This window comes from Mycobacterium sp., from assembly GCF_036490025.1.
Taxonomy (GTDB): Bacteria; Actinomycetota; Actinomycetes; order Mycobacteriales; family Mycobacteriaceae; genus Mycobacterium.
The window spans coordinates 1-57671 of the sequence record NZ_DASXEP010000167.1; the positions used below are offsets into that span (position 1 = coordinate 1).

General features: G+C 66.0%; 44 protein-coding genes and 1 pseudogene (1 of these 45 running past the window's edge). 26 read left to right on the forward strand and 19 right to left on the reverse strand.

From position 1 onward, the window contains the following. Positions 1-150: 150 nt before the first annotated feature. Both VGG53_RS18705 and VGG53_RS18710 read right to left on the reverse strand, forming a co-directional pair. Entirely contained in the window at positions 151-393 is a 243-nt protein-coding gene (locus VGG53_RS18705) for a hypothetical protein (RefSeq protein WP_331519581.1), read from the reverse strand. A gap of 33 nt (positions 394-426) precedes the next feature. Next, on the reverse strand, positions 427-771 hold the full coding sequence (locus tag VGG53_RS18710; RefSeq protein WP_331519582.1) for a hypothetical protein: 345 nt from the start codon (positions 769-771) through the stop codon (positions 427-429). A 481-nt stretch (positions 772-1252) separates the two neighbouring features. Here VGG53_RS18710 and VGG53_RS18715 point away from each other — a divergent pair, with 481 nt between their 5' ends. The 3 genes and pseudogenes from VGG53_RS18715 to VGG53_RS18725 all read left to right on the forward strand — a co-directional run. Beyond that, the gene (locus VGG53_RS18715) at positions 1253-1765 is read left to right on the forward strand and encodes a hypothetical protein (RefSeq protein ID WP_331519583.1); all 513 of its coding nucleotides are present in this window, start codon (positions 1253-1255) and stop codon (positions 1763-1765) included. 38 nt (positions 1766-1803) lie between these two features. Continuing rightward, complete coding sequence (locus VGG53_RS18720) at positions 1804-2346, forward strand: hypothetical protein (protein ID WP_331519584.1); 543 nt, start codon at positions 1804-1806, stop codon at positions 2344-2346. Between the two features lie 403 nt (positions 2347-2749). Further along, positions 2750-3043, forward strand: a pseudogene (locus VGG53_RS18725) (sensor domain-containing protein); the annotation flags it as partial. Positions 3044-3308: 265 nt separating this feature from the next. On the opposite strand, the gene VGG53_RS18730 reads toward VGG53_RS18725, so the two are convergent. Genes VGG53_RS18730 through VGG53_RS18740 form a run of 3 tightly spaced genes read right to left on the reverse strand, consistent with a single transcriptional unit; the run spans position 3309 to position 6393 of the window. Continuing rightward, entirely contained in the window at positions 3309-4025 is a 717-nt protein-coding gene (locus VGG53_RS18730) for a sirohydrochlorin chelatase (RefSeq protein WP_331519586.1), read from the reverse strand. Beyond that, positions 4004-4729, reverse strand: a complete 726-nt coding sequence (locus VGG53_RS18735; protein WP_331519587.1) for a phosphoadenylyl-sulfate reductase — start codon at positions 4727-4729, stop codon at positions 4004-4006. Before VGG53_RS18735 ends, VGG53_RS18730 begins: the two co-directional genes overlap by 22 nt. Then, complete coding sequence (locus tag VGG53_RS18740; protein WP_331519588.1) at positions 4726-6393, reverse strand: nitrite/sulfite reductase; 1668 nt, start codon at positions 6391-6393, stop codon at positions 4726-4728. The genes VGG53_RS18735 and VGG53_RS18740 overlap by 4 nt, the downstream gene beginning before the upstream one ends. Before the next feature lie 404 nt (positions 6394-6797). Between VGG53_RS18740 and hemW the strand changes: the two genes are divergently transcribed. Further along, on the forward strand, positions 6798-7970 hold the full coding sequence (hemW, locus tag VGG53_RS18745; protein ID WP_331519589.1) for a radical SAM family heme chaperone HemW: 1173 nt from the start codon (positions 6798-6800) through the stop codon (positions 7968-7970). Here hemW and VGG53_RS18750 read toward each other — a convergent pair. Both VGG53_RS18750 and VGG53_RS18755 read right to left on the reverse strand, forming a co-directional pair. Next, positions 7967-9241 (reverse strand): HNH endonuclease, encoded by a 1275-nt coding sequence (locus VGG53_RS18750; protein ID WP_331519590.1) that lies wholly within the window; start codon positions 9239-9241, stop codon positions 7967-7969. The genes hemW and VGG53_RS18750 overlap by 4 nt on opposite strands. Before the next feature lie 58 nt (positions 9242-9299). After that, positions 9300-10613 carry a cytochrome P450 gene (locus VGG53_RS18755; protein WP_331519591.1) on the reverse strand — a complete coding sequence of 438 codons (1314 nt, stop codon included), beginning with the start codon at positions 10611-10613 and terminating at the stop codon, positions 9300-9302. A 108-nt stretch (positions 10614-10721) separates the two neighbouring features. On the opposite strand from VGG53_RS18755, the gene VGG53_RS18760 reads away from it, so the two are divergent. Further along, complete coding sequence (locus VGG53_RS18760; RefSeq protein WP_331519592.1) at positions 10722-11897, forward strand: cytochrome P450; 1176 nt, start codon at positions 10722-10724, stop codon at positions 11895-11897. Beyond that, positions 11894-12088 (forward strand): ferredoxin, encoded by a 195-nt coding sequence (locus VGG53_RS18765; protein ID WP_331519593.1) that lies wholly within the window; start codon positions 11894-11896, stop codon positions 12086-12088. Before VGG53_RS18760 ends, VGG53_RS18765 begins: the two co-directional genes overlap by 4 nt. Before the next feature lie 15 nt (positions 12089-12103). Here VGG53_RS18765 and VGG53_RS18770 read toward each other — a convergent pair whose 3' ends face one another. Continuing rightward, on the reverse strand, positions 12104-13288 hold the full coding sequence (locus tag VGG53_RS18770) for a sodium-dependent bicarbonate transport family permease (RefSeq protein ID WP_331519594.1): 1185 nt from the start codon (positions 13286-13288) through the stop codon (positions 12104-12106). Between the two features lie 164 nt (positions 13289-13452). Continuing rightward, positions 13453-13665: a hypothetical protein gene (locus tag VGG53_RS18775; protein ID WP_331519595.1), complete on the reverse strand. Its 213-nt coding sequence runs from the start codon at positions 13663-13665 to the stop codon at positions 13453-13455. Positions 13666-13863: 198 nt separating this feature from the next. Between VGG53_RS18775 and VGG53_RS18780 the strand changes: the two genes are divergently transcribed. After that, positions 13864-15225: a salicylate synthase gene (locus VGG53_RS18780; RefSeq protein ID WP_331519596.1), complete on the forward strand. Its 1362-nt coding sequence runs from the start codon at positions 13864-13866 to the stop codon at positions 15223-15225. Here the strand turns inward: VGG53_RS18780 and VGG53_RS18785 are convergent. Genes VGG53_RS18785 through VGG53_RS18805 form a run of 5 tightly spaced genes read right to left on the reverse strand, consistent with a single transcriptional unit; the run spans position 15222 to position 20422 of the window. Then, positions 15222-16136, reverse strand: coding sequence for a MerR family transcriptional regulator (locus VGG53_RS18785; RefSeq protein ID WP_331519597.1), 915 nt, complete (start codon positions 16134-16136; stop codon positions 15222-15224). The genes VGG53_RS18780 and VGG53_RS18785 overlap by 4 nt on opposite strands. Positions 16137-16139: 3 nt before the next feature. Then, complete coding sequence (locus tag VGG53_RS18790; RefSeq protein ID WP_331519598.1) at positions 16140-17633, reverse strand: NAD(P)/FAD-dependent oxidoreductase; 1494 nt, start codon at positions 17631-17633, stop codon at positions 16140-16142. Positions 17634-17635: 2 nt separating this feature from the next. Continuing rightward, entirely contained in the window at positions 17636-18556 is a 921-nt protein-coding gene (locus VGG53_RS18795) for a ferritin-like domain-containing protein (RefSeq protein ID WP_331519599.1), read from the reverse strand. Positions 18557-18587: 31 nt separating this feature from the next. Then, positions 18588-19436, reverse strand: a complete 849-nt coding sequence (locus VGG53_RS18800; protein ID WP_331519600.1) for an SDR family NAD(P)-dependent oxidoreductase — start codon at positions 19434-19436, stop codon at positions 18588-18590. Between the two features lie 2 nt (positions 19437-19438). Continuing rightward, the gene (locus VGG53_RS18805) at positions 19439-20422 is read right to left on the reverse strand and encodes an alpha/beta hydrolase (protein WP_331519601.1); all 984 of its coding nucleotides are present in this window, start codon (positions 20420-20422) and stop codon (positions 19439-19441) included. Between the two features lie 19 nt (positions 20423-20441). Here VGG53_RS18805 and VGG53_RS24085 point away from each other — a divergent pair, with 19 nt between their 5' ends. From VGG53_RS24085 to VGG53_RS18825, 5 genes are all read left to right on the forward strand, one after another. After that, complete coding sequence (locus tag VGG53_RS24085; RefSeq protein ID WP_414688999.1) at positions 20442-20837, forward strand: aldo/keto reductase; 396 nt, start codon at positions 20442-20444, stop codon at positions 20835-20837. Further along, on the forward strand, positions 20837-22321 hold the full coding sequence (locus VGG53_RS18810; RefSeq protein WP_331519602.1) for an NAD(P)/FAD-dependent oxidoreductase: 1485 nt from the start codon (positions 20837-20839) through the stop codon (positions 22319-22321). The genes VGG53_RS24085 and VGG53_RS18810 overlap by 1 nt, the downstream gene beginning before the upstream one ends. Next, positions 22318-22758 carry a VOC family protein gene (locus tag VGG53_RS18815; RefSeq protein ID WP_331519603.1) on the forward strand — a complete coding sequence of 147 codons (441 nt, stop codon included), beginning with the start codon at positions 22318-22320 and terminating at the stop codon, positions 22756-22758. Before VGG53_RS18810 ends, VGG53_RS18815 begins: the two co-directional genes overlap by 4 nt. After that, on the forward strand, positions 22755-23486 hold the full coding sequence (locus VGG53_RS18820) for an SDR family oxidoreductase (RefSeq protein WP_331519604.1): 732 nt from the start codon (positions 22755-22757) through the stop codon (positions 23484-23486). The genes VGG53_RS18815 and VGG53_RS18820 overlap by 4 nt, the downstream gene beginning before the upstream one ends. Before the next feature lie 82 nt (positions 23487-23568). Next, the gene (locus VGG53_RS18825) at positions 23569-23763 is read left to right on the forward strand and encodes a hypothetical protein (RefSeq protein ID WP_331519605.1); all 195 of its coding nucleotides are present in this window, start codon (positions 23569-23571) and stop codon (positions 23761-23763) included. A 266-nt stretch (positions 23764-24029) separates the two neighbouring features. Here the strand turns inward: VGG53_RS18825 and VGG53_RS18830 are convergent, their stop codons facing one another. Together VGG53_RS18830 and VGG53_RS18835 are read right to left on the reverse strand one after the other, a co-directional pair. Beyond that, positions 24030-25652 carry a (2,3-dihydroxybenzoyl)adenylate synthase gene (locus VGG53_RS18830; RefSeq protein WP_331519606.1) on the reverse strand — a complete coding sequence of 541 codons (1623 nt, stop codon included), beginning with the start codon at positions 25650-25652 and terminating at the stop codon, positions 24030-24032. A gap of 8 nt (positions 25653-25660) precedes the next feature. Then, the gene (locus VGG53_RS18835) at positions 25661-26671 is read right to left on the reverse strand and encodes a hypothetical protein (protein ID WP_331519607.1); all 1011 of its coding nucleotides are present in this window, start codon (positions 26669-26671) and stop codon (positions 25661-25663) included. A 283-nt stretch (positions 26672-26954) separates the two neighbouring features. Between VGG53_RS18835 and VGG53_RS18840 the strand changes: the two genes are divergently transcribed. The 11 genes from VGG53_RS18840 to VGG53_RS18890 all read left to right on the forward strand — a co-directional run bounded on the left by VGG53_RS18840 (position 26955) and on the right by VGG53_RS18890 (position 52875). Then, positions 26955-30422 carry an amino acid adenylation domain-containing protein gene (locus VGG53_RS18840; protein WP_414689000.1) on the forward strand — a complete coding sequence of 1156 codons (3468 nt, stop codon included), beginning with the start codon at positions 26955-26957 and terminating at the stop codon, positions 30420-30422. Then, positions 30419-31186, forward strand: a complete 768-nt coding sequence (locus VGG53_RS18845) for a thioesterase II family protein (RefSeq protein WP_331519609.1) — start codon at positions 30419-30421, stop codon at positions 31184-31186. Before VGG53_RS18840 ends, VGG53_RS18845 begins: the two co-directional genes overlap by 4 nt. After that, a complete protein-coding gene (locus VGG53_RS18850; protein WP_331519610.1) occupies positions 31179-32492 on the forward strand; it encodes a polyketide synthase in 1314 nt (437 codons plus the stop codon). The genes VGG53_RS18845 and VGG53_RS18850 overlap by 8 nt, the downstream gene beginning before the upstream one ends. Beyond that, positions 32492-35500 carry a mycobactin polyketide synthase MbtD gene (gene mbtD / locus VGG53_RS18855; RefSeq protein WP_331519611.1) on the forward strand — a complete coding sequence of 1003 codons (3009 nt, stop codon included), beginning with the start codon at positions 32492-32494 and terminating at the stop codon, positions 35498-35500. The genes VGG53_RS18850 and mbtD overlap by 1 nt, the downstream gene beginning before the upstream one ends. Beyond that, on the forward strand, positions 35497-42024 hold the full coding sequence (locus VGG53_RS18860) for an amino acid adenylation domain-containing protein (protein WP_331519612.1): 6528 nt from the start codon (positions 35497-35499) through the stop codon (positions 42022-42024). Before mbtD ends, VGG53_RS18860 begins: the two co-directional genes overlap by 4 nt. After that, positions 42021-46433 carry an amino acid adenylation domain-containing protein gene (locus VGG53_RS18865; RefSeq protein WP_331519613.1) on the forward strand — a complete coding sequence of 1471 codons (4413 nt, stop codon included), beginning with the start codon at positions 42021-42023 and terminating at the stop codon, positions 46431-46433. The genes VGG53_RS18860 and VGG53_RS18865 overlap by 4 nt, the downstream gene beginning before the upstream one ends. Then, positions 46430-47719: an NADPH-dependent L-lysine N(6)-monooxygenase MbtG gene (gene mbtG / locus VGG53_RS18870; RefSeq protein WP_331519614.1), complete on the forward strand. Its 1290-nt coding sequence runs from the start codon at positions 46430-46432 to the stop codon at positions 47717-47719. The genes VGG53_RS18865 and mbtG overlap by 4 nt, the downstream gene beginning before the upstream one ends. Further along, the gene (locus tag VGG53_RS18875) at positions 47697-47909 is read left to right on the forward strand and encodes an MbtH family protein (protein WP_331519615.1); all 213 of its coding nucleotides are present in this window, start codon (positions 47697-47699) and stop codon (positions 47907-47909) included. The genes mbtG and VGG53_RS18875 overlap by 23 nt, the downstream gene beginning before the upstream one ends. After that, on the forward strand, positions 47909-50479 hold the full coding sequence (locus tag VGG53_RS18880) for an ABC transporter ATP-binding protein/permease (RefSeq protein WP_331519616.1): 2571 nt from the start codon (positions 47909-47911) through the stop codon (positions 50477-50479). The genes VGG53_RS18875 and VGG53_RS18880 overlap by 1 nt, the downstream gene beginning before the upstream one ends. Beyond that, on the forward strand, positions 50476-52215 hold the full coding sequence (locus VGG53_RS18885) for an ABC transporter ATP-binding protein (protein ID WP_331519617.1): 1740 nt from the start codon (positions 50476-50478) through the stop codon (positions 52213-52215). The genes VGG53_RS18880 and VGG53_RS18885 overlap by 4 nt, the downstream gene beginning before the upstream one ends. A 144-nt stretch (positions 52216-52359) precedes the next feature. Beyond that, on the forward strand, positions 52360-52875 hold the full coding sequence (locus tag VGG53_RS18890) for a hypothetical protein (RefSeq protein WP_331519618.1): 516 nt from the start codon (positions 52360-52362) through the stop codon (positions 52873-52875). On the opposite strand, the gene VGG53_RS18895 is transcribed toward VGG53_RS18890, so the two are convergent. The 3 genes from VGG53_RS18895 to VGG53_RS18905 all read right to left on the reverse strand — a co-directional run bounded on the left by VGG53_RS18895 (position 52872) and on the right by VGG53_RS18905 (position 54738). Beyond that, the gene (locus tag VGG53_RS18895) at positions 52872-53753 is read right to left on the reverse strand and encodes a sigma-70 family RNA polymerase sigma factor (RefSeq protein WP_331519619.1); all 882 of its coding nucleotides are present in this window, start codon (positions 53751-53753) and stop codon (positions 52872-52874) included. The two genes, VGG53_RS18890 and VGG53_RS18895, sit on opposite strands and share 4 nt — an antisense overlap. Beyond that, positions 53750-54346, reverse strand: coding sequence for a carboxymuconolactone decarboxylase family protein (locus VGG53_RS18900; RefSeq protein ID WP_331519620.1), 597 nt, complete (start codon positions 54344-54346; stop codon positions 53750-53752). Before VGG53_RS18900 ends, VGG53_RS18895 begins: the two co-directional genes overlap by 4 nt. 71 nt (positions 54347-54417) lie before the next feature. Then, on the reverse strand, positions 54418-54738 hold the full coding sequence (locus VGG53_RS18905; RefSeq protein WP_331519621.1) for a type II toxin-antitoxin system VapB family antitoxin: 321 nt from the start codon (positions 54736-54738) through the stop codon (positions 54418-54420). 245 nt (positions 54739-54983) lie between these two features. Here VGG53_RS18905 and hrcA point away from each other — a divergent pair, with 245 nt between their 5' ends. The 3 genes from hrcA to VGG53_RS18920 all read left to right on the forward strand — a co-directional run. After that, positions 54984-56027: a heat-inducible transcriptional repressor HrcA gene (gene hrcA / locus VGG53_RS18910; RefSeq protein ID WP_331519622.1), complete on the forward strand. Its 1044-nt coding sequence runs from the start codon at positions 54984-54986 to the stop codon at positions 56025-56027. 79 nt (positions 56028-56106) lie between these two features. Next, positions 56107-57249 (forward strand): molecular chaperone DnaJ, encoded by a 1143-nt coding sequence (gene dnaJ, locus VGG53_RS18915; RefSeq protein ID WP_331519623.1) that lies wholly within the window; start codon positions 56107-56109, stop codon positions 57247-57249. Then, positions 57250-57671 carry the 5' portion of a 16S rRNA (uracil(1498)-N(3))-methyltransferase gene (locus tag VGG53_RS18920; RefSeq protein WP_331519624.1) on the forward strand. The gene runs 361 nt beyond the window's last position, so only the first 422 of its 783 coding nucleotides appear in the window; its start codon is at positions 57250-57252; its stop codon lies off the right edge, out of view.

Sequence of the window (57671 nt, forward strand, 5' to 3'; positions counted from 1 at the left end):
GGCCCCGCCGGCGCATGCGAACCGGTTCGAGGAAGCCGCCGATGAGGTGATCAATCCGATGGTGTGGGGGGCGTTGACGCCGCGGATCGCGGATTTGAATCTGGAGTATTTCGGGTTCATGTGGCCCAACAACGCTGCCGCGGGGGTGCGCTATGGGGCGGCGTTGGAGGGGTTGGGGGCGGCGTTGATGATGCCGTCGACGCCGGCGATCTCGGGGGGATCGATCGCGGCGGTGGCGGTCGCGGCCGCCTCGGTCGCCGAGAGTGCCGCGCTCAGTGGGATGCAGGCCACCGTCGGGATGGTCAGCTCCGGGGTCAGTGCGGTGGCCTCCCCGGCGGCGGCGTTGCCGGCGGCGGCGATGAGCGCGATCAGTTCCTCGGGGTCCTCGGCCACCAGCGTCCCGGCCCAACCGATGGCCCCGGTGCATCAGATGGCGCCGCCGACCCCGGCCCAGTCGATGGCCCCAGCACCGTCCTCGTCGGGGATGTTCGCCCCGTCCCCGAACGCGAACCTGATGACCCCGCCGCCGGTACCACCCACGGCCGCACAGCCGCCGATCGCGCAACTGATGCGCCCGCCGACGCCGATGCCGGCCGCGCCCGGGATCACCAGTTTCACCCCACCGGCCCAACCGTTTTCCCCGCCCCCGCCACCGAGCGCGGGACGCGCCACCGGCCTGGCCCCGGGCATGCTCAACGCCTCAGCACTGCGCGGCCCGGTCTCAGCCATGTCCCTGACCACCACCGCCGCCACCTCCGGGCTGGCCACCACCACCCAACCGCTGGCCTACGTCCCACCCGACATCCCACGACCCATCCCCCCAATGCCGCCCCAACAGCGACCGCTGCCCAACAGCGGCGACCTCGCCCACACCCTCAACCCACCACCCCAACCCCAACAACCGCCACCACACAACCCGCCGCAGCCGTCGGCACCACAGGACGGCCCGCCCGGACCGTCCACAGGTAGCGGCGGCCCTGAGGGTTCCGGCGGCCCCGGCACGCAGATGCCCGGCTACTCACCCGGCCAGGCTCCCCAAGCCCCACCCGCGGCAATACCCCTCGATACCCGCCCACCAGTTCCGCCACCACCGGAGCCGGGCGAGCCGCCGCTACGCCCCCCCACTTCTCCGTCATGGGCGCTGCCCCCGCTACCGAAGTCGGTGGTAGACGCGCAGAACGAATTGAACGACTTGGAACGGTTAATACAGCAGCACAATTCCAACCCGCCCAGCCCGTCCAATCTGCCAGCGGTGCTGGACTACAACGCCGAGGCCGACTACTACAACGCATGGGCAGAACAACTACAGGGCAGACTAGGGTCCTGGAACGTCGAATACACACCCGCCACAACAGCTAATACCCAGGCACCGTCCTGGACACAACCAGCACCACAACAACCGGTGCACCAAGGGCCCAGTTCTCAACCGCAGCCGGGCGGACCTTCAAGTCCCAGTCTCGCCGACCAGGCCAACGAAATTGCCAGAGAGGTCTCGGCTCTCCCGAAGGGCTCCGGGCAGCTTCAAACCTTGGCGGACAAGGTGACTGGCTTGCACCTCAGTCAGGAGCAGGCGGCGGAGGTGATCGACATTGCCGCAAAAGGCGCGTTCGGTGACACGGGGGGAATTGCCAGCCTTCCTGATGGAACAAAGATGGTTCTACCCGCGCGGATAGATCAGGGTGTTGCAATGGTCATACATTCGGATGGGACGGCTACAGTGTTTAAAGGCGACCTTACCCAATTCTTGCGCTACCTTGGTAAATAGATGGATAAGCGATGAATAGAGTCTCGAATACCGCGGTCATGAACCTCGAAATCTACCTACTCATGACGATGAAGCTAAGAATGCGAATGTCGCATAAGGAAGCCCAATTGGAAGCCAAATTGGCTGAACACGGACTATCCGTCGATGACGCGGAGCGTGTACATGTACGGATAGGCGAAGCCCTTGGCGACAAAGCCTCCGGGTTTGAAAGTCTGAAGAATCTTCTAGGCATCGCAGAGTCGGATTCCCCATCACTCGAATACAGCAGCGTATTCTGGCCTGGATTCGAGTTCAAGGCCGTCGCTGGTAAAGACGGGCTCCTAGAGTCGGCGCGGTATTGGCACGCGCGGCACGATTCCTCAAGTGTCGATTGTCCTACTGAACTGCCTATTTGGAGCATGGATGTCAGCGAGTTCACCGAGCGGTTTGGCCCTATGAGGCACGGCCGCCAATGGCCCCTGTTTGACGAACTTCTGCCTGGATACGAGGAGTACGAATTCCCATGGAATGGAGAAAGTTACGGCGCGGGATTCAGCTGGGGACTGTTCATGTTTGCAGCGAAGTCGTGGCCTGAAGATTGAAATATTCGCGAATCGACGGACAAATCGCGCCCAGAAGGTCATTTCTAAAAAGGTTGATCACAGCAGCTATGGCGGCGGTAATCGGCTGCAGTACCGTGATGGCGATACCCGCTTGCAGCCACCCGAACACAGCGGTCCGCCAAAGCGGCAAACCAACACCAGGGATCATCGCACATGCACTAATCGTCAGGGTCGAAGACGTGCGCCGCATCGCCGGAGTAAGCACCCTCGTTGCAGCGCCAGGATCCGACACGCATCAGCCACGACACTTTAGCTCGAACAATCCACCCCCATGCCAGGCGGTATTTGACCAGCAGACCGCTTTCGACGGTAATTGGATCCAATTTGACTCAGAGACCTACAGCGCAAACATCTACAAAGGACAGGGCAAAACTCGGTTGGCGCAATGGCCGACGTCGGCCAGGCGGTGGCCGTCTATCCAGACGAGGCCACAGCCCGCAACGCGTTTGACCGTCTCTTGACCACCTTGAAAGCGTGCCCTCCACTGCACGTGCGGAATTATAACTACACAATCGAGAACACCGATCCCTCCACGGCGGCGTTAAATACAGATGCGTGGGGAGTCATTTATCAAGTAAAGTCCTCAACGCTCATCAACGTCGCCGCGCTAGGTGTCGAACAGCCAGAGCAGACCGCGCGCACCGTCGCTCAGGCAATCGCTGATCGCATCAAATGACGGGTGGCCGCCACACGCGGGATTGCGGCGTTGGTTGAGCACAACACCGAGCATGTGATTATTCGGTGAGCTTCAGCCAGCAGTAAAACCGCTTCTTGCACGGCGGATAAAAAAACGCGGATCCCGTCGCGATCTCCGTTAAGCAGGATCGCCGGGTCACCTATATCCTCGAACGGTTCTACGCGGAAGTTTGGCCATGCTGAGTTCTTCCGACGGTGGGAAATCGCCTAAGGGTGAGGTTACTTTAAGCGACGGTGCCGTCAACTCACGCCGCTATCCGCTCGGCAACCGCCGCATCGAAGCGATCCAGCACCGTCTCGACCACCAGCCGGTGCCCACCGAGCGGCACTGCCATCGGAATGCCTTCCGCCGCAGCGTATTCCAGCACTCGATCCGTTAGCCGCCCGGGTGCCAGAAACCACGGTGCAATCACGACGTGGCGGGCGCCCTTGCGGCGTAACTGATTCACGCCCTCGGCCGGTGACGGTCCGCGGCCGGTGGCGAACCCGGTTGTCGCACAAGCCCATTGAGTGCTCGCGATGAGTTTGTCCGCAACCCGCGCGGTGCGGGCGTTGGCCGCGGCATGCGTCGAGCCGATCGCGACGACCAGTACGCCCAGCTGCGGGTCACGCTTGCTGACGCCTAGTTCGGCCAGCCGCTCGTGCAGCACGGTCACCAACCGGTCGTCCTCGCCGAGCACGTCAGCCTGTCGTGCGGCGACATCGCACTCGGCGATCTGCCGGGGGATGTCGATGCGTGCGTGGTAGGCGTCGGCCAGCAGAAACGGAGTGACCACCGCGCCCGGCGTGAGGACGTCGGGCAGGCGGGGGCTATTCAGGTCGCAGAACGCCACCCGCACCCGAAGGCCGGGCCGCATGAAGCGAATCTGATTCGCCACGGCCCGGGCATTGGTCGCCGACCGCGGATCTGCGCTGCCATGCGCGGTCAGCACGAGGGTCGTCACGACGCGTGCAACCCGCATTCGGTTTTCGACAGCCCCTGCCAGCGCCCGCTTCGCGGGTCGGCGCCCTCGACGGGCTTGGCCGTGCAAGGCGCGCAGCCGATCGACGGATAACCTTCGTAGACAAGCGGATTGACCAGGACATCGTTCTCGTCGATGTAGTCCTGCATCTCGTCGTCGGACCATGCGGCCAACGGGTTGATCTTCACCAGCCCGAAAGCCTCGTCGAAGCTGACCAGCGGCGCGTTGGCGCGGGTCGGTGCCTCCACCCGCCGCAGACCGGTCACCCATGCGGAGTAGCCGCGTAGCGCTTTGGACAGTGGGGCGACCTTGCGTAGCCGGCAGCATTCGCTGGGCTTACGGGCGAACAGGTCTTTGCCCAGCAATTCATCCTGTTCGGCGACGGTGTGCTCGGGCGTGACGTTGAGTACCCGTATGTCGTAGACAGCCTCGACCGCATCGCGGGTGCCGATGGTCTCCACGAAGTGATATCCGGTGTCCAAGAACAGCACTGGCACTCCTGGGCGGACCTTGGCGGCCAGATCGACGAGCACGGCGTCCTGCATGTTGGAGGCCACCACGTAGTTGCAGGTCGCGGTGGACCGGGGTCCGCCGACGCCGCCGAAGTTTTTATCGGTCCAGCGCAGCAAGTCGGTGGCGCTCGCGCCCTCCAACTCGGCGGCGCCTTGCTCGGCCAGTTCTCGTAATTCCGCTTCGGTGCTCATCGCAGGTCCGCCTCGTCGGCACGCGTCGCCCAGTTCGCGAACCGTTCATCGCCGTCGCGTTGCTTGACGAAGTTGCGCACCACGCGGTCGATGTAATCGCCGAGCTCGTCGCTGGTGACCTTGTGCTGTCGGAGTTTTCGCCCAAAGCCGCTGTCGAGCCCCAAGCTGCCACCCAGGTGTACCTGGAATCCTTCGACGGACCCGCCGTGGCCGTCGTCGACCATCTGTCCCTTGAAACCGATATCGGCAATCTGGATACGGGCACACGAGTTGGGGCAGCCGTTGATGTGGACGGTGACCGGCACATCCAGTTGAGCGTTGAGGTCATCGAGCCGGTGCTCCAGCTCGGGAACCAGCGACTGCGAACGCACCCGAGTATCGGCGAACGACAGCTTGCAGAATTCGATACCGGTGCAGGCCATCAGGTTTCGGCGCCAATGCGACGGTCGCGACGGCAGACCCAGCGCGTCCAGACCGGCGATCAGCTCCTCGAGCTTGTCGTCGGGAACGTCGAGAATGATCAGCTTCTGGTACGGGGTGAACCGGACCCGCTGGGAACCGGCGCGCTCGGCCAGGTCGGCGACCGCGGTCAGGATGGTGCCCGACACGCGTCCGGCGATCGGCGCCACCCCGATGGCGTTGAGCCCGTTCTTCAGCCGCTGCACGCCGACGTGATCGACCGGATGCTTGACGGGCTCAGGCGCCGGACCGTCGATGAGTTTGCGTTTGAGGTATTCGGTTTCGAGCACCTCACGGAATTTCTCGATGCCCCAGTCTTTGATGAGGAACTTCATCCGGGCCTTCGCCCGAAGTCGCCGGTAGCCGTAGTCACGGAAGACAGAGGTGACGGCTTCCCAGATTTCGGGGACCTCCTGTTCCGGCACCCACGCCCCAACCCGTTGCGCCAGCATCGGATTGGTGGACAAACCGCCGCCAACCCACAGGTCGAAGCCCGCTCCGTGCTCAGGATGGTGGACACCGATGAACGCGATGTCGTTGATCTCGTGCGCGACGTCCTGCAGACCCGAGACCGCGGTCTTGTACTTGCGCGGCAGGTTGGAGAAGTCCGGGTTGCCGATGTAGCGGCGAACGATCTCGTCGATAGCCCATGTCGGGTCCAGCACCTCGTCGAGCGATTCACCGGCCAGCGGGGAGCCCAGCACCACACGAGGGCAGTCACCGCACGCCTCGGTGGTCTGCAGTCCGACGGCGTCCAAGCGCTGCCAGATCGCGGGCACGTCCTCGATCCGGATCCAGTGGTACTGCACGTTCTGGCGGTCAGAGATGTCGGCGGTGTCCCGAGCGAACTCGACGGAGATCTCTCCGAGTGTGCGCAGCGCCGCGGTGGACAACGCGCCCCCGTCGCACCGCACCCGCATCATGAAGTATTCGGCCTCGAGCAGATCGGCATTCTCGTCGCCGGTGAAGCTGCCGTCGTAACCCTGTTCGCGCTGGGTGTAGAGACCCATCCAGCGGAAGCGGCCGCGCAGGTCGTCCTTGTCGATGCTGTCGAAACCGGCGGTGGAGTAGTGGTTGACGATTCGATCGCGCACGTTGAGTGCGTCGTCGTCCTGCTTGAACTGCTCGTTGGGGTTGAGCGGCTCACGCTCTCCGAGCGCCCACTGGCCTTCGCTGCGGCTCTTGGCGGGGCGGGGGGACGTCATGCGGCAATCTCCTTAAATGGAGGAGCCGGCTGGGACCGCGCGAATCACCGGTGGCTGTCCCGGCGACGCAGATCCGGGAGCCAGCTGAAATACAGGTGGGCGGGGTCTACGAGGTCAAGCCAGACAGCGACAGCTGCAGACACGCTTGAAATCGACGTGCCGACGCGCCACCAACGCGATACGGATCTGGCTGCGGTGGGCGACGGTCACTCGGCCATTGTGCCACGGATGTCGCTGGCCATAACTACCAGGGGGGAATTTCGCTCATAGTGATCGAAAGTACGTACCAAGCCTGGGACATGCCGCAATGGTTTCGCAGACTTCGCTGCCAAAGATGCCGCTGCCGGCCGTCAGCGGACCCCGGCGCTGGAGGTTGGGCCGGTACTCGGGAATATTGAGATGACGTGACGGCATCCTCTGCGCCAGTCGGCCTCCCGGATCTGCAGTTGAGCACCGGCGGGCCGTTCGGTTTATACGTTCACGTGCCGTTCTGCTTCACCCGCTGCGGCTACTGCGACTTCAACACCTACACCCCGGCCGAGCTGGGTGGGGTCAACCCCGATGCATGGCTGCAGAAGCTGGGATCCGAGCTCGAACTGGCGGCTGCTCGGCTGGACGCACCGATGCTGCAAACCGTATTCATCGGTGGCGGGACGCCGTCGTTGCTGGGTGGCGAGCGACTGGCCACCTTGCTGCGGTCGGTGCACGACAACTTCGAGTTGGCCGCCGATGCCGAGGTGACGACCGAGGCCAACCCGGAGTCGGCATGGCCGGATTTTTTCGCCGCCGCCCGCGCGGCCGGCTGCACGAGGGTGTCGCTGGGCATGCAGTCGGTGGCGCCGCATGTGCTCGGCGTTCTCGACCGGATCCACACGCCGAACCGATCGGCAGCGGCGGCCCGCGAGGCGCTGGCCGAAGGGTTCGAACATGTCAGCCTCGATCTCATTTACGGCACTCCGGGGGAGTCCGACGACGACCTATTGCGATCGGTCGACACCGCGATCGACACCGGCGTCGATCATGTGTCCGCCTACGCGCTGGTGGTCGAGGACGGCACCGCGTTGGCCCGCCGGGTCCGCAGCGGCGAATTGGCCGCCCCCGACGACGACGTTCTTGCGCATCGCTACGAGCTGGTGGACGAGCAGCTGTCGGCGGCCGGGTTCGACTGGTACGAGGTGTCGAACTGGAGTCGGCCGGGAGGGGAGTGCCGACACAATTTGGGCTACTGGGACGGCGGACAGTGGTGGGGCGCCGGCCCGGGCGCGCACAGCTTTGTTGATCCGACGCGCTGGTGGAATGTCAAGCATCCCAACGCTTATGCGCAGATCCTGGACGGTGGCGCGCTACCCGTTGCCGGTTTCGAACAGCTGGATGCCACCAGCCGCCACACGGAGGACGTGCTGCTGAAAATACGGCTGCGCCAGGGCCTGCCACTCGAACTGTTGGACGACGCCGAGCGCGAGCGGGCCGGTATCGCTGTCGAGGAGGGCTTGCTCACGCACGACGGCGAGCGCCTGGTGCTTACCAACCGGGGGCGGCTACTCGCCGACGGGATCGTGCGCAACCTGTTGGGTTAGGCCGCGTGTCGAGCGAGCGCGATGCCGATGCTGACTTCGAGGTCGCTGATGGTGATCGCCGGGATACGCGGAGGTGCGCCCGAGCGATACTGTGCACCGGTCGGAGTAACGAATTCCGCTGTGTGACTGCCGCTTTCGTCAACGTCCGTGCTGACCCGCCAGCCGGATGCCTCCTTGGCGTAGTTACAGCGTTCGCATGATCCCAGCCCGTTGCCAACTGCGGTTGGCCCGCCTCTGGCGTGCGGGTTGGCGTGGTCGCGGTGCCGGATCGGCGCGTCGCAGTAGGGCGTTCGACATCGTTGATCGCGCAGCCCGATGAAGCTGGCCAGGCCGCGGGGAAACCGCCGGGCGCGTGACTCCATCGCCACCAGCGCCCCTGACCGGGGGTGGGTGTAGAGCCGGCGCAGTGTCGCGCGTGACCGTGGGTCGGTGACGGCGGCGGACACCAATCCACGGGCAACCGCCGCCGGAATTGGCCCGTACCCGCAGATATCGGCCGGAGTGGTGTCGTCGCTGAGCAACGTGTGGTCGGACAACACCAGGTTGACCGCGATTGGGCTGGCCGCATCGGCCGGCTGACCAGTGACGCGCTCGACGAGAGCATCGGCCATGACCTGGCCGCGGGAGCGGCCGTCGAACGTGGTGTCGGCGGCGCGGCGCAAGGCGGCATATACCGATACGCCCTTGGCCACCGGCAACAGCGCCGTCAGGTATGTCATGGTGTCGGGTGCGGGCCGAATGGTCACCGTCCGCTCGGTTTCGGCTTTGGCGGCCCGGTCGACGACGGCGTGCGGATCGAGCCGGTAAGCGATCGCTTTCGCGGCCGCGGCCACCCGAGCATCGCCCATACCCTCCAAGGCGGACGGATCGCTACATAATTCGGCGTCGAGGGCTCGACGGTCCTCGACGTCCAGACAGGCGCTTTCCCGCACGATGAGCGTCGCTCGCCACTCCGACAGCAGGCCATGCTCCAAAGCGCTCAACGTTTGCGGCATCTCGTGCACCAGAGCCTTGGCAAATCCGAGATGTCGACTGCCGCGGGCTGGTGAATCCCGCCGCGCCAGCGCAACTTCGCTGGCCACCCCGCGACCCCGGCGGGCTACCGGCACCCCTGCCGCGGCTTCGGCAGTCCGACGTGCCGCATCTAACGCGGCTGCCGCCCGGGCTTGGCCGGCGGCCGCGGCGGCCTTGACGCGCTCCAGTTCTGCAATCCGCTCGACCAGCGCTGATTCCTCGAGAGAGGGGTCGATAACAGCCATTTGTTCGAACATGTGTTCGATGATACACGATTCCACTGACGCCTTCCAGTCACGTTGCGTTTGGGAGCGGTCAAGCCGCGACGCCGGTTTGTGGTCGCAGCGTGACTGGTAGGCATTGGTAACCGTGCACGGCGATGCTGTCGTACCACTCCGGCTGGCCGGCCAGGGCGAGGTGTGGGAAGCGGTCGAAAAGCGATTGCAAACCGATCCGCAGTTCCATCCGCGCGAGCGTGGCGCCTAGGCAGACGTGGATACCGGTACCGAACGCGACGTGCTCGCGGGCATTACTGCGAGTCGTATCGAATTCGTTGGGGTGCAGAAAAACCGCGGGATCTCGATTCGCTCCGCAGAAGAGTAGATACACCGGTTGGTTGGGTCGTACCGTCTTCCCGCCGATCTCCGCGCTTTCGCTCGCAATCCGAACGGTCCAGAGAAACGGGCCGGCATATCGGATGAGCTCCTCGATCGCCTGAGGCCACTGGTCAGGATTTGCGCGTAGCCGGGCCAGCTGGTCGGGGTGGTGTAGCAGTGTCACGATGGCATTGCCGAGCATATGAGTGGTCGTGAGGAATCCCGCGCCCAGAAGCAACATCGCGGCCGTCTTGACCTCGAAGTGGGTGAGGCTGTCGTCGCGGATCACCTCTGAGAGGACGCTGTTGTCGCCGCCGCTTCGACGCAGCCGTGCAATGTGCATATCGAGGTAGGCGTCGAGTTGGTCTTGTGCGTGCACCGCGCCGAGGTAGTCGCGCCATGACGGTATGGCGCTGCTCACGAGGCGGGTTCCCGGTCCACTCGTCTGCTGGAGGTACCTGACGTCGTCGTCGGGGATACCGAGCATGGCGGCAATGACGGCGATAGGAATTCGTGAGGTGTATGCGGCGACCAGGTCGGACTCTGATTCGTTTGCAAGGGCGTCGAGTTCACGGTCGGCCACCTCTTGGATCCTTGCGCGCAGACCGTCGATCGCGCGAGGAGTGAAACCGCGCATCACCAAGCGGCGCAACCGGGTGTGTTCGGGCTGATCGACGAAGAGCATCGATGGCGGCTCCAGAGGGTTGAGGATGCCGGGATTTGTTTTCGCGATTACCCATTGAATCGGGCGTAGACGGGAGCGGTCGTGCGGCTTGACTGTCCGGAATCGATTGTCACGCAAAATCTCTCGGACGACGTGCGCGTCGGCGGTGACCCAGCCGGCTCTCGCGAAAGGCGATATTGGTCCGCGGGCGCGAATCTGCTCGGTGAGTGCACAGACGTTCGGGGCTTGGCTGGTGTCGATCAGAAGTTTGGCAACAGGATCACCTCTGCGGGCCAGCAATCTGCACGCTGTCCGCGGGATCCCGTATCCGGTCAGCCAGTGCAGTCGCAGCTGCCACGATCGTTTCATCCGGAGCTCCCTCCAACGATGCTTTCGTCAAAGTAGCGAGGCGTGTCCTGTCAATCAATAACTGCGGATCCTTGCTCGAACGCTGCCGTTTGATGTCAGTCTGACTGCATGACAGAAACCGAAGGGTTTGTCGACCAGGCGGTGGCGGGTCTCGCCGAGCCGCAGCCGATGTACAAGGCGCTGCGCGAGTCCAACCCGGTATTCCGGTCGCCACAGGCGGTCGTGCTCAGCCGGCTGGCCGATATCGAGATGGCGCTCAAGCGCACCGAGTTGTTCTCGTCGAGCATGGAAGCCGTCGATCTTGGCAACATCCGGCCGCTGATTCCGCTGCAGATCGACCCGCCAGAGCATGCCAAATATCGCCGGATCCTTGATCCGCTGTTCACCCCGCGCGAGATGGCCCGGCGTGAACCACGCGTCACCGAGCTGGTGAACGAGATGATCGACCGCTTCGCCGACCGCGGCGAATGCGACTTCCACGAGGAGTTCGCCGTGCCGCTGCCGTGCACGGTGTTTCTGCAGCTGCTAGGTCTGCCGCTGGAAGACCTGGACCAATTCTTGGAGTGGAAGGACGCCGTGATCCGCCCGGAGGGCGCGTCCGGATACGAGCGCCGCCAGGAGACCGCGGCACCGGCGGCGCTACAGATCTACGACTACTTCGAGCGCGCCATCGACGACCACATCGCCGGCCCACGCGACGACGTGCTGTCCGCCCTGATCGCGGCCAGGGTCGCGGGAGAACCTCTGACGCACGACGAGATCCTCGACATCTGCTTCCTGTTCCTGATCGCCGGGCTGGACACGGTGACGGATTCACTCGACTGCTTCTTCGTTTATCTGGCCCGGCACCCTGATCATCGTCACCAGCTTGTCGAGCAACCCGACGTTCTGCCGAGCGCCATCGAGGAGTTATTGCGTTGGGAGACACCGGTTCCCGGCGTCGTGCGAGTAGCCACCGAAGATGTCGAGGTCGGCGGGTGCCCGATCGCCAAGGGCGAGCGGGTAAGCCCACTGTTGGGTGCGGCGAACACCGACCCGGCCGAATTTCCCGATCCGGAACTTGTCGACTTCCGTCGTAACCCGAACCGGCATCGCGCATTTGGCGGCGGCCCGCATCGCTGCCTGGGATCCCACCTGGCCCGGATGGAACTGCGGGTGGCGTTGCGCGAATTCCACCGTCGCATACCCGATTACGAGATCAAGCCCGGCACCGAGTTGACCTATACCGCCGCGCTGCGGTCGGTGGAGTCACTGCCGCTGACGTTCCCGGTCCCCGCCCCATGATTCACGTCGGTGTCGATGCAGATCGCTGCGTCGGTCACGGGCGTTGCTACAGCCTGGCGCCGGAAGTCTTTGACGCCGACGAGGTCGGGCACTCGATCGTGCTGGTCGATAACGTCTCCGGTGACCTCGAGGCCCGGGCCACCGACGCCGAAAAGAATTGCCCCGAGGGTGCGATCAGGTTGACACGCTGACAACGCCCAATCGCGTCAGCCGGTCGGGAACCACGGTGTGATGAGGCGCGAGATCTCGATATACACCGGGATCCCGATTGTGACGTTGTAGGAAAACGTCAGACCCAGCGACGCGGCCAGTGGCAGGGTCGGGCTCGCCTCGGGGATCGCCAGTCGCTGGACTGCGGGTACAGCGATGTATGACGCCGCGCCGCAGAGCACGGCGAACAGGATATAAGTGCCCGGCTCGAACTGGGTATGGATGAGATGAGCGTAGGCATGGGCGACGACGAGCCCGACTGTGGCGAACACGTTGGGTGCCAGCAGACCGAAGGCGATGAAACCGGGCCCCGCGCTCTTCAAGTCCTTCAATCGTCGCGAGGCAGTCATTCCCATCTCGAGCAGGAAGAGGCAAAGCACGCCCTGGAAGGCGGCTACAAAGACATGGTCGTTGTCGTGCACCACCTTTGGTCCCTGCAACCGACTGATCAGGCCGATGATGATGCCACCAAAGAGCAGATAGAGGCCCGGGTTGAGCAAGACCTCTCTGAGCAGCGCGACCGTGCCCACGCGCGTCTTTGTGTCAGCCCCATCGTCGTCGTCGGATTGGTCCGGCCCTTTCAGGGCGCGCTTGGTCTCCTGCGCGAGCCCCAGCTGGCTGGCCGCGCCCGGTCCCACCCTCGCCGGCTGGGTGTAACCGGCCTCGTCCGGCATGTTCCCCCGCGCGTCCATACCTTTCTGCCGTAGCCGCGCTGCGAAATACAACGCCACCAGACAACCGGGCATCTCCATCACGGCCAACATCACCGACATGAAACCGTTGAACGCCATCCCGACAGTCGCAAGGACACCCACACAGGTTGCAAACGTGCCTGCCGAGTCCGACCCGTAATAGCCGGCGACCGTCGCCCGATCGATCCGCCGCATCTTCGTCGTACGGGTCAGGAGCAAGTAGGCGAGAAAACCGATCAGGAAGTTGAGCAGGAACCCGATGACGACGAACCCAAAGATGTTGCCAATGCTCGATACATGGATCGTGGCGAGCTCTTCACCGCCGTGCCAGCCGATGGCCAGCAGTAGGTACATCGTCAGGCCCTGATAGAGCACATAGGGAAACTCGAATTGCACCTTGAGAATCGGGATAAAGAAGCCAAGGTAGAAAAACAACAACAGCGGCTTGAAGAGGTTGTGCCGGAAGTTCTCCCAGAACTCTAGGAGCATCGCAATCTCCCTTGATACGCGCAGCTAGCTCACCGTTCGTGACCGCCGCCGTGGAGGCCTTGAATTCCTTCAGAGCCTAATCATGGTGCGGCGCTGGGTATATGGCAGATCGCACTCAGATGCTGGGAAAGTACTGGGAAAGCGCTGTGAAGGTGAACGGCGTCTTACTTCTTGGCGCCGACGAGTGGCCGCCGGACGACGGGCTCCTTAACACGGTGCGTCACCGACGCCCACGCCGACGGCGAAAAGTGCGTTGTGACTTCTTCGAACCCGTCGATCCGCAAAACGCTGAGCACGCCGGTCTGCTCGTTGATGGTGAGCTTGTCGCCGTCGGCCGCGTGGACCTCTTCTCCGTCAAGGAGTCGAATAACGAACACGATGCTGTCCTCTCGTCTGAGCGCGGCCTCGAACGATCCTACGATCGGATTGCCGCCGTACCAGACCCCATTGTGGGGCGGGGGCGTGAACGGCGCGGAAACGTTGCATGACCATCAGTGCACATAGACCGCCAGGTAAGGGGCCTTCGGCTACCGGAGCTGTCCGCCCGATCATAGGTTAGGCTACATTTACTAAGCGTGACCCAAGTCGGTGTCGACGCCAGTGCGCCAGACGTCGCGTCTCTGCCATTTCCGTTGCCGGCCGACATCGCCCCCGCCGACCTGGCGGCCGAGCTGGTTGCCGCGCTGCCCGAGCGCGACGGCGAGCAATACCTGCTCTACGAGCGCGACGGCCAGTGGATGCTGGCGATCGGCGCGCTGGCCTCGATCGAACTGGATTGCGACGAACTGCGCATCATCCGCGAGGGTGCAACGCAGCGACAGACATGGGCGGGCCGACCGGGGCGGGTGCTCGGCGAGGCTGTCGACCGGCTGTTGCTGGAGACCGATCAGGCCTTCGGCTGGATCGCCTTCGAATTCGGCGCTTATCGCTTCGGACTACAGGAGCGGCTGCCACCGCAGACTCCGTTGGCGCGGGTGTTTTGGCCCCGCACCCGCATCGTCGTCACCGACGCGACGGTCCAGTTGTTCAACGCCGACGATCGCCAGCGCGAAATCGTCAGCCGAGTGCTCGGCGCGGGCCCGACCCCTACCCCCACCGCGTCCGCTGTCGACGTCACAGTGGACACCACGGATTACCGGGCCCGGGTTGGCGCAGCCATCAGCGAGATCGCCGCCGGCCGATATCACAAAGTGATCCTGTCCCGGTGTGTCGATGTGCCCTTCGCGCTGGACTTTCCGTCCACATATCGGCTGGGCCGGCGGCATAACACCCCGGCGCGTTCATTCCTGTTGCAGCTCGGCGGGTTTCGGGCGCTGGGCTACAGCCCCGAACTGGTGGCAGCGGTGCGCGACGATGGCGTGGTGGTCACCGAGCCGCTGGCCGGCACCCGGGCGCTGGGCCTCGGCGCCGCGCGCGACCGCCAGGCCCGCGAGGATCTGGAGTCCGATTCCAAAGAAATCGTCGAACACGCCATGTCGGTGCGCAGTTCGCTACAGGAGATCGAGGAGGTTGCCGAATTCGGTACCTCTGCGGTCGTTGATTTCATGACTGTGCGTGAACGCGGCAGCGTGCAGCATCTCGGTTCGACGGTTACCGGCCGGCTCGACGCGTCGAAAGACCGGATGGACGCGCTGGAGACGTTGTTTCCCGCCGTCACCGCATCCGGCATCCCCAAGGCGGCCGGCGTGGACGCCATCCTGCGTCTCGATGAGAGCCCGCGGGAGTTGTATTCCGGTGCGGTAGTGATGTTTTCGGCTGACGGCGGACTCGATGCCGCGTTGACCTTGCGCACCGTCTACCAACGCGACGGGCGAACCTGGCTGCGCGCCGGGGCCGGCATCATCGCTGCGTCGACTCCTGACCGCGAGTTCGAGGAGACCTGCGAGAAGCTGGCCACGCTGGCGCCACACCTGGTGGCGCGTCGCCCGCTGCGTTAGCCGACGTCGGCGTCCGACGATTGCTCCAAGTATTCGGCCAGGATCTGGCTGACCAACGACTCGATGGTGGATTCGATCGACGAAGCCAGGGTGGCGGTGACGGATGCGACGGCCTGGGTGCGAAAACGGACCAGCATGGTGATCAGCTCCGCGATTTCGGTGTCGGCGGGCAGGGCTTCGCGGGGTTTGATCCGGTCGGCGACGTGTTCGGCTCCGGCGCGCACCAGCATCTCGCTGATCTGGTCGATCAGCGGAACGATGTGCTCGTGCAGGTCGATGAGTTTGTCCAGGTCCATCCCGTAGCCGCGGATCTCGTTGAACGCCTCGATCAATTTCGGCCGCGTGATGGTGGCCTGCGCGTCATCGACGTGAATGATCTGCAGTCCCACCAGGCGATCGAATGCTTTGGCGTCGTTGATCATTCGTTGGGCTTCGCCTAACGGCATGGTCTGAGACTTCTCGGTGGTCCAGGTACCCACGATCGCGGTTTCCAGCCCGAGCACGTCGCCGAGGTCCTTGCCCTCCTCCCAGGCGCTGAGCATCTCCCGGACGTGCGCGATGTTGTAGCCGCGGTCCAGCATCGAGGTGATCAGCCGCAACCGGGTCAGGTGGGTGTCGTTGAACAAGGCGATCCGCCCGACCCGCAACGGCGGCGGTAGCAGCCCACGGTCGCGGTACACCCGGATGTTGCGGGTGGTGGTGCCGGCCAGCCGGGCCAGGTCGTCGATGCGATATTCCCCGGAGCCCAGTGCGCCGTGCGGGTGCCGGACCGCGGCATCGAACAACTGCGTCACCGCGCTTTCGATGACCTCCCGCGACTGTCGCCGAACCCGTTTGGGAGCACGCCGCAGGTTCGCCAAAATGCCGGCGATAGTGCCGGTTTCGGCACGGAGCGGTCGGTCGGGTGCCATCGATCAGGCGGATGATCTGACGCGGCCGACCGCGTGTTCGACGGCGTCGTAGTCGGCGTACTGAAAATCGCGCATCTGCCGAAGATACTGGGTGGCGAACCCCGGGTACATCGACACGTTGTGTCCGTCCTTAGTCAAATACCAACTGCTGCAACCCGACATCCACGTGGTCTTGGTGAGCCGCCGCTGGATGCGTTGGTTGTAGCGACGCTGCACATCCTGGCGAACATCCAGGTAACGCAAGTTGCTGTCCAGGATGGTGGTGATCCCGCGGATGGCGTAGTCGAGTTGGCCTTCGATGTAGATCAGCAGCGAGTTGTGGCCCGGCCCGGAGTTCGGGCCGGTCATCAAGAATAGGTTCGGGTAGCCATGCGCGCTGGCACTCTTGTAAGCCTGTGCACCGTCGGCCCATTCGGCGCTCAGCGAGCGTCCACCCAGGCCGGTGACCGGGAACGGCGGACCGGTCAGGTGCACGTCGTAACCGGTGGCGAACACGATGCAGTCCAGGTGGTGTTCGATCCCGTCGCTGGTGCGCACACCCACCGGGCTCAACGTCGCGATCGGCCAGTCGATCAGCTTGCAGTTATCGCGTTGCAGGGCGGGGTAATAGTCGCTGGAGACCAGCATCCGCTTGCAGCCCGGGGTGAAGTCGGGAGTCAGCTGGCGGCGTAGCCACGGGTCTTTGACCTGCCGGCGCAGGTGCAGACGGCCGAGTCGGGCGACCAGGGAGGTCAACGGAGTGTTCCACACCAGGGCCGTGGCGCTGGCCTCATGCCCCCAATACAACGCCTGGCGCGCGAGTTGTTGAACCGCAGGAGCTTTGGCGAACACCGTTTGCACGGCGGGGGGAGTGGCGATGTCCCACCGGGGCAGCACCCAGCCCGGGGTGCGCTGGAAGACTTTGACGAATTCGGCTTGCTTGACCAACTCGGGGATGATCTGGATCGCGCTGGCACCGGTGCCGATCACCCCGACTCGCTTGCCGGTGAAGTCGTAGTCGTGATCCCACCGGGCGCTGTGGATCTTGTGGCCGCGGTACGAATCGATGCCGCGGATATCGGGGAAGCTGGAGTCAGGTAGCGGCCCGGATGCCAGTACGACGGTGCGGGCCCGAAAACGCTTGCGAGTAGCCGTGGTTGCCGTCCACGCCCCGGCTTGCTCGTCGAAGGACAGGCCGGTGACTTCCTGGCCGAACTGAATACGGCGACGGACGTCGAACCGGGTGGCCAGGTCCTCGATGTGTCTGCGGATTTCGTCCGCCGGTGAGTAGGTCCGCGACCAGGTGGGATTCTTGACGAAGGAAAACGAGTACAACAGCGACGGGATGTCACAGCTGGCACCCGGATAGCTGGTGTCGCGCCAGGTTCCGCCGACCCGGTCGCTGCGCTCCAGGATGACGACGTCCTCGACGCCGGCCTGGGCCAGTTTGATTGCAGCGCCGAGCCCGCTGAAGCCGGCTCCGACGACAAGCGTCGCATAGGTGTGGGTTTTGGCCATGATCACGCCGCCGGCTCGTGGGTGACTTCTCTGACCCACGTAGGTACCGACGGCAGCAGGGGCCGCGGATACCGGTCGGAAAGCCACACCATGGAATTCGCCAGCAGGTGGTACGGGTGGCGCGGATTTGTGACCACCCCGGCGTAGCGCCTCAGGAACCGGTAAGTCGGTACCCGCCTGGTGTGTTCGCCGCGGTCGCCGAGCTCTTTGAATCGTTTCACGGCCCGGTAAAGCCGCTCGGGCTCCATACCCATGGCGGTAATCTCGTTGCGGATCCGGTTGATCAGCGGTGCACCCATGACCGCGCCGATGATGAGACCCGGAGTGGCATTGTGACCGAAGAAGTCGATCAGCAGCCGTCGGATCTTCGCGTGCCCGATCATGTCGAGAACTTCGAAATCGACGACCAAATGCCGTGATTCGTCATTGTTGATCTTCTCGAACGCCTGGTGACAAACGGGGTCGTGCACCTCGTCGAGCAGGAACTTCAACAGGGCACCGTCCAGCGCCACTTCGAGCATCGGGATGACGGTGCCGAGCAGAGAGAGCGGCATGTCGTCGGCCCAGCGGTCCAGCCAGTCGATGGCCAGCCGGATGTTCACGTTCGGCTCGGGAACTTCACCGTCCTCGAGCATGCCCCAGCGCTTCATCAGCGCCAGCTCCGCATTGGCGTGCCGCTGCTCCTCGGCATGGAAGTAGCGATAGATCTCGGCGATGGTCGGTGTGGGTGCCTTCTTGGCCAGCGCCGCAAAGCCTCTGGCGCCGATGTTCTCGATCCAGCACAGGTCGGCCATGAACGACTTGAGCTGCGGCCGCTGTTCGTCGGTGATCGTTTCGGCGCCCGGTGCGGCCCAGTCGATGTCGGCCAGCGCCCACTGACGATCCTTGATCTTGGCCAGCATCGCTTCCATGTCGATACTCATAGCTGCCGCTCCTTCGTTGGATTGGTCTTTGTCAGTGCGGGGCAAACCGGGATAGCAGACCGACCGCGCGCGTGTAGGTGCCCGGCACTAGTCGTTTGATGTTCCAGCCGATCTTGGCTTCGAGTTGCGGCATGCAGTACAGGTGGCCGTTGTCATGGGCATCCAGGCAGACGCGCGCGACCTTGGTCGCGGTGAACCCGGTCCGCCCCATCAGTTGGTTGGCGAGTCGAGTCGCGTCAGCCGAGAGGCGGCCGGACTCGATGATGTTGGTCTTGACGAAGGTGGGGCACAACACGGTGACTTTGACTCCGCTGCCGGATAATTCGGCCGCCAGCGTCTCCGACAGCATCAGCACGCCGGCCTTGCTGACGTTGTAGGCGCCCATGCCGGGCGCCGCGCCGAACGCGGCCGCGGAGGCGACGTTGATGATGCCTCGCGGAACATCCGACGATCCGGCTGACCGGAGAATCGGCGCGAATACGTGGGATCCGTGGATGGGGCCCCACAGGTTGATGCCGAGCACCCACTGCCAATCGTCAAGCGGGAGTTCGCCGATCGGGGCGCCGCCAGACCCGACACCGGCGTTGTTGATCACCAGCGTGGGTGCGGCGCCGAACCACGACTGCGACTGCGTGGCCAACTCTTGAACGTCGTCGAATCGGGTCACGTCGCAGGTGATTGCGATGGCATCGCCGCCGTTGTCGGTGATCGTGCTGACCGTTCTTTTTGCGGCGACCTCGTCGATGTCGCTGCAGACGACCCGGCCGCCGCGGCGGGCCAATTCGACCGCGAACGCCGCGCCGATACCGCTGCCCGCACCGGTCACCACCGCACGCGCGTTGCGGCTTACTTTGGGCGATTTGCCGAACGGTCCGATCATCCTCAGCCTGCCTTTCCGGATATGGACTCAATACCGTTGTCTCGCATCGAGGTGTCGATGAATCGCGCGACCTGCGCCATCGCCTTGACAGCTTCAGGTACCAGCCGGGGCAGTGCCTGGAACACGTGCACTTGGTCCGGCCACACCTGAAGCGTGCAACGGCCGCCGGCGGTGCGGATGTCGGCGGCCAGGTGCCGCGCATCGGCCAACAGCATTTCGGCGCCGCCGGCCTGAATGAGTGTCGGAGGCAGCGCCGGTCCGCCGGCGACGTCGAGCTTCAGGCGTTGGTGCGCGGGATCGATGCCGGTGCTGTACAGCGCGACCAGGCGGGCGGCGTCGCCGGCCCGGATCGCCGGGTCGCGGCGTAAATCCTCACCCGCACGGGCAAGTTCAAGCGTGAGGTCGATTAGCGGCGAGAACAGCACCAGGGCAGCCGGGCCATTGGTGGCGATGGCGGGTTGAAGCAGCAGATCCACCGACAGGTGGCCGCCCGCCGAATCACCGGCGATCACCACGCGTTCGGCTGGCTCGTGACTGGTGAGCCAGTTCCAGCCGGCGCGCACGTCCTCGGCTGCAGTCGGGAAGCGGTGCCGGGGCGCCAGACGATAGTCGACGGCGAACACCGGCAGTCCGGTCAACCGGGACAGCCACGATGTCAGCCGACGGTGCGTTCGCGGCGAGCACAACGCGAAGCCGCTGCCGTGGACGAAGTAGATGGCGCCGGGCCTGGCAGGCACGCCAGGCGCACGCACCCATTCACCGAGAACGCGACGCCCGTCGTGTTGCACGTCGATGTGTTCGATGCGGGTCCCGGCCAGTGAAGGTCCGAAGGCAGCCATGACGCCGGCCACGATTCGTCGCGAGAGCCACAGGCCCCAGCGTTGCTCGGGCGGTAATACCGCGCTGACTTGGCGCAATGTCAGCGTGCTCACCAGCGCCGCGGCGCGCGATCGCAGTGATCCGCGGGCCGGCACAGCGTCCGTCATGCGAATGAGTCAACACAAAATGGTGACATTCGTCAATGGCAACGTTGGTGTGTCGGGATCGCGGAACGAGCGGGGGCGTGGTACCAAACGGAGATTTAAGCCTCTGGAGGAAACGTGGGCGGCCATGGAGAACCTTGTCGACGAAGGACTCACCGGAGCGATAGGGCTCTCCGACATTGACGTCGAAGGTGCCAAGAGGATCATCGACACCGCCAGACTCAAGCCGGCCGTGGTCGAGGCCGAGTCGCATCCGTACCACCCCCAGTCCCGCCCGGCAATTGATCGCTTCATTTGCTCCGGCGCGCCGCCAAGCACCACCGGCGCTGGGCTGTTTTACATATGCGGTGTGATATGTAACATTGCGGGGTATGGCCGCCGTCATACTCGCGCAGCGGGATCTCGCCGGAGCTGGTGATGTCGAAACCTAAGCTGCGGGTCGGCATTATCGGAGCCGGCCCCGGCGGTATCGCGATGGGCATCCAATTAGCCCACGCCGGCTACGATTTCACCATTTTCGAGCGCGGTGACGGGTTCGGTGGAACGTGGCGCAACAACACCTATCCCGGCGCCGCATGCGATGTGCCGTCACACTTTTACTCGTTTTCCTTCGCGCTCAACCCCTACTGGAGCAAGACATACGCGAACCAGCCGGAGATCCTGGCCTACCTGGAGCAGGTCGCACACGATCACCGACTCGGCCAGCACCTGCAAGCCGACACCACCGTGACCGCCGCGCGGTGGTCAGACGCCGACTCGCGATGGACGATCGAGACCGCGCAGGGCAGTCGGCACCAGGTCGATGTTCTTGTCAGCGCCGTCGGCATGCTCGATGTCCCCAATATGCCGGCACTCCCGGGCAGGGAGCATTTTGCCGGCAGAGTCTTCCACTCGTCGCGATGGGATCATTCGAAATCCACCGCAGGAGAACATGTTGCGTCGATCGGAACCGGCGCCAGCGCCGTGCAGTACATCCCTGCCATTGCCGCGGACACCAAGCATCTGACCGTATTCCAGCGCACACCGATATGGGTGGCTCCGCGGTTCGATGACCCGTTCACCAGCGAGCAGCACGAGTTGTTCGCCAGTGATCGCGCCGAAGCGCTCAAGGTCCGGGATGCGGCCTTCCAACAGTACGAGGCGGCCGATTTCGGCGCCGGATCCGACATGACCAAGATGCTGACCGACATGTCGTACAACTACCTGATGAAAAAGGTGCGCGATCCGCAGTTGCGCTCGAAGCTGTTGCCCGACTACCCGGTTGGCTGCAAGCGGCCGCTGCAGTCGAAAACGTGGTTCCCGGTGTTCGACTTACCGAATGTCACGTTGGAGACAGCTGCGATTGTCGCGTTCACCGAACGCGGTCTGCGCACCGCCGACAGCGTGGAGCACCCGGCCGACACCGTGATTTTCGGAACCGGCTTCAGGGCTGCTGATTATCTGAGCAGTCTGGATGTCTACGGCCGCGGCGGCCGACGACTGCACGACGACTGGCGCGACGGTGCGGAGGCGTACTTGGGCACCGTGGTGCCCGGCTATCCGAATCTGTTCACGCTGTACGGACCGAACACCAACGGGATCACCTCGATGATCTACATCCTGGAAGCACAAGCCGAATTCGTGCGGCGACTACTCGATACGATGAGCCGAGAAGCGGTTCGGGCAGTCGAGGTCAAACGCTCCGTGCACGACGCCTTCAACGCCGAGATCCAGCGGGCGTTGGTCGGATCTGTATGGACGGCGAACTGCAACAACTACTTTCGTCATCCCAGCGGCAAAGTGGTCACCCAATTCCCCTACAGCGGAAGCATGTTTGCGCAGCGACTGGCCGCAGTCGACCTGGACGCCTTCGACACCCGTCTCCAACATTCGAAGCTCGAAGCAGAGGCTGGCAGCGCATGACCGGTGTCCACCATACGGCGATCGTGACAACCGATGTCGAACGCGCACTCAGCTTTTGGCGCGCAGGCCTGGGCCTGGCGATCCTCTTCGATCACGTCTTCACCGGTGATTGGCCTACCCTGTTCGGCGCCACAACCGACACCCTGCGGTCAATCTTTCTCGGCGACCCCGACGCGCCAGACGGCGGCATCGTCGAATTGGTGGTGTTCGACAATCCGTCACCTGCCAGTGAGCCGACAGCGGGCCCGGCGCCAGGATTCTTCCTGGTCTCGCTGAACCGCGACATAGAGCCGACGCTTCGTCGGCTGGCCGATCTGGGATTCACCGATGATGTACGGCAGATTGACGTCCCCGCACCGCACGGAAAGCAGGTTCAGATGGCGGTGATCACAGCGCCGGACGGTGTCCGCGTGGAACTGATCGGCCCGGCGCGGTGAGCGCCATCGTCACCGGCGGCGCCTCGGGCATCGGCAGCGCTGTCGCGGGTCGACTACGAAAAGCCGGGCACGACGTCATCACCTGGGATCTGCGCGGCGGCGACATTGCCTGTGACATCAGCGATCCCCACGCCGTGGCCGCTGCGCTGGAGCAGACCCTGGCCACGGTCGGGGCTCCGGATCGTCTGGTGGCCTGTGCCGCCGTTGGTGCCTCCGGGATGTTGATCGCGCAGGATCCCGCCGACTGGAAACGAGTGATCGACGTCAACCTCACCGGAACCTGGCTGACGATGCGGGCGGTAGCGCAGGCGATGATCGACAGCGGCAGCTCCGGATCCATCGTCGCCGTGTCGAGCATCAGCGGCACCGTCGCCGACCGGGACATGGGCGCGTACTGCGTCTCCAAGGCCGGGGTGGACATGCTCGTCCGCGTCGCAGCAAGCGAATGGGGACCGCATCGCATCCGAGTCAACGCGGTGGGGCCGGGCGTCACAAAAACGCCCATGCTGGCTCAAGCTGAGCGGCTGCCCGGATGGGTGGACGGCCTCAGTCAGCGGACAACACTCGGCCGGTTAGGCGAGGCCGACGATGTCGCAGAAGCCATCGTCGCGGTGCTCGAGATGGGCTGGGTCACCGGACAAACCATCCTGGCCGACGGCGGTCTGGCACTGCACAGCCCGATCGATACTTATGGACAGGTTCAGCGACTGCGTAACCAGCGTAGCTAGCGTGCCGGCGGAATGGCCGAACGGGACAGCGCGTTGCTTGGCACATGTCCACCGGAATCATCCTGATGGCCCGCCCCGCAACGTGATTGCCCGAGAAGGCGTTGACAATGTTGTCGACCTGGCCGCGATCGGGACGGAGAAAACCGTTGCACGCCAATTGCGTTGCTACCTGGATGCAGGTGCCACCGACGGGGTGATCAACCCGCTGGAGCGCGACTCGGTCGACCGTGAGGCGCTGTGGAGGTTGGCCGCCGGGCTACGCGGCGCGGAACGCTAGCAGGGCATCTCCGGGAGCCATGCAGGAGGGGGACGCAAGGCCTGCACCTGCCCCGAAGATCGCGGAGCCGGCGGCAATCACTGAGAGGGCGATTGACAAGGCTGACCGCCGCGCCACGGTGCTGCCGGTTACCGAAGGCGAATTGCGGTCGACACTTGCTTTCATTTTCCCACCTCATCGAGCCATGGAAGGCTGCGTTGATCTTGAGGTTAATGGTGAAAGGTAAGTAATCTCTGTCCGGATTACATGAATTCGGGCGCCGAATCTTAAGACTGTAATTGCCGGGCGATGGCTTTCTTGTCGATCTTGCCGACCGGTGTGGTCGGTAACGAGCTCAGCTCGGTCAAAACATCGGGCCGCGCATGCCGGGCCACGCCGCGGTGGTCGAGGTAGGTGTTCAGCTCGGTCAGCGTCACCGGGCTTCCGGAGAAAACGACTGCCGCGCAGATTTTCTCACCCAGATATGGATCGGGCAGTGCCACCGCCGCTGCTGACAAGATCGCCGGGTGTGTACGCAGATGCTCTTCGAGATCGGCGGCGGGGACGGTCTCGCCGCCGCGATGGATGACGTCCTTCACCCGGCCCGTGACCTCTAAATAACCGCCATCGCGTTGACGGACGAGATCGCCGCTGCGATAAAAGCCGTCCGGGTCGAAGCAGCGCGCGTTGACGTCGTCGGCGCGGAAGTATCCATTGAAGGTGTACGGGCCTCGCACCAGCAGTTCGCCCTCCGCGCCGGCCGGGACGGGCTGGCCGTCGTCGTCGACGATGCGCAGTTCGTCATCGACGCACAGCGGCCGGCCCTGGGTGTTGTCGACCACGTCCGGTGGGTCGTCGGGCCGGGTGTAATTCAGCAGCCCTTCGGCCATGCCGAACACTTGCTGCAGGCCCGGTGTCAGTGTCTCCCTGATTCGTTGGGCATCATTGGCTTCCAGCTTGGCGCCGCCAACTTGCAACAGCCGCAACGAGGTTGGCGCCTCCGGTTCCCATTCGGTGGCTTGCGCCCACAGGTTGGCCAACGCCGGCACCAGCGCGGTGACTGTCACACCGTGGCGGGCGATGGCGCTGAACGCCGACTCCGGGCTGGGGTTGGTGAGAAACGCCGTGGTGGCGCCGACGGCGATCGCGCCGAGCAGCCCGGGGCAGGCCAGCGGAAAGTTGTGTGCGGCAGGCAGAGCCACCAGGTAGACGTCGTCGGTGGTGAGGTTGCAGAGCTCAGCGCTGGCGCTGGCGTTGTACACGTAGTCGTTATGGGTGCGGGGGATGAGTTTCGGCGTGCCGGTGGTGCCGCCGGAAACCAACAGCAGCGCGGGGGACTCGGGATCTGGGTGGTGTGGTTCGGGCCGGTCGGCTTTACTCGCGCACACCTGCGACCAGGCGACAAATGAGCCGGGGTCGCCGTCGACGATCACCTGACGTAATCCGGGATGCTGTTGCGACAACTCCAATGCCATCGGCCGGTGGTCGAATCCTCCTGCGCTATCCGGGATCAGCAGCGCCGTCGCCCCACTGACGGCGGCGAAGTGTCCCAGTTCTGCTGCGCGGTGCCCGGTCAGACACATCACCGGGATCGCACCCACGCGCAGCAGCGCGAACAACGCCACCGCGAATTCGCACCCGTTCGGCAGCTGCAGCAGGACCCGATCGCCGGCCGCGATACCCAGTCCGGCCAGCCCGGCCGCTGCTCGATCGGCGCGCTCGTCGAGTTGGGTGAAGGTCAGCCGCTGCGGTCCGTCGGCGTCGAGCACCCCGACGCGCGTGGGCCAGCGATGCGCCGCGCCGGACAGTAACGAGTCGACGGTCCGGCCGCTCCAGTAACCGGCAGCCCGATAGCTCGCCGCCCGGTCGGGTGGGAACGGCACAAAGCCCTCGAGATCGGAAGACGGCATCCCAAAGGCTAGAACAGCCCACCGAACAGGTCGGGCAGCGCCGTCGAGACGGATTCCGCCGCGGCGGTCGTCGTCGACTCGCCCAGCGCGGCAACGAACTGCTCCGGCCAGGTCACCAGCAGGCTTTGCAGCAGGCTGCCGTCATTGAGCAGGCCGGTGAACAGCTCTTCGGCGCCGTTGTAGGGGTTGGTGCCCGCGTCGTAGCCGTTGAACACCGCACCGATCACATCGGACGACAGGTTGTTCAGGTCGGAAAGCCCCTGGGTGGTATCGCCGGCCGCGAACTCGGCCGCGATGTTGTCCACGGCGCCCGTCAGCGCGAAAAACCCACTGAGCTCAGGAGACAGCGCGGAGTCGGCAACGGCCTTCAGCTCGTCGTAGTTGCCGAATGCCTCGAGCAGGTTCGTCTGGATCTGTGACAGCTCGACCGGAATCGACAGCGTCGTCACGCCTTTACTGGTCTCATCAAGAAGCGGTGCCAACAGCGGCTTCAGCGTGTGGTCCAAGGTTTCCAACGACCACGCATCGAAGTAGCTGAACGCCTGGAAGGTGTTGCCGTCTTGCAGAGCGGTCGCGATTTCCTGCAGTGTGCTGCCGCTTTCGGTGATACCAGTGGCCGGATTCGTCACGTCTCCGCCGAACAGCCCGAAGACGTAACCGTCGTCGCCGCCGTACCAGCCGCCGTCCAGCGAGTTCTGGATGCCGGTCTCGAAGCCGGTCAACGCGGTGCTGATCTGGCCGTTGAACTCAGACGACAACGATCCGAGTGCCGTCGTCAGGTCGGAATTCGCCGTAGCGGCGTCGCTTTGCAGCGCCGCCAAGTTTTCTTGAGCCCCGGCGACAACCGCTGTCCAGTCTTGCTCGCCGGCGGCCAGCTTCACGGCCCGATGCTGGATCTGCGGCCCGGCGGGGACCGGCGCATTGATGGCGAACAGGCCGGCGGCTACGACTCCGACGCCGGCAATCACCAGCCGGCTCACGTCGGCCTTCTTCGACTCACAGGGGAGAGCTGACTGCACGGAATCTCCTTAATAAACCTAAGTGGGCACATCGCCATGATCAGGCGAAACGGCACGCTACCTGAGATTTAGCTGAGCGACAATAGGGTTGCCTAACCTTATAACGCCCGGGAGAGCATGCGTGCGGGTGAGCATCGGAGGGCTGCTGCCGACGGGCGGTAGCGTCGCGGGTATCCCACCCACTAAAGTAGCCAGCAATTTAGGCTAGCCTCCACTAACTAGTAGAGGGGTGGGTGTGACAACTGCCGGGGTAAAGGCTTCCGTTGTTGGCAGCCCGAGCGACGTGCGCGCTGAGGTCGCCGAATTGCTGGGCGTCAGCGCCGATGCCGTCGACCCCGGCGGCAACCTCATCGGCCAGGGCCTCGACTCGATCCGGATGATGTCGCTCGCCGGGCGGTGGCGTCGTCGCGGCATCGATGTCGACTTCGCCGCGTTGTCCGCCGAACCCACCATCAAGGCGTGGTCGCTGCTCGTCGGTTCACGTCATGACGCTGCGGATGTCGGCGCTCCGGCGGCGCCGACCGGCGCGCCCGACGATGCGTTCCCGCTCGCCCCGATGCAGCACGCCATGTGGGTGGGACGGCATGACAGTCAGCCGCTCGGCGGTGTGGCCGGACACCTGTACGTCGAGTTCGACTGCGGCGCAATCGATCCCGAACGCCTGCGAGAGGCAGCCACTGCGTTGGCGGCGCGTCATCCGATGCTGCGGGTGCGGTTCCTCTCCGACGGACGCCAGCAGATCGATCGGGCCCAGGAACGGGCGAGTTTCCCGATCACGGTCAACGACTTTCGCGAGCTCGCCGAAGACGTCGTCGCCGATCGGCTGGCCGACATTCGGGAAGCCAAGTCGCATCAGCAGCTCGACGGGCAGGTGTTCGAGCTGACCGTCTCGTTGCTGCCCGGTGAAAACTCGCGCCTGCATGTGGATCTGGACATGCAAGCCGCCGACGCGATGAGCTACCGCACCCTGATGGCCGATCTGGCCAAGCTGTACCACGGCCGGCGACTGCCGGAACTGCGATACAGCTACCGGGAATACCGTCACGAGATCGCCCGGCGCGAAGCCGGTCCGCAGCCGGCTCGCGACGCCGACCGGGACTGGTGGGCGCAGCGCATCCCCGAGCTGCCGGACCCGCCCAAGCTGCCGTCCGCGCGTCGACAAACCCTTTCCAGCAACAGTATTCGTCGTTGGCAGTGGCTGGAGCCGGACACTCGGGACGCGCTGTTCGCCCATGCCCGCGCCTGCGGTGTCACCCCCGCGATGATGTTTGCCGCGGCGTTCTCACACACCTTGGCGTGCTGGTCGAGCAGCTCGCGATTCCTGCTGAACGTGCCGCTGTTCGGGCGTGAGGCCTTACATCCCGACGTGGAAAGCCTGGTCGGCGATTTCACCTCGTCGCTGCTGCTCGACATCGACCTGACCGCTACCACCGGTGCGGCATCACGGGCCGACGCTGTGCAAGGCGCCATGCGAACCGCGGCGGAGCATTCCCGCTATCCCGGGCTGTCGGTACTGCGCGACCTGAGCCGCCGGCGCGGAACCCCGGTGCTCGCCCCGGTGGTCTTCACCAGCGCGCTTGGACTCGGCGAGCTGTTCAGCAGCGACGTGACCGAGTCGTTCGGCGCACCGAGCTGGATCATTTCCCAGGGACCGCAGGTTTCCCTCGACGCTCAGGTCACCGAATTCGACGGCGGCATCTTGGTGAATTGGGATGTCCGCGAGGACGTTTTCCCGACTGGAGTCATCGACGCGATGTTCGCGCATCACGTCGACGAGCTGCGACGGCTGGCATCCACGCTCGACGAATGGACCGCTCCCGACCCGCCGGCGCTGCCGGTGGACCAGCGCGCGGTGCGAGACACCGTCAACAGCCGAATCGCCGCTCCCAGTGGAGAGACGCTGCACGAGGGCTTCTTCCGTCGTGCCGAACAGCAGCCGGATGCGCCGGCCGTCTTCTCCAGCTCCGGCGACCTCACCTACGCCGAGCTGCGGGAGCAGGCATTGACGCTCGCTTCGGCCCTGCGCGCGAACGGGATTCACCAGGACGACACGGTCGCACTGATGGGTCCCAAAACCGCCGAACAGGTGCCTGCGCTGTTGGGCATTCTGGCTGCCGGTGGGGTCTATCTACCGATCAGCGTCGATCAGCCCCGCGACCGCGCGCACCGCATTCTGCAGAGCGGTGCGGTGAAGTTGGCGCTGATCTGCGGCGGGGAACGACTCGCATTGCCGGTGCCCGCCTTGACGATTGCTGACGTGTTGAACGACGCGCCTGCCATTGCCGAGATTCAGCCCGCAAACACCGCTCCCGCCGATCTCGCCTACGTGTTGTTCACCTCGGGCTCGACCGGAGAGCCGAAAGGCGTCGAGGTCACCCACGACGCCGCAATGAACACCGTGGAATTCATTGCCCGGCATTTCGAGATTGGCGCCGCGGATCGTTGCCTGGCGTTGTCGACGCTGGAGGGCGACATCTCGGTGATGGATATCTTCGTCACCTTGCGAACCGGTGGATCGATCGTGGTGGTCGACGAAGCGCAGCGGCGCGACCCCGATGCCTGGGCCCGGCTCATCGACACTCACAAAGTCACGGTGTTGCACTTCATGCCCGGCTGGCTGGAGATGCTGAGCGAGGTCGGCGCGGGTCGCCTGTCGTCGCTGCGGGTGATCCCCACCGGCGGCGACTGGGTGCGGCCCGAGGTGGTTCGCCGGCTGCGGGCCGAGGCGCCCGCAGTGCGCTTCGCAGGTTTGGGTGGTGCCACCGAAACTGCGGTGCACAACACGATTTTCGAGATCGGCGAGACAGATGAGCCGCCACCGGAGTTGACCGCGTTGCCGTTCGGCACGCCGCTTTCCAACAACGCCTGCCGGGTAGTCAACGATATGGGCGCCGATTGCCCCGACTGGGTCGCCGGCGAGCTGTGGGTCTCCGGACGCGGCATTGCGAGGGGTTACCGCGGACGGCCGGAGCTCACCGCCCAACGATTCGTCGAGCACCAGGGCCGGACCTGGTACCGCACCGGCGATCTGGTCAGATATTGGCCGGACGGCGTCCTGGAGTTTGTCGGACGCGGCGACAACCGAGTCAAAATCAGCGGATATCGGGTCGAAATCGGCGAGGTCGAGGTTGCCCTCCGCCAGATCCCGGGGGTGGCAGTAGCGGTTGCAGCTCTGGTGGCGACGTCGGGCGGCGCCGATGTTTTGGCGGCGGCCATCCGGGTGGACGACCCGCAGCTGACCGCCAACCGGGTGCGCGAGGTGATGGCCGAACGTGTTCCCGCGCATATGATCCCGCAGCATTTGTCGATCATGGAGCAGATACCTTTCACACTTGCGGGCAAAATCGATCGACGCGTCGTCGCGGGCCGGTTGGCGGCGGGGATCACCGAGCCGGCGGCGGCCGTTCATCGTGTCCCGTCGACGCCGCTGGAATCCGCTCTCGCGGTGATCGTCGGCGACGTACTCCAGGCGGACGACGTCGGCGTCGACGACGACTTCTTTGCCCTGGGTGGCGACTCGGTACTGGCGACGCAGGCCGTCGCCCGCATCCGGGCCTGGCTGGACACCCCCGACATCATCGTCGCCGACATCTTCGCCACCCGAACGGTTTCCGCCCTTGCCGACGTGCTCAGTCGCCGCGAGTCCGACCCCGGCCGGCTTGCTCAGGTCGCCGAGCTATACCTGGAGGTCATCCACATGGACGCCGGGCACGTCGTGGCGGCCGTCGCTGGAAAAGAAACGGCGCAATGATTTTCGACAATCTGACGGCGGTGCCCAAAAAGGAATTCCCGCCCTGGATCAAGCGGATGCCTGGTCGAGATGGGGGAGAGCGCAAGGGCGCCACGGTGATTTTTCCGCATGCAGGCGGGGCGGCTGTGGGCTACCGCAAACTGGCAACCGCATTGGCCGCCGGCGGTGACACCTACATCGTGCAGTACCCGCAGCGCGCAGAACGCCTCAGCGAACCCGCCGCCGCAACCGTCCACGACCTGGCCCGCGGTTTGTTCGTGGCCGGACCCTGGCGTCAAGTCGGGCCGCTGCGCCTGTTCGGTCACAGCATGGGCGCTGTCGTCGCCTTCGAGTTCGCCAGGATCGCCGAATCCCGTGGCGCTGCAGTGCAACGACTCTGGGCGTCAGCTGCTCCGGCACCGTCAGCTGTCGCGGCCAAGCCCGATTTGCCCACCAACCACGACGATCTCCTCGTCGACATCGCCGACTTCGGTGGGACGGATGCCGATTTGCTTGCCGACCAAGAGTTTGCCGAGCTGCTGGTCAGCGCGATGCGGGCCGATTACCAGGTGATCAACCGCTATACCTGCAGTCCCGATACTCACATCGACGCCGACATTTACGTGCTGGGCGCCCGCGGCGACCGTCGCGTCGATGCCGCCGAACTTCAGCTCTGGCAAGAACACACCGCGGGCGCATTCCAGCTTTCTTGGTACGACGGCGGCCATTTCTACCTCGACGACCACATCGATGCCGTCGTCGCACAGGTGAATGCCGATGGCTGAGGATAGATTCGACGCCGCCGAGCCGATCGTGATCGTCGGCATGGCGCTTGAGGCACCCGGCGGGATCGACACCGCGCAGCGGTATTGGGAGTTGTTGTCGCACGGCCGCGAGGCGTTGAGTCCGTTTCCGACCGACCGCGGCTGGTCGGTCCGCGAGCTGTTCGCCGGGTCACGACGCGCCGGCTTCAAAGAAATCCATGACCGTGGCGGATTCCTCACCGGCGCAACAATGTTCGATCCGGAGTTTTTCGGCATTTCGCCGCGCGAGGCCGTCGCGATGGATCCCCAGCAGCGCGTCGCACTGCGGGTCTCGTGGCGGGCCCTGGAAAACAGCGGAATCAATCCCGACGACATGGCCGGCCACGACATGGGTTGCTACCTCGGCGCTTCGGCTACCGGCTACGGGCCGCAGATGGCCGAGTTCTCCGAGTTCAGCGGTCATCTGCTGGCCGGGACCGCCCTGAGCGTGATATCCGGTCGGATCGCTTACACCCTGGGATCGGTGGGTCCGGCGGTGACGATCGACTCGTCGTGCGCTTCGGCGCTGGTGGCTTTTCACGCGGCCGTGCGCGCACTGCAGAACGGTGACTGCGACCTGGCGCTGGCCGGCGGAGTGAATGTGCTGGGCTCGCCGGGGTTTTTCGTGGAGTTCTCCAAACAACACGCCCTGTCCGACGACGGCCACTGCCGCGCCTACAGCGCGCAGGCCAGCGGGACTGTCTGGGCGGAGGGAGCGGCAGTCTTTGTGCTGCAACGAAAGTCAGCAGCGCAACGCGAGGGTCGGCACATTCTGGCTGAAGTCCTCGGTAGCGCCACCAACCACGACGGTCGTAGCGCCGGGCTGAGCGCGCCGAACGGTGCGGCCCAGGTCAGCTTGTTCCGTCGTGCCTTGAGCCAGGCGGGGATCGGTCCTGAGCAGGTTGGCATGGTCGAGGGGCATGGCACCGGCACCAGGCTCGGTGACCGGACCGAGTTGCAGTCGTTGGCGGCAACGTACGGCGACACCGAACCTGAGCGCGGAGCCCTGTTGGGTTCGGTGAAATCCAACCTGGGCCACGCCCTGGCCGCCAGCGGCGCACTAGGGTTGGCGAAAATTCTGGTGGCCGCCGAGCATGGCGCGATACCGCCCACCCTGCACACCGCTGAGGCTAGTCCCGAAATCGACTGGGAAAGGCAGGGTTTGCGCCTCGCGACTGCTTTGACCCCTTGGCCCGCGGTCGACGGGCAGCGTGTCGCGGCGACCTCGGCGTTCGGAATCGCCGGTACCAACGCCCACGTCATCGTCTCACTTCCCGAGGTCGCGTGATGCTCGCACAACCGTTGCCCGATGGCCGTGTGCCGGTATTGCTTTCGGCGCATGACGAAAAGCTGATCAGTCAGGATGCGTCGGCGATCCTGGATTACCTGGACCGCGTCGAGGTGGATCACGATCCGACTGCTGACGTCGCATCGACCCTGATGCGCCTGCGACGGGTACGACGGCATCGCGCCGTGCTGCGGGCGGCCGATCGCAGCGAGCTGGTTTCCGGTCTGTCGGCGCTGGTCCGCAACGACGAGCATCCATTGGTCACTCGGTCCTCGAAAAGTGTTGTGCCGTCTATCGCCTTCGTGTTTCCCGGGCAGGGCAACCAGTGGCAATCGATGGGGACGGACGCCTACCGGCGACTGCCGGCATATCGGGCCGAGGCCGACCGCTGCGCAGAAGCGTTCGATGCGGCCGGGCTGCCCTCGCCGCTGTCTTATCTGCAGCGCGACCAGGAACAGAATTGGTCGCGGATCCAGATTCAGGGAGCGCAATTCGTCCACTCGGTCAGCCTTGCCGCGCAGTGGCGATTCTGCGGATTGCTTCCCGGCATCACCATCGGACACAGCCTCGGTGAGGTCGCGGCGGCCTATGTGGCCGAGAAGATTTCGTTGCCCGACGCGGTCGCCTTGGTCGGTGCGCGCGCAGCGGTGATAGACCGGTTGACGGGCGACTACGCGATGGCGGTGCTTGGTGCCGGCCTGAGCGATGCCCACACGTTGATCGGCGAGATATCGGGCTGGCTGGAGGTGTCCGCGGTCAACGGGCCGTCGGCGACCGTGGTGTCGGGTGACCATGACGCGGTGATCGCCGCGGCCGAGCTGGCCAGACGGCGTGGCGTGTTCGCTCATCAACTCACCGTCGACTATCCGGGTCATACCAGCGCGCTGCGGCCGCTGCGCGCAGAGTTGACTGAGCTGCTGCCCAAGTCGGCTTTCCGCGACGGCCCGATGCCCTTCATCGGCTCGGCCATCGGTGCGGAGGTCGGCAGTGATGTCGATTTCGAACAGTATTGGTATGAAAGCTTGTGCGGCACTGTGCGGTTCGACCGGGCGGTGGTGGCCGGCCAAAAGTGCGGAACCGACACATTCGTCGAATTGTCCGCACACCCGGCATTGTTGTATCCGCTTGTCGAACTGGTCGGTGACGACTCGGCGGTGATTGTCGGCTCCGGTCACCGGGACGGATCGATCACCGAGGTGTTGTCGGCCAACATCGCCGCCGTCGCAATTGCCGATCCGGGCTACCCATGGGCGGATGCGATACCCGGCGGTGTCCGAGCACCGCTGCGCGGGTTCCCGAATGCGCCGATGCGAGCTGTGCATCTGTGGGCCGCGCCGGCACCTGTGACCAGCTCGCCGCGCGAGCCGGCTACCGCGCTCACCGTCGCCGTCGAGGATTGGCAGCCAACCGACTTGCCGGCGGCTGCCCCCGGTACGCGGTGTGGCATCGCAATCGTCGGCGACAGCGGCGCACCGCTGACACAGCTACTGACCGCCGCGGCGTCGACACATCATGGATGTGAGCCGGTGCCGCCGAGCGAGGCGGAAGTCGTTGCGGTGATAGCGCCGGAACTCACTGCGCTCGACGTCATCGACGCCGTCGAACAGATCGCCGGCCGAACCGATGTGGGGCTCCCGGACTACCAGGCGATTATCGGCCCCCGATGCCGAATCGTGTGGCTGCTTACCGCCGGCGGCGAACGGGTTCTTTCCGGCGACGCGTCCCCCAGCCCGGCGCAGGCAGCGCTGGCCGCGATGCACCGCAGTGTCGGCTTCGAGTTCGGCGACCAGACGTTCGGAAGTCTCGACCTCCCCGCGGGCGGCGTCGACGAGCGCACCGCGGTTACCGTCCTGGACGCGCTTCTCGGTGACGCCGGTGTCATGGCGCTGCGCAGCGGCACGTCCGGGTCGCGACACTTTGTCCGGACGCTGCGCGAAGACCGCGGTTCCGCGGCCGCGCGGCCACTGGATGCGTCCCGGTTGGAAAACGTGGTGATCACCGGCGGCGGCGGGGCGATCGGCCTGCGTTACGCGCAGTACTGCATACAACACGGGGCGCGCAGAATAATCCTGTTGAGCCGCAATGGTGTTGAACGCGAGACGCTGAGCTGGTTGGTAAGCCAGTATCACGTGGAAGTGCATGCACCGCAATGCGATATCACCGATCGGTCGGCGGCATCAGCAGTCGCCGCCGACTACGCCGGCCCCGGCGCAACGATGCTGATCCATACCGCGGGAATTGCCACGGCAAGCCTGCGTGCCGAGCTCACCGGCGCCGACATCGCGGCGGTGTGCGGGGCGAAGGTGACCGGGCTGGCGGTGCTGGCCGATGTGTGGCCACTGCAGCCGGACTGCCGGATCTTGGCCTGTTCGTCGGTGTTCGGGGTCTGGGGCGGTCAGGGTCACGCCGCCTACGCGGCATCGAACCGGATGCTGGATACGCTGGCCGCCCAGCTGCGCTCGAGGGGCCTGGACTGCACGGCAATTCGATGGGGATTGTGGCAGGACGCCGGAGTCGTGGAGGCAGCCGAGATCGCGCGCACGCAACGTTCGGGTCTTGTCGCGATGCGGCCCGAATTGGCGATGGAGGCCAGCTTGGGCCGGTATGGCGACGACCCACTGATTTTCGAGGCCGACTTCGACCGGCTCCGGGTGTTCTTCGAGAGCCAGGGAATCTCGATGCCGTTCGACCTGTCAGCGGGCCTCGGGAATGCCGGGCCGCACAACCACTCCGGCGCGCAACCGCTCGCCGACGTCGTGCGCGCCGAGCTCGCGGCCACGTTGCATCTGGGGGCTTCGATGTCGATCGACCCGGCCTCATCGCTGATCGACCTCGGTCTGGATTCGCTGTTGGCGCTCGACCTGCGCCGGCGACTGCGCCGGACCGTGGGGCATTCGGCTCCGGTAGCACGGATGCTCGGCGGGATCACCGTCAACGAATTGGTCGAGGTGTTGGGCGCCGGCGCGGCCAACGGCCAAGACATGCGGAAGGTTGGAATCCACGCGTGACTGACACCACCGACCTCGGCACGCTCGACGCGCAACGCCTGGAACTGCTGCGCCGCAAGATCGCTGAGCGTGGCCTGGCTCGACCGTCGGTCGCTGGGCGGCCTCCGGAGATGTCCGACGGCCAACGCCGGATGTGGTTCGTGCAGTCGGCCGACCCCGGCAGCGCGCTGCTCAACATCTGCGTCTCCTATCGCGTCACCGGCCGGGTTGATGTCGCACGGCTGCGGCAGGCGGTGGAAGCCGTAGCGCTGCGCCACCCGATATTGCGCACGACGTACCAGACCGACGGGGACGGCAATCCGTATCCCGTCATTCGTGACGAGGTGCGACCGGGCTGGGCGGAGCACGACCTGTCCGGGCTTGCCGAGCAGGCCCGTCGGCTCAGGCTGGAAGTGCTGGCGCAGCGGCTGTTTTCGCAGGCGTTCGACCTGACCCAGGATTCGCCGCTGCGGATTGCGGCCGTGCGGGTGGGCACCGACGCGCTGATGCTGCTGCTCACCGCGCACCACGTCGCCTGGGATGACGGTTCGTGGGCGCTCTTCTTCACCGACCTGACTCGTGCCTACTCCGACCGCACCACGGCGACTACGGGCGTCGCCGCCGATCCGGTCGGCAGCAGTGACGAAGACCAGGCCTACTGGCGCTCGTTGATGACGGATCTGCCTGAGCCGCTTGAGCTTCCCGGTCCCAACGGCTCAGTTGTTCCCAGCACCTGGCGCGCACAGCGAGCCACCGCACGGCTGTCGGCGCAGACTGTCGACCGTGCCGCCGCGCTCGCCCGGGAAACCGGAGCCACCCCCTACATGGTGTTGATGGCCGCGTTCGGCGCGTTGGTGCATCGCTACACCCACGCATCCGACTTCCTGGTTGCCACCCCGGTGCTGAACCGCAACGCGGGGACCGAGAACGCGATCGGCTATTACGGCAACACCCTGGTGATGCGGATGCGGCCGGAATCGACGCTGACATTCCGTGAGCTTCTTGCGCAAACCCGGGACAGCGCGGTGGGCGCCCTTGCCCACTCCCGCGTCGACCTGGAATGGCTGGTGCGCGCCGCCAACCCCGACCGCAGGCACGGAGCCGAGCGAATGACCCGGGTCAGCTTCGGACTACGCGAACCCGACGGCGGTGGGTTCTGCCCGCCGAACGTGCGGTGCGAGCGCGCCGAATTGCGCGGCCACGTCAGCCAACTGCCGCTGAGCGTGATGGTCGAACTAGCCGGTGGTGCAGCCGGTTCCGGGCGCGGCGCAGTCGTCGAAGCCGAGTACCTGGTCGAGGTTCTGGATCGGCCACTGGTGGATCAACTGCTGCGGCACTATGGCGTCCTGTTGGACAACGCGCTGGCCGACCCGGATATCACACTGTCGGCCTGCGGCCTGATGAGCGACGCCGACGCCGAGTGGTTGCGGCAGGTCTCGTCCGGTGAAGACTTCGTCACCCCGGCCGGCACGCTGCCGGGCCTGGTCGCTCGGCGCGCGGCCCTGACCCCGGATGCCGTCGCGGTCGTCTACGAAGGGCGCCAGTACAGCTATCGCGAGGTCGACGAAGAGGCAAACCGATTGGCGCACTGGCTGATCGGGCAGGGCATCGGCACCGAAGACCGGGTCGCGGTGCTACTCGACAAGTCGCCGCAACTGGTCATCACCGCGCTGGGGATACTCAAAGCCGGAGCGGTCTACCTACCCGTCGACCCGACTTATCCGGACGACCGGGTGGCGTTCATCCTGGATGATGCTGCGGCGAAATTGGTGCTGCGCGAACCGGTCACCGGGCTGGCGGACTATCCGGCGACCGAACCGGGAAGCGGCGAACTGCTGCGGCCACTGAGCCCGGCCAACACCGCTTACCTGATCTACACCTCGGGTTCGACCGGGCTGCCCAAGGGCGTTCCGGTGCCACACGCGCCGATCGCCGAGTACTTCGTATGGTTCGGTGCGGAATATCGAGTCGACGAAACAGATCGGCTGCTTCAGGTGGCCTCGCCCAGCTTCGACGTGTCCATCGGCGAAATCTTCGGGACTCTGATTTGCGGTGCACGGCTGGTGATTCCACGTCCAGACGGTCTGCGCGACATCGGATACCTGACCGAGCTGCTGCGGCGGGAGGGCATCACCTCGATGCACTTTGTTCCGTCGCTGCTCGGATTGTTCCTCTCGCTGCCCGGCGTCAACCAGTGGCGCACCCTGCGGCGGGTGCCGATCGGTGGTGAGCCGTTGCCCGGCGAGATCGCCGACAAGTTCCACGCCACCTTTGATGCGCTGCTGTACAACTTCTACGGGCCCACCGAAACCGTCGTGAACGCCACCAGCTACCCGGTCCAAGGCGCTCAGGGGACCCGGGTGGTGCCGATCGGCCGGCCCAAGATCAACACCCAGGTGCATCTGCTCGATGATGCGCTGCAACCGGTTCCGGTGGGCGTGATCGGTGAAATCTACATCGGTGGAACGCATGTCGCGCGGGGCTACCACCGCAGGCCCGGTCTGACTGCCGAACGCTTCGTCGCCGATCCGTTCACCCCCGGCGCGCGGCTTTACCGTTCCGGCGACCTGGCCCGCCGCAACGCCGACGGCGACATCGAATTCGTCGGCCGCGCAGACGAACAGGTCAAGATCCGGGGTTTCCGCATCGAGCTCGGCGAGGTCGGCGCGGCGATCTCGGTGGACCCCAGCGTCGGGCAGGCGGTCGTGCTGGCCGCGGACCTGCCGCAGCTGGGCAAGAGCCTGGTGGGTTACGTGACGCCGGCCGACGGCGCCGGCTGCGAAACCGTTGACCTCGAGCGGATCCGGGCGAGGGTGGCGGCAGCGCTGCCGGAGTACATGACCCCGGCGGCCTACGTGGTGCTCGACGAGATACCGATCACCACGCACGGAAAGATCGATCGCACGGCGCTGCCGGAGCCGGAGATCATGGCGAAGGCGCAATACCGCGACCCCGCCACCGCGTCCGAACGCCGGATCGCCGCAATGTTTTCCGGTTTGCTCGGCCACAATCGGGTCGGTGTGGACGACTCGTTCTTTGATCTCGGCGGTCATTCGCTGGTGGCCACCAAGCTGGCCACCGCCATCCGTTCGGAATGCGGAGTCGAGGTGGGCATCCGGGACATCTTCGAGCTCGCTACCGTCGGCGTGTTGGCGCAGCGGGTCGATGAGCTGCGGTCCGGTGGGCGGGCGCAGTCGCGACCCACGCTGGTCGCGACCGCCCACGATGAGCCGCTGCCACTGTCGGCATCCCAACTGCGTAGCTGGTTCGCCTACCGCGTCGATGGGCCGAGCCCGGTCAACAACATCCCGTTCGCCGCCAGGCTGACCGGGCCGTGGGACATCGACGCGTTGATCGCCGCGGTCGGTGACGTCGTCGCCCGGCACGAAATTCTGCGCACCACCTACATCGACGCGGACGGTGTCCCGTACCAAGTGGTCAACCCGGTGAAAGCGCTGACCGTGCGCCGGGCCCAAGGCGACGGCGAGGACTGGTTACAGCGGCAACTCGAGGCCGAGCGCAGGCACTGCTTCGAACTGGATCGCGAGTGGCCGATCCGGGTCGCTGTGCTGCACACCGGCGATGCCGGTGAACATGTGCTGTCGCTGGTCGTCCATCACATCGCATCCGACCACTGGTCTGCCGGCGTGCTGTTCGCCGACGTCATCACCGCCTACCGCGCTCGGCGTGACGGCGAACCTCCGTCGTGGCGGCCGCTTCGCGTGCAGTACGCCGATTACGCTGCGTGGCAACGCACTTTCCTGGGCGACCCGGGCGGCCAGGAGACGGCCGTCGCCGCGGAACAGCGCGACTACTGGACCAGCCAGCTGGCGGGGCTGCCGGAAGACAGCGGGCTGCGACCCGACTTTCCACGTCCGCCGCTGCCCGGCGGGGACGGCGAATCGGTGACATTCCGGATCGATTCGACGACCCGGGCCAAGCTCGCCGACCGGTGCCGCGAGTTGGGCATCACCGAGTTCATGGCGCTGCAGGCCGCCGTCGCGGTGGTGCTGCACAAGGCGGGAAGTGGTGTGGACATCCCACTGGGTACGCCGGTCGCCGGGCGTTCCGAGGCCGAGCTCGACCAGCTGATCGGTTTTTTCGTCAATATTCTGGTGCTGCGCAACGACTTACGTGGTAACCCCACCCTGCGCGAGGTGCTGACGCGGGCGCGGGAAACCGCGCTGGGCGCCTACGCCCACCAGGATCTGCCGTTCGACCGGGTGGTCGACAGCGTCAGCCCGGTGCGATCGCTGTCGCGTAACCCGCTGTTTCAGGTCATCGTGCACGTGCGCGATCACCTGCCCGCGTCACGAGTCGTCGAATCCGCGGCCCACGGCGGCCAGGACACGGTGTGCACATCGCTGGACCCGGTTTTCGACATGGCGCATGCGGACCTCAGCGTCAACTTCTTCGGAACCGACGGATCTGACGACGCGGGCTATCTGGGCCACCTGATTTTCCGCACCGAGCTCTACCAGCGAAACACCGTCGAACGGTTGGCGGGCTGGCTTACTCGTGTCGTCACCGAGTTCGCCGACGACATCGATCAGAGTTTGCGCGACGTGGTGTTGACCGGCCCGGACGAGCAGCGCCGGATCCTGGCGGAGTGGAGTCGCGGCGACCAGCCGCCGTCCGACCGGCCACGCACCGTGCCGGAGATGCTCGAGTCCAGCAGGCGGCTTGGCGGCGGACGCATTGCGGTGCGCTGTGCCGGTGAGGATCTCGACTACGGTGCCCTGCACCGCCATTCGGATAACCTGGCTGCGCTGCTCACCGATCGCGGTGTGCGGCCGGGATCCTTCGTCGGGCTCTCGACGCGACGGGGCATCGACATGGTGGTGGCGCTGGTGGCCATCGTCAAGGCCGGCGCCGCGTACTTCCCGATCGATCCCGGCTATCCGTTGGCGCGCAAGCAGTTCATGCTCGACGACGTACGGCCTCAGGTTGTGCTGGCAACCGTGGAAGCGCTGGACACCATGCCGGGCGAGTCTGCGGCCGCTGTCGTGCTACTCGACGACGCCGAGGTGCGGGCCGCTGTCGAGAATTCGGAGCCGCCCAGATCCAGTCCGCGGCTGCCGCACCCGGACGATCCGATGTATCTGGTCTTCACGTCCGGATCGACCGGAAAGCCCAAGGGGGCGGTAGGTACTCAGCGTGCGATGGCTGCCCGGCTGGATTGGCAGCTGCGGCACTACCCGCCGAAGACCGAGGACATCCGCCTGTCGCAAGCCTCGATGACCTTCCTCGAAGGCGGCATGGAGCTGTTGGCCGGCTTGGCCGCGGGCGCCATCATGATCCTGGCCGACGACACCGAGCATCGCGATGCGGAAGCCCTTGCAGCACTGATGAAGCGTGAATCGGTCGCACAAATCACCGCGGTTCCCAGCCTGGTGTCTGCGCTCGTGGACAGCGCACCGGATGCGGTGCGATCGCTGGCTCGGCTGGTGTGTGGTGGTGAGCCGGTGAGCATTTCGTTGCTGGAGCGGTTGACGGCCGCGAGCGCCGACAGCGCCGGACACGGTCCCGCGCTGTTGAACAACATCGGCTCGACCGAGACCTCCGGCGCGGTATGCCGAGGGCCGCTGAGCCCGCCCAGTCCGCTGGTCGGATCCCCGGTGGCAGGGGCGCAGGCCTACCTGCTGGACGACGGGCTGCGCCCGGTGCCGGTGGGTGTGGTGGGCGAGTTGTACTACGCCGGTGACCAGTTGGCCCGTGGCTACTGGAAGCGCCCCGGTCTGACCGCTGCACGATTTATTGCCAATCCGTTTGGCGCCGAACCCGGTGGCCGGTTGTATCGCAGCGGCGATCTGGCCCGGTGGACCGCAGACGGCCAGTTGGAGTTCGCCGGTCGCGCCGACCATCAGGTGCAGGTGCGCGGATTCCGGGTGGAGCTCGCCGAGGTCGAGGCCGCGCTGACCGCCGCCGATGGCGTCGCCGGCGCGGCCGCACGTACCTGGGAGGTGCACGACGGCACCAGCCTGGCCGGATACGTTGTGCCGCAACAGCCCATCACCGGGGATACCGAGAAGGCGGCATTCGCTGCATCAGTGCGTGCCGCCGTCAGCACGACGCTGCCGGGATACATGGTGCCGTCGTCGCTGACGGTGCTCGACGCGCTGCCGAAGACCGAGTCGGGCAAACTGAACCGGCCGGGGCTGCCACGGCCGGCGGTCAGCACCAGCGGCCAGACCGAACCGTCGCGCACCGACACCGAGCGCGCGCTGGCAGCGTTGTTTACCGACTTGCTGTCGACCCCCGACGTCGGGCGATTCGACGACTTCTTCGCACTCGGCGGCGACAGTATCCTGTCGGTCCAATTAGCCTCGCGGGCAAGGGCGGTCGGCTTGGCCGTCAATCCGCGCATGGTGTTCGAGAATCCGACTGTGCAGCAACTGGCGGCCGCTATCGATGAGGTGGACGCGCTCGACGCCGGCCAGCCAGGCGAAACCCGGTTCGAGCCGATGAGTACTTCGGGCCTGTCGTCCACCGACTTGGCTGCGGTGACGCAGCTGTGGTCGAAGGCACGAGACGGAACATCATGACGGCCACCGAAACCCAGGCCGAAGAAGCCGGCGTCACGCCCGACATTGAGGACGTGATGGCGCTGAGCCCGCTTCAAGAGGGCCTGTATTCACTGACCGCGCTGGCCGAATTCGCCGAAGGCGAACCGGCCGACGATCCGTATGTGATCGGAATGGCCGCCGACATCTACGGCACGCTCGACGTCACGTTGCTGCGTGACTGTGCGGCGAAAATGTTGATCCGGCACCCGAATTTACGGGCCAGCTTCTTCAGCCGGGGAATCGCAAGACCCGTGCAGATCGTGCCGTCGCGAGTCGAGCTGCCGTGGCGCGATGTCACCGGCACTGAAGACAACATCGAGGCGCTGGAAGCCGACGAGCGCCGCCGCCCGTTCGACCTCGAGCGGTTGCCGGCCATCCGGTTCATGCTCGTCGAATTACCAGATGCGCGTTGGCGTTTGGTGATCACCGCGCACCACATTGTCATCGACGGCTGGTCGCTCCCGGTGTTCGTCGCGGAGATGATGGTCCTGTATCGCGCCGGCGGCGATCCCGGCGCGCTGCCGGTTGCACCACGTCCGTACCGCGACTACATCGGCTGGCTCGCGAGCCGCGATCAGGGAGCGAGCCAACGAGTTTGGCGGCAGCATCTCGCCGAGCTGCCCGGTCCGACGTTGCTTGCGGCGGCGTTCGGCGGGCAGGACACCGGCCGCACATCGACACGCCTGCCACGCCGTACCGAGTTGCAGCTGGACGGGACAGCCACCGAGCGACTGGTCACGGGTGCCCGCTCGCACGGTGTCACGCTGAACACCTTGCTACAGATGGCGTGGGCGGTGATCTTGTCGCGTCTGACCGACCGCACCGACGTGGTGTTCGGAGTAACGGTCTCGGGCAGGCCCGCCGAGCTGGCCGGTGTCGAGACCATGGTCGGGCTGTTCATCAACACCGTGCCGCTACGAGTGCACCTGAACGACGCTGCCACGGTCGGTGAGCAGTGCCGTGCCGTGCAACGTGATTCGGCGACACTGCGCGAACACAGCTACCTCGGGCATGCCCAACTGCGGGCACTGGGCGGTGTCGGCGAAATGTACGACACCCTGCTGGTCTACGAGAACTTCCCGACCGGTGGCATGTCGGCGGGAGACGCGTTGGACGGCACCGGTGTCACATTTCATCCCGCGGCGGTGGAAAGCCTCACCCATTTCCCGATCGTGCTCGCCGCCCACATGGCCGACGACGGGCTGGTGCTGATGGTCGAAGTCATCGACGGTGCGCTGGGAAAGACGACCGCCGCCGCACTCGGCGACCGGCTGCTGTCAACCGCCGGGCAGCTGCTGGATCGGTGGGACCGCCCGCTGCGCGACGTCAGCGTCCTGCTCGCCGAGGAGGCCGCACCGCTGGGCGCGGGCTCGACGAGACCGGCAGCGGCGCAGGGCATTCACACCCGCTTTGCGGAGATCGCTGCCCAGACACCCGAGAGCCCGGCCGTCAGTTGGGCGGCCGGGGCACTGAGCTACCGCGAACTCGACGCGGCCGCCAATCGGCTGGCCGGTGTGCTCGCCGCCCGCGGCGCAGGTGCTGAAACCCCGGTCGCCATCAAGCTTTCCCGCGGCCCGGACTACATCGTGGCTATTCTCGCGGCGCTCAAAGCCGGTGCGACCTACGTGCCGTTGGAGCCGGGAATGCCCGCAGAACGGGTGAACTCGATTCTGCGCCAATGCGGCGCCAGGATCGTCGTCGACGAAGACTTCAGCAGCGACGGTCCCGACGATTTCCGGCCCGTCGACGTCAACCCCCAGCGGGCCGCCTACGTGGTGTTCACCTCCGGAACAACCGGAGAACCCAAGGGAGTCATCGGAACACACGCCGCGGTCGGCGCCTACGCCGATGACCACGTGGATCATGTGCTGCGACCCGCGGCGGCCCGGCTTGGCCGCACGCTGCGCATCGCACACGCGTGGTCCTTCGCGTTCGATGCGGCCTGGCAGCCGTTGGCTGCGCTGCTCGGCGGGCACGTCGTGCACGTCGTCGACGAACACACTCAAACGGATGCCGAGGCGTTGGTCGCAGCCATCGCCGAACACGGCCTCGACATGATCGACACCACCCCGTCGATGTTCGCCCAACTGAAGGCGGCCGGGCTGCTGACACGGGTGCCGCTGGCCGTGCTGGCGCTGGGCGGTGAAGCGCTCGGCGGCGGGGCCTGGTCATTCATCCGGATGCAGTGCCGCAGCACCGGAATGACGGCGTTCAACTGCTATGGGCCCACCGAGACCACGGTCGAGGCGGTAGTGGCCGCGATTGACGAGCACGACGAGCCGTCGATCGGGCGGCCCACTCAGCAGACCCGCGGCTACGTGCTGGACTCGGCATTGCGCGCGGTGCCATCCGGGGTCGCGGGGGAGTTGTACCTCGGCGGCGCGCAGCTGGCCCGCGGTTATCTGGGCCGCGCACCCGAGACCGTTCAGCGCTTCGTCGCCGATCCCTTCGTCGCCGGCGAACGGATGTACCGCACCGGCGATCTGGTGCGGCGCCAGCCTGACGGCTCTTTGCGATACCTGGGACGCGCCGATGCGCAGGTGAAAATCCGCGGCCATCGGGTGGAGCCCGCCGAGATCGCCGTCGCGCTGGAGTCACACCCGGCGGTGCGGCATGCGAGCGTCGTGGTGCACGAGCGGCATGGCGTTCCGCGGTTGACTGCGTATGTGGCAGTGGCGGATTCGTCGGACAACTCACTATCGGTCACCGAGCTGCGCCGCATGCTGATCACCCGGTTGCCCCGCTACATGGTCCCGCAACGCATCGTCGTCGTCGACGACGATATCCCGCTGACCCTCAATGGCAAAGTGGACGAATCAGCCTTGGCGGCAATCGATTCAGTGCATATTGCGGAATCCAGCGGGACCGAACCGGAAACGGTCACCGAATCCGCGCTGACCGAATTGCTCTCGAAAGTCCTGCAGGTCGGCGCAATCGACCCGGACGCTGACTTCTTGGAGCTGGGCCTGGACAGTATCGTGGCCCTCTCGGTTGTGCAGTCGGCGCGTTGGCGCGGTATCCCGCTGCGCGCCCGGCTGGTGCTGGAGTGCGGCAGCGTCCGCGAACTCGCTGCCGCCATCGACGCCGAAGCCGCCCGGGCCGACGGCGCGACGGCCGATGCAGAAGCCGAAAGCGGGCCGATACCGCTGTTGGCCAATGCGCAGTGGCTCTATGAATTCGGCGAGCCGCGCAGGCTGGCGCAGGCTGAGGCCATTCGGTTGCCGGCTGAAGTGACCGGTGAGCAGCTGCGGACGGCGCTGTCGGCCATCGTCGACGGTCACGAGGTGCTGCGTAGTCGGCTGGACCGCGCCACCATGACCCTGCACGCCGGACAACTCGGCGACTTTCTCACCGAGGTGTCGGTTCCCGGCGACTTGCAGATAGCTGTCGGCACCCACACCGGCCAAGCCATCGACAGCCTCGACCCGGAACGCGGAAAGCTGCTGGCGGCAATCTGGCTGCGGCCACCGAGTGGTCAGAGCGTGCTGCTGCTGGCCGCCCACGTCCTGGCCATGGACCCGGTGTCGTGGCAGGTGGTACTCGGCGAGCTCGACGCGAGCTTGCATGCACTCATCGCCGGTACGGCCCCTGCCCCCGTCCGCGAGCAGACCAGCTACCGGCGCTGGGCCAAGGCCCTGACCGAACGAGCCGAATCCCTTGACAGCGAACCATATTGGCTGGCACAACTCGAAGGCGACGATCCCGATCTCGGTCAGCGACGGCTCCGGCCGGACCGCGACCGGGCCGGCGGGCTACTGGTGCAAACAGCGATGCTCGACGTGGACAGCACAGGCCGGCTGCTGAGGTCCGGCTTGCCCGTCTTCGAGGTACTGATCGCCGCAGCGTCCCGGATGGTGACCCGGTGGCGGCTAGACCGCGGCCAGCCGACGCCGCCGCCGCTGCTCGCGCTGGAAACCCACGGCCGCGCTGACGCCCTGGTCGACATCACCGAGACGGTGGGGCTGCTGAGCGCGATCTATCCGCTGCGGGTGGATACCGAAGATCCGCGCCGGGTGCGGGAATTGCTGTCGGCCGTCCCGGGTGACGGGATCGACTACGGGCTGCTGCGTTATCTCCGCGGCGACACCGCCGACCGGCTTGCCGGCTTCAGCGGACCGCAGTTACTGCTGAACTATCTGGGTCGCGCCGATGTCGGCGCTACCAGTGGACTGTGGCTGGATCGTGGTCTGCTGACCGGGGTTTCGCCGCTACCCGAGCCTGAACTGGCGGTGCGTTACGAGCTGAGTCTGGTCGCCACGGTGCTCGGCACCGGCGATCACCAAGTGCTGGTGACTCAGTGGCGCGCGCTGCCAGACATCCTCAGCGAATCGGATATCGCTGCGTTGCAATCGCTTTGGACGCAGGCGCTGAAGGAGATCGTGACATGACCACGCTTGTAGTGCTCGGTGCCGGGGTAAAGGCAGTCGCGGTCGCCGCGAAAGCCCAGGTGCTGACCGAGATGGGTGTCGACGCGCCGAACGTGGTGGCCATCGAGCGGATCGGGGTCGGGGCCAACTGGCAGGCCAGCGGCGGCTGGACCGACGGTGCGCAGCGGCTGGGGACCAGCCCGGAAAAGGACGTCGGCTTCCCGTACCGCTCGTCGTTGGTGCCGCGCCGCAATGCCGAACTCGACGAGCGGATGACGCGGCACAGCTGGCAGTCCTATCTCATCGGCACCGGTCAGTTCGCCCAGTGGATCGATCGCGGTCGACCGGCGCCGACCCACCGGCGGTGGAGCCAGTACCTGCGCTGGGTGGCCGACCAGATCGGCATGAATGTGGTCTACGGCGAGGTCGACCGTCTTGCCGTGGACGGTGAACGGTGGGCGCTGCACACCGACGAAACCACCGTGCACGCCGACGGATTGATGATCACCGGCCCCGGGCAGGCCGAACGATCGTTGTTGCCGGGCAATCCACGGGTGCTGTCGATCGCCCAGTTCTGGCATCGTGCGGGACAGCAGGAGCGGATCAACGCAGAGCGGGTGGCGGTCATCGGCGGCGGCGAGACAGCCGCGGCCATGCTCAACGAGCTTTTCCGGCACCGGGTTTCGACCATCACCGTGATTTCACCGCAGGTCACGCTGTTCACCCGCGGTGAAAGCTTCTTCGAGAACACGCTGTTCTCCGATCCCACCGACTGGACGGCGCTGACGGTCGACGAACGACGCGACGCGATCGCACGCACCGACCGCGGGGTGTTCTCGTCCAACGTCCAGGACGCGTTGCTGGCCGACGACCGCATCCGTCATCTACGCGGGCGAGTCGCCCACGCGGTGGGCCGCGACGAACAGATCCGGCTGACCTTGTCCACCAACCGGGGCAGCGAAAACGTGGAGACCATCCATGGTTTCGACTTGGTCATCGATGGGTCGGGCGCCGACCCGTTGTGGTTCACCACGCTGTTCAGCCAGGACGCGCTCGACCTGCTGGAGTTGGGCTTGGGCGGCCCGCTGACCGGTGATCGTCTGCAGGATGCGATCGGTCATGACCTCGCCGTCATCGACGTTGCCCCGAAGCTGTTCTTGCCCAACCTCGCCGGGCTCAATCAGGGCCCCGGTTTTCCCAACCTCAGTTGTCTGGGGCTGCTGTCCGATCGGGTGCTGGGCGCCGATCTGGGCTCCGGCGCCGATCTTGCGATCAGGAGAGATGATGAGCACCAATCCCTTCGATGACGAGGCCGGCACCTTCGTGGTGCTGGTCAACGACGAAGACCAGCACAGCTTGTGGCCGACATTCGCCGACGTGCCGGCCGGCTGGCATACGGTCTTCGGCGCGGCCGGTCGCGCCGAGTGCCTGGCCTACGTCGAGGCGAATTGGACCGATATGCGACCGCGGAGCCTCCGCGACGCGAACGACCACTGATGGCGCGCGGGTTCCAGGGCGCGGTACTGCGGGGCTTCGGCGCCCGCGACCACATGGCGACCGTGGTCGAAATCATCCACATCGCACCGCATTTCGTGCGGATACGGATGGAATCACCGACCCTGTTCCAGGAGGCCAAGGCCGAGCCCGCGGCGTGGCTGCGGTTCTGGTTCCCCGACCCCGAAGGATCGAGCACCGAGTTTCAGCGCGCATACACGATCTCTGAGGCCGACCCGCCCGCCGGCCGTTTCGCCGTCGACGTGGTGCTGCACGACCCGGCCGGCCCGGCGTCGTTGTGGGCGCGCGCCGTCGAACCCGGCGCGACGATCGCAATGATGTCGTTGATGGGCTCGTCGCGGTTCGACACGCCCGACGAGCAGCCCGCCGGCTACCTGTTGATCGGTGACTCGGCGTCGATTCCGGGCATCAACGGGATCATCGGAATCGTTCCCGACGATGTCCCGATCGAGGTGTATCTCGAGCAGCACGACGACAACGACAGGCTGATCCCGCTCGCGCAGCACCCCCGGCTGCGGGTGCACTGGACCGCCCGGCGGGACGAGAAGTCGCTGGCCGCGGCGATCGAAAGCCGGGACTGGTCGGACTGGTACGCCTGGGCGACACCGGAAGCCACCACGCTCAAGCATGTCCGGACCCGGCTGCGCGACGACTTCGGCTTTCCCAAGTCGGAGGTCCACGCTCAGGCCTACTGGAGTGCGGGCCGCGCAATGGGCATCCGCCGCGGCGATGAGCCGGCAGCAGCCGACACCGTCGACCCTGCCGCAGGGCAGTCGGAAAGCGTTGTGGCCCGGGGCAGCTGGCGCGCGCAGGCCGCGGGCCGGTTGCTCGCGCCGCTGCGCTCGGCGCTGATCGTCTCCGGCGTGCTGCAAGCAGTGATCACGCTGGTGCAGCTGGCGCCCTTCGTGCTGCTGGTCGAATTGGCCAGGCTCCTGGTATCCGGCGCCGAGTCGGCACGGTTGAAAGAGGTCGGATTCGCGGCGGTGGCGCTGCTGGGTATCGGCACCCTGCTTGGTGCCGCGCTGACGCTGTGGCTGCACGTTGTCGACGCGCGGTTCGCCGGCGATCTGCGTTCGCGGTTGCTGAGCAAGCTGTCGCGGTTGCCGTTGGGCTGGTTCACCGCCCGCGGGTCGGGGTCGATCAAACAGCTGGTTGCCGACGACACGCTGTCGCTGCATTATCTGGTCACCCACGCCATTCCGGACGCGGTCGCCGCGACCATCGCGCCGCTGGCGGTGCTGGTCTATTTGTTCATCGTCGACTGGCGGGTGGCGCTGGTGTTGTTCGGGCCGGTCCTGGTCTACCTGGTGTTGACGTCGTCGATGACGATCCAGTCCGGCCCGCGGATCCCGCAGTCACAGCGCTGGGCGGAGAAGATGAGCGGCGAGGCCGGCGCCTACCTCGAAGGCCAGCCGGTGATCCGGGTCTTCGGCGGTGCCGCCGCGTCGAGCTTCCGGCGCCGGCTGGATGAGTACGTCGGCTTCCTCATCGACTGGCAGCGGCCGCTGGCCGGCAAGAAGACCCTGATGGATTTGGTCACCCGCCCCTCGACGTTCCTGTGGCTGATCGCCGGGGCCGGCAGTCTGCTAGTCGTCGCGGGCCGGATGAACCCGGTCAACGTGTTGCCGTTCTTGTTGTTGGGCACCACTTTCGGCGCCCGACTGCTCAACATCGCTTACGGGCTCGGCGGCATCCGCGCCGGATTGTTGGCCGCCCGTCGCCTGCAGATCACCCTCGACGAACCGGAGCTCTGCACGCGTGACGAGCCGCGTGCAGTGTCCGGCGACGCCCCGGCGACCGTGGTGTTCGACCGGGTCAGCTTCGGCTATCGCCCCGGCGTGCCGGTGATCAACGACGTTTCGCTGACACTGCGGCCCGGTACGGTGACCGCGCTGGTCGGCCCGTCCGGATCCGGAAAGTCGACGCTGGCCGCGCTGCTGGCCCGCTTCTACGATGTGCAGCAAGGCGCGATAACCGTTGACGGACAAGATATTCGGTCGATGACGGCCGACCAGCTCTACACCCGGGTCGGTTTCGTCTTACAAGAGACGCAACTCGTCCACGGCACCGTCGCCCAGAACATCGCGCTGGCGGTACCCGATGCCACGGCAGCCCAAGTCGAGGCCGCGGCGCGCGAAGCGCAAATTCACGACCGCATCATGCGATTGCCGGACGGCTACAACTCGATGCTCGGTGCCGCCAGCGGCCTGTCCGGCGGCGAACGCCAACGGTTGACGATCGCCCGCGCGATCCTCGCCGACACCGGTGTCCTGATCCTCGACGAGGCCACCGCGTTCGCCGATCCGGAGTCGGAATACCTTGTGCAGCAAGCACTGAACCGACTTACCCGCGACCGCACGGTGTTGGTGATCGCGCACCGGCTGCACACCGTCGCCGGTGCCGACCAGATCGTGGTGCTGGATCACGGCCAGATCGCCGAACGCGGCACCCACGACGAACTGCTCACCGCCCAGGGACGCTATCGACGGCTGTGGGACAGCGGTCGCCGCGATCCGGTAACCGTCACAACCGGGCAGGAGGCGGCGCGGTGATCCGCACCTGGATCGGTCTGGTGCCCGCGGACCGCCGCGGCAAAGTGATCGCCTACACCGTGCTCGCAATGGTCTCGGTGATCGTGCGCGCCGTCGGCACCGTTCTGCTGGTTCCGTTGGTGGGAGCCTTGTTCAGCGACTCGCCCCAGCGGGCGCTGGGATGGCTGGGCTGGCTGACCGCGGCGACGGCGGCCGGATGGGCGGTCGACACCGCCACTGCGCGAATCGGTTTCGACCTCGGTTTCGCGGTGCTCGACCACACCCAGCACGACGTGGCCGATCAGCTGCCGGATGTGCGGCTGGAGTGGTTCAGCGCCGACAACACCGCGACGGCGCGACAGGCGATCGCCGCGACCGGTCCGGAACTCGTTGGGCTGGTGGTCAACCTGCTCACCCCGCTGGTCACCGCCGTGTTGCTGCCGGCGGCCATCGCTGTGGCCCTGCTGCCGGTGTCGTGGCAACTCGGCGTCGCCGCCATGGGCGGTGTGCCACTGCTATTGGGCGCGCTATGGGCGTCCGCGCGACTGGCTCGTCGTGCCGATCACGCCGCCGCCGAGGCAAATACCGCGCTGACCGAACGGATCATCGAGTTCGCCCGAACTCAGCAGGCGTTGCGCGCGGCGCGTCGCGTCGAGCCGGCCAGAAGTCTGGTCGGCGACGCGCTGGCCGCCCAACACGGCGCGACCATGCGGTTGCTGACCATGCAGGTGCCCGGCCAGCTGCTGTTCAGTCTTGCCAGCCAGCTGGCGCTGATCCTGTTCGCCGGCGCGACCACTGCGCTGACCATCACCGGCAGGCTGGCCGTGCCGGAAGCGATCGCCCTGATCGTCGTCGTCGCCCGCTACCTGGAACCGTTCACGTCGATCAGCGAGCTGGGGCCCGCTCTGGAAAGCACCCGCGCCACCCTCGACCGGATCCGCTCGGTGCTCAGCGCGCCGGTGATGGCGGCCGGAACCCAAACGCGGCGCGGCCGCCACGACGCGCCGATCATCGAGTTCGACAACGTTGCGTTCAGCTACGACGATGCCGGCGCGCGGGTGCTCGACGGCGTCAGCTTCACCTTGCAAGCCGGCACCACCACGGCGATCGTCGGACCGTCCGGCTCGGGCAAAAGCACGGTCTTGGCGCTGATCGCCGGCTTGTACCAACCCGCCCGGGGTCGGGTCTTGGTCGACGGGGTCGACGTCGCGACGCTGGACGCCGACTCCCGGCGGGCGGCGAGCAGCGTGGTGTTTCAGCATCCCTATCTGTTCCACGGCACTATTCGCGAGAACGTGTCCGCCGGAGATCCCGGTGCGGGCGAAGCCCAGTTCAGCCGCGCCGTCGCGCTGGCCCGCGTGGACGAACTCAGCGGCCGGCTGCCCGCCGGTATCGAGACGATCGTCGGCGAAGCCGGTTCGGCGTTGTCCGGCGGTGAACGGCAACGGGTCAGCATCGCCCGCGCATTGCTCAAACCGGCGCCGATACTGCTGGTCGACGAGGCGACCAGCGCGTTGGACACCGAGAACGAGGCCGCCGTCGTCGACGCGCTCACCGCCGATCCGCAACCGCGGACCCGGGTGATCGTCGCCCATCGGCTGGCCAGCATCCGCCACGCCGACCGGGTTCTTTTCCTCGACGGCGGCACGATCATCGAGGACGGCGCAGTCGACGAGTTGCTCGCCGCAGGTGGACGGTTCGGCGAATTTTGGCGCCAGCAGCGCGAGGCCGCCGACTGGCGAATCCACGCCGGTTAGCGCCGTTTACTTGCCAGCGCCGCTCGCACGTGGCTTTGATGTACGACAACAGGCGTTACGACACGCCAGCGTCAGGGTCGCCACAGATCGTGCGACGACCAGCAGAATGACACCGATATTCAGGTTTGAACCGAAGGGACAACGATGACCGTGAAATTGCTCGCCACCGGGGTGGCGGCCGTGGCCACCATCGGCGCCGCCGCGGCCGGCATGACGTCGCTGGCTTCCGGCGTCGCATCCGCACCGCAGGTGATGCCCGTCGTGCTCAACGCACCGCTCGACCCGCCGCCGGCGCCGGGCCAGGCGCCGCCGCCGAGCCCCGAGCAGCTGGCCGACCTGTGCAACCGGGTCACCGACCCCGGCGTGGGCTACGAGACCAAAGCCGGCCTGGTGGAAAACGGCATCCCCTCGAACGAGGGCCACGTTGCCGACCACGACCTGCGCAAGGCCTACCGCAACGGGAACTTCCCGGAGCAGTTCGCCGTCACGAACATCCAGCCAGTGGGTCCGAACGCGGTCAAAGCCGACGTCGCCATCACCGGCCCCAAGTTCGCCGGTCCGGTCGAGAAGAATCTGGCGTTCATCGACCAGGGCGGCACCTGGGTGCTGCAGCACGACTCCGCCCTCGCGCTGGTGCAGGCAGCCACCGCGACCAACTAAACGGCCACGGCCCGCAGGTCGATCCGCGCGACACGCGCGGGATCGGCTAGCACGTCGATGGCGGCGACCCGTCCCGCGCGGACGACGAAGCCCATGATGGCGGTCGCGCGGCCGTCGACGAAGATCACCGCGCCGGCGGCGCCGTTGACGACGGCGGGCCGCACTTCGCGTTCTGCTGCGGCGTAGCTTCTGGCCAGCCCGGCGACGGCGGACGCCCCGCGTGCCGAGCGTTGTCCGGCCGGGCCGGGGCCGAAATCGCCGCGCAATGACACGTCGGGATCCAGCACGGCGACCAGTCGATCGAAGTCACCGGCACGTCCGGCGGCAAAGAAGGCGTCGACGACGGCGTGCTGGGCCACCAAGTCGGTGTCCGGGCTGGGCGCGGCCTGCGCAATGCGGTGGCGTGCCCGGCTGGCCAGTTTGCGGGTGGCCTCCGGCGACCGCTCGACGATCGACGCGATCTCGTCGAACGGAACCGCGAACACGTCGTGCAGGACGAACGCCAGTCGCTCAGCCGGTGCCAAGGTGTCCAGAATCACGAACAACGCCATTCCCACCGCGTCGGCCAGCATCGCCTGATGCTCAGGATCGACGTCGCCGACCCCGTCGACCACGGGGTCCGGCACGTGCGGGACGAGTTCTTCAACAGGCCGGGCCCGGCGGCTTCGCAAGGTATTCAAGCAAATTCGTGCCACAACGGTCGTCAGCCAGGCGTCCAGGTTGGTCACCTGGCGGCCGTCGACCTCGGTCAACCGCAGCCAGGCTTCCTGCACGGCATCCTCGGCGTCGGCGACCGAGCCCAACATGCGGTAAGCCACCGCGCCCAGATGCGGCCGGGCGGCGCGGAATCGCGCTGCGAAGTCCGCGTCCGCCGTCATCGCTGGCTGGTGTCGGGCAGCGCGCACACCATGCCTTCGCTGAAACCGGAGGCGCCGATACCCAACGCGAGGTTGAATCGGCCGCGAAGGTTGCCGAGGGTGATGATGTGGGTCAGCCCCACCAGTTGAGCGTTATCGAAATGCACGCGCAGGCCGTCGAAAAGCTCGTCGCTGACCTCGACCGGGGTGCGACTGACCGCCGTGGCGTATTCGAGAATGAGCTTGTCGAGCGCCGAGAAGCAGGCCGCGCTGCGGTAGTCGGACAGTGCCAGCAGCTCGTCGTCGGTGAGCCCCCAGCGGCGCGCGATCGCCGAACCGAGATCGATGCAGTACTCGCAACGCACCGTCATTGCCGACTTCAGCTCGGCGAGCGCACGCTGCCGGGGACTGAGAACGTCCATTTTCGACTCCGCCAGTTCCAGGCGACCATATGCGCTGAGCAGCTTGGGGATATAGGCATACATGCGCAGCGGCTCCAGCATCGTCGCGGTTTCCAGGCCGGTCATCTGCTTGAAACGCCGTTTGGTGAAGAAGTAGGCGATTCGGGCGCCTAGTCCGGCGTCGTGGTCGGACAGTCCGATGAGTCGTGGCATGGCGGTCTCCCTCAGGCATGGCGGCGTGTTGTCTATATCGACACCTGCCGGCGCCGAAACGTGACCGCGCGCTACGCCTGCTCGGCGTGCTGGGTGACCGCGTCCAGATCGAGCAAGCGCGCGTGCAGGACGGTTCGATTTCGCAGCGCCGCGCGGACCGCGCGATGCAAGCCGTCCTCGAGGTAACAGATGCCTTTCCATTTGACGGCGTGCGGAAAGAGATCGCCGTAGAACGTGGAGTCCTCGGACAGCAGGCGATCGAGCGCCAGCACAGTCGTGGTGGTGACCAACTCGTCGAGCCGGATCTGTCGCGGCGGAATCCGCGACCAGTCCCGATAGGACAGGCCGTGCTCCGGATACGGCTTGCCTTCGCGCACACCCTTGAAGATCATCTGCGGCTCGTTTCCGGCGCGGCCCTCCCCGATGTGGCCATGCAGGACAGGCTAGCGCCACGACGATGCGGGCCGAACCGGCCCGAGGAGGAGTGGCGCCGTCAGCTAGCGCCACGACGATGCGGGCCGAACCGGCCCGAGGATGGAGTGGCGCCGTCAGCCAGCGCTAGGACTGGAAAGCGCGCGTAAAGCGGTCGTCGCTGGTGATCCCCGTAAACTGGACCGGGTTAGGAGGGTGAACCTGGATGGCAAGTGCCGATGAGCGCCGCTTTGAGGTGCTGCGCGCGATCGTCGCCGACTTCGTAGCCACCCAGGAACCAATCGGTTCGAAGTCGCTGGTGGAAAGGCATAATCTCGGCGTCTCGTCCGCGACCGTGCGTAACGACATGGCCGTCCTGGAGGCCGAGGGCTACATCGCCCAGCCGCACACCAGCTCCGGTCGGGTGCCGACGGAGAAGGGCTACCGCGAGTTCGTTGACCGGCTCGATGACGTCAAGCCGCTGTCGGCCGCCGAGCGGCGCGCCATTCAGGGTTTTCTGGAGTCCGGCGTGGACCTCGACGACGTGCTGCGTCGCGCGGTCCGGCTGCTGGCCCAGCTGACCCGGCAGGTGGCCGTCGTGCAGTACCCGACGCTGTCGACGTCGACCGTCCGGCACTTGGAAGTGATCGCGCTGACCCCGGCCCGGCTGCTGATGATCGTGATCACCGACACCGGCCGGGTGGACCAGCGCGTCGTCGAGCTCGGCGACGTGATCGACGACCACCAATTGTCGCAGCTGCGCGAAATGCTCGGCCAGGCGCTGGACGGCAAGAAGCTCTCCGCGGCGTCGATCGCCGTCGCCGACCTGGCCGCCCACCTCGACGGTCGCGGCGGACAATCCAAGAGCCTCAGCGACGCGGTCGGCCGCTCGGCGACGGTGCTGCTCGAGTCGCTGGTCGAGCACACCGAGGAGCGACTGCTGCTGGGTGGCACCGCCAACCTGACCCGCAACACCGCCGACTTCGGTGGCTCGTTGCGGTCGATCCTGGAAGCACTCGAAGAGCAGGTCGTCGTGTTGCGGCTGCTGGCGGCTCAGCAGGAAGCCGGCAAAGTCACCGTGCGCATCGGGCACGAGACCGAGGCCGAGCAGATGATGGGCACTTCGGTGGTGTCCACCACCTACGGCACCCTCGACACCGTCTACGGCGGCATGGGGGTCCTCGGGCCCACCCGAATGGACTACCCGGGAACTATCGCTAGTGTCGCTGCGGTTGCTATGTACATCGGCGAAGTGCTGGGTACGCGATGAACCCGCACTACATGCACAATCTATTGATGGCCGCCCTCGAGCGGCCGAACATGGCGTAAGAGCCCAAGGAAGGTCAAGCGTGGCACGCGACTATTACGGTCTGCTCGGCGTGGGCAAGAACGCGAGCGATGCGGAGCTCAAGCGCGCGTATCGCAAGCTGGCCCGCGAACTGCACCCCGACGTCAACCCCGACGAGGTCGCCCAGGCGAAGTTCAAAGAGATCAGCGTCGCCTACGAAGTGCTGTCCGACCCCGACAAGCGGCGCATCGTCGACATGGGCGGCGATCCGCTGGAAAACGTGGCGTCGGCCGGCGGTGGATTCGGCGGCTTCGGCGGTTTAGGCGACGTCTTCGAAGCATTCTTCGGCGGGGGCGCGACCTCGCGCGGACCGGTCGGACGGGTCCGGCCGGGCTCGGACTCGCTGCTGCGGATGCGGCTGGATCTGACCGAATGCGCGACCGGTGTCAGCAAGCAGGTCACCGTCGACACCGCGGTGCTGTGCGACCGGTGCCAGGGCCGTGGCACGAACGGCCAATCGACACCGATGACCTGCGACACCTGCGGTGGTCGCGGGGAAGTGCAAACCGTGCAGCGTTCGTTGCTTGGCCAGGTGATGACGGCGCGACCGTGCCCCACCTGCCGCGGCGTCGGCGAAGTCATTCCCGACCCGTGCCACCACTGCGGCGGCGACGGACGAGTGCAGGCTCGCCGGGACATCACCGTGAAGATTCCCGCGGGCGTCGGCGACGGCATGCGGGTCCGGCTCGCCGCTCAGGGTGAGGTCGGACCCGGCGGGGGACCGGCCGGCGACCTCTACGTCGAGATTCACGAACAGCCGCACGACATCTTCGTGCGCGACGGCGACGATCTGCACTGCACGATCTCGGTGCCGATGGTGGACGCGGCCCTGGGCACCACGGTGACCGTGGACGCGATCCTCGACGGCCTGACCGAGATCACCATCCCCGCGGGAACCCAGCCGAATTCGGTGACGACCCGGCGCGGTCACGGGATGCCACACCTGCGTTCCGGAGCGCGCGGCGACCTGCATGTGCACGTCGAGGTGGTGGTGCCGGATCGGCTCGACCACGCCGACGCCGAGCTGTTGCGCGAATTCAAGAGCCGCCGCGGTCGTGACGTCACCGAGGTTCGGTCGACGCACGCCGCCGCCACCAACGGTGGGTTGTTCAGCCGGCTGCGCGAAACCTTCACCGGGCGCTAATTGCCTGGCCTGTTCTACATCGACGCGCTGCCCGGCAGCGGTGAGCCGGCCGTCGTCGACGGCGACGACGGTTTCCACGCCGCTACTGTGCGACGCATCCGCGAGGGCGAGGAGCTGATTCTCGGCGACGGCGTCGGTGGTTTGGCCCGCTGTGTTGTCGAGCAGACCGGCCGCGACGGGCTGCGCGCCCGGGTGGCGACCCGTTGGCAGGTGCCGCCGGCTCAGCCGCAGGTGACCGTGGTCCAGGCGCTGCCCAAATCTGAGCGCTCCGAGCTGGCCATCGAGCTGGCCACCGAGGCCGGCGTCGACTCGTTGGTGGCCTGGCAGGCTGCGCGCTGCGTGGCCCGATGGGAGGGCGCTCGCGCCGACAAGGGCCTGCGGCGCTGGCGCGCGGTCGCACGCGCTGCCGCTCAACAATCGCG

Coding starts and splice junctions, on each gene's coding strand:
- VGG53_RS18720 (WP_331519584.1), top strand. CDS start 1,804: ATGAACCTCGAAATCTACCTACTCATGACGATGAAGCTAAGAATGCGA.
- VGG53_RS18730 (WP_331519586.1), bottom strand. CDS start 4,025: ATGCGGGTTGCACGCGTCGTGACGACCCTCGTGCTGACCGCGCATGGC.
- VGG53_RS18735 (WP_331519587.1), bottom strand. CDS start 4,729: ATGAGCACCGAAGCGGAATTACGAGAACTGGCCGAGCAAGGCGCCGCC.
- VGG53_RS18740 (WP_331519588.1), bottom strand. CDS start 6,393: ATGACGTCCCCCCGCCCCGCCAAGAGCCGCAGCGAAGGCCAGTGGGCG.
- VGG53_RS18750 (WP_331519590.1), bottom strand. CDS start 9,241: ATGTTCGAACAAATGGCTGTTATCGACCCCTCTCTCGAGGAATCAGCG.
- VGG53_RS18755 (WP_331519591.1), bottom strand. CDS start 10,613: ATGAAACGATCGTGGCAGCTGCGACTGCACTGGCTGACCGGATACGGG.
- VGG53_RS18760 (WP_331519592.1), top strand. CDS start 10,722: ATGACAGAAACCGAAGGGTTTGTCGACCAGGCGGTGGCGGGTCTCGCC.
- VGG53_RS18765 (WP_331519593.1), top strand. CDS start 11,894: ATGATTCACGTCGGTGTCGATGCAGATCGCTGCGTCGGTCACGGGCGT.
- VGG53_RS18770 (WP_331519594.1), bottom strand. CDS start 13,288: ATGCTCCTAGAGTTCTGGGAGAACTTCCGGCACAACCTCTTCAAGCCG.
- VGG53_RS18785 (WP_331519597.1), bottom strand. CDS start 16,136: ATGGCACCCGACCGACCGCTCCGTGCCGAAACCGGCACTATCGCCGGC.
- VGG53_RS18790 (WP_331519598.1), bottom strand. CDS start 17,633: ATGGCCAAAACCCACACCTATGCGACGCTTGTCGTCGGAGCCGGCTTC.
- VGG53_RS18795 (WP_331519599.1), bottom strand. CDS start 18,556: ATGAGTATCGACATGGAAGCGATGCTGGCCAAGATCAAGGATCGTCAG.
- VGG53_RS18800 (WP_331519600.1), bottom strand. CDS start 19,436: ATGATCGGACCGTTCGGCAAATCGCCCAAAGTAAGCCGCAACGCGCGT.
- VGG53_RS18805 (WP_331519601.1), bottom strand. CDS start 20,422: ATGACGGACGCTGTGCCGGCCCGCGGATCACTGCGATCGCGCGCCGCG.
- VGG53_RS24085 (WP_414688999.1), top strand. CDS start 20,442: ATGGTGACATTCGTCAATGGCAACGTTGGTGTGTCGGGATCGCGGAAC.
- VGG53_RS18810 (WP_331519602.1), top strand. CDS start 20,837: ATGTCGAAACCTAAGCTGCGGGTCGGCATTATCGGAGCCGGCCCCGGC.
- VGG53_RS18815 (WP_331519603.1), top strand. CDS start 22,318: ATGACCGGTGTCCACCATACGGCGATCGTGACAACCGATGTCGAACGC.
- VGG53_RS18830 (WP_331519606.1), bottom strand. CDS start 25,652: ATGCCGTCTTCCGATCTCGAGGGCTTTGTGCCGTTCCCACCCGACCGG.
- VGG53_RS18845 (WP_331519609.1), top strand. CDS start 30,419: ATGATTTTCGACAATCTGACGGCGGTGCCCAAAAAGGAATTCCCGCCC.
- VGG53_RS18850 (WP_331519610.1), top strand. CDS start 31,179: ATGGCTGAGGATAGATTCGACGCCGCCGAGCCGATCGTGATCGTCGGC.
- mbtD (WP_331519611.1), top strand. CDS start 32,492: ATGCTCGCACAACCGTTGCCCGATGGCCGTGTGCCGGTATTGCTTTCG.
- VGG53_RS18865 (WP_331519613.1), top strand. CDS start 42,021: ATGACGGCCACCGAAACCCAGGCCGAAGAAGCCGGCGTCACGCCCGAC.
- mbtG (WP_331519614.1), top strand. CDS start 46,430: ATGACCACGCTTGTAGTGCTCGGTGCCGGGGTAAAGGCAGTCGCGGTC.
- VGG53_RS18875 (WP_331519615.1), top strand. CDS start 47,697: ATGAGCACCAATCCCTTCGATGACGAGGCCGGCACCTTCGTGGTGCTG.
- VGG53_RS18880 (WP_331519616.1), top strand. CDS start 47,909: ATGGCGCGCGGGTTCCAGGGCGCGGTACTGCGGGGCTTCGGCGCCCGC.
- VGG53_RS18890 (WP_331519618.1), top strand. CDS start 52,360: ATGACCGTGAAATTGCTCGCCACCGGGGTGGCGGCCGTGGCCACCATC.
- VGG53_RS18895 (WP_331519619.1), bottom strand. CDS start 53,753: ATGACGGCGGACGCGGACTTCGCAGCGCGATTCCGCGCCGCCCGGCCG.
- VGG53_RS18900 (WP_331519620.1), bottom strand. CDS start 54,346: ATGCCACGACTCATCGGACTGTCCGACCACGACGCCGGACTAGGCGCC.
- VGG53_RS18905 (WP_331519621.1), bottom strand. CDS start 54,738: ATGATCTTCAAGGGTGTGCGCGAAGGCAAGCCGTATCCGGAGCACGGC.
- hrcA (WP_331519622.1), top strand. CDS start 54,984: ATGGCAAGTGCCGATGAGCGCCGCTTTGAGGTGCTGCGCGCGATCGTC.